The sequence below is a fragment of the Glutamicibacter sp. MCAF14 genome (assembly GCF_052114325.1).
GTDB classification, from domain to species: domain Bacteria; phylum Actinomycetota; class Actinomycetes; order Actinomycetales; family Micrococcaceae; genus Glutamicibacter; species Glutamicibacter arilaitensis.
Map to the genome: position 1 here is coordinate 114,656 of NZ_JBFREO010000002.1, position 56,603 is coordinate 171,258.

The window sequence follows — 56,603 nt, forward strand, 5'->3', positions numbered from 1 at the left end:
CGATTTGGGTCACCCGCCGCGACGCCGAGAAGAAGCCGCTGTGGCATGATCCGCGCCAGCGCGAGTGCACACTGGCTTCGATCACCAGCTTTGATTTCGAAGGAGACGAATTGGTCTCCGTGCGTTACACCGAACCGTGCCCCGAGCTGCTAGCCGGCGCGGCGAATATTCCGGGAGCCTAAAGCAAAATGACAGATCCTGTGCCCAATCCTGGCCCGTTCAGCCGCCGCACCATGCTGCGTACGCTCCTGGTTGCCGCGGCCGTAGTGCCGCTGGCTGCCTGCAGCGGCAAGGAAGATGCGCTGACCGCACAAGCCAACAGCGGCGACGGCAAGAACTACATTGCCGGCGATGGCGCCGTTGAAGAATACGAAGTTGCCAAGCGCAGCGAACCGGTCACCATCAAGGCGTCCACCTACCACGGCACCGACATCGATTTCACGCAGTGGCAGGGCAAGCCGGTCGTGATGAACTTCTGGTATGCCGCCTGCGCACCGTGCCGTATCGAGGCACCGGATTTGAAGAAAATCGCTGAAGAGTTTGGCGAGAAGGTCGAATTCATCGGCGTCAACGTGCGCGATGAAGCCGAAGCTGCCAAGGCCTTTGAACGCACCTTCGAGATTCCTTATGAGTCGATTCAGGATACCGATGGGAACATCCAGCTCGCGATGACCAAATACGTTCCGCTGCAAGCTGTTCCATCCACCCTGGTGCTGGACCGCCAAGGCCGGGTCCGCGCCCGCGTCATCGGTGCCGTGGAGCCGAGCACGCTCAAGTCATTGATCAACACCGCTCTGACCGAAGAGTTGTGAGCTGATCAGTGACCACTAATCCATTCGCCGACATCGTCCTGGACGGGTCGTTGCTCCTTGCCGCCCCGGTGGCATTGCTGGCCGGATTGGTCTCCTTCCTTTCGCCCTGCGTGCTACCGCTGGTGCCGGGCTATCTCGGCTATGTCACCGGGCTGACCGGCGCGGATCTGAAGGAACACCGCCGTGGCCGCGTGGTTCTGGGCGTATTGCTGTTCGTCTTGGGATTCTCCGTGGTGTTCATCGCCGCCGGAGTGCTCTTCAGCCAGGCCACCTCATGGCTGAAATTCAACGGCTCCTGGGTCACTCAGGCATTGGGCCTGGTGGTGGTCTTCATGGGCATCGTGTTCATGGGCGGCTTCTCCTGGATGCAGCGCGATCGCAAGATCCACAAGCGCCCACCAGCAGGACTGTGGGGAGCCCCGGTACTGGGCTTGACCTTCGGGCTGGGCTGGGCACCGTGCATCGGACCGACCTTGAGCGCGGTATTGATCATGTCCACTGGCGTGGATGCCAACGTTGGACGCGGAACCCTGCTGACGGTGTTCTACTGCCTGGGCCTGGGATTGCCCTTCATCCTGATCGGGATGGGAATGCAACGCGGCATGCAGGCACTGGGATTCTTCCGCAAGCATCAACTTTTCATTATGCGTTTGGGCGGGGCGCTACTCATTGCCCTGGGCGTGGTCATGATGACCGGCCTGTGGGGTACGTGGGTCGCAGAACTGCAAAACTGGTTTGCCAATGAAGTGAGGTTGCCAATTTAATGGCGAAACAACAACGGAAGTCCAAGGGGAGCGGTGACGCGCCTGCCTTGGGATTCGTCGGCTCCCTGCGCTGGATCTGGACCCAGCTGACATCGATGCCAACAGCATTGTTCTTGCTGTTGCTGCTCGCGGTCGCTGCGGTACCCGGCTCCATTTTCCCGCAGCGCGATGCAAACCCTGAATCTGTCGCCCAGTACCTGGAACAGCACACCGTCGCTGGCCCATGGCTGGATCGATTCCAGATGTTCGAGGTGTACTCCTCGGTGTGGTTCTCCGCGATCTACATCCTGCTGTTCATCTCGCTCATTGGCTGCATCGTCCCGCGTGTGAAGAAGCATGCCAAGGCACTGCGCACGCCGCCGCCACGCACCCCTGCTCGGCTTGAACGCCTGCCGCAGTACGAATCGCACGAAATTCTTGAAGGCGAAGCGGACACCCCAACCGATGCGCAGGTCATCGAGGATTCCTTCAAGATCCTGAAGAAGCGCGGCTACCGCGTGGAACGACGCAGTGATGCAACCGGTGAATCGGTTGCCGCCGAACGCGGCTACACCCGGGAAATCGGTAACCTTGTCTTCCACATTTCCCTGATGGGAGTGCTCGCTTCGGCCGCCATCGGCGGAGCCTATGGCTACACCGGCCAGCGCGTGGTGGTCGAGGGAGAAACCTTCGTCAACTCGCTGGTCAGCTACGACTCCTTCACCCCAGGCACCGGATTCAACGCCGATAACCTGCCGCCTTTCGCGGTGACCCTGGATAAATTCGACATCATCTTCGACCGCGAATCCGAAAGCCACTTCGGCCAGCCGCTGGACTTCACCGCCCACGTCACCGTGCGCGACTCCGCTGATGCTCAGCCTGAAGAGGACGACCTGAAGGTCAACCACCCGCTGCGTATCAGCGGTGGCGATGTGTACCTGGTCGGCAATGGCTACGCACCGGTGATCACCGTCAAGGACGGCAAAGGAAATGTTTCCTATTCCGGTCCAGCGGTCTCGATTCCCCAGGATTCGGTCTATACCTCGATGTTCGTCTTGAAAGTGCCAGATGCTGAACCTTCGCAGCTGGGCTTCCAAGGCTTCCTGCTTCCCACCGCGCTGGTGGATGAAAACGGATTCGGCATCTCTGGGGATCCCAATGCCATCAACCCGCAGCTTCACCTGAACTCCTACTTCGGAGACCTCGGCTTGGACGATGGAAATCCGCAGAACGTGTTCGTACTGGACACCGACAAGATGGATCCGCTCAACAGCCGTGATCTGGATGCCGGCGGCATCATCCTCGAAGCCGGGCAGACCTACGAACTGCCAAACGGCAAGGGATCGATTACCTTTGACGACCTGAAGCGCTACGTTGCGCTGGACATCAACTACGACCCGGGAAAGCTGCCAATCGGCATTTTCTCAGGTCTGGCACTGATTGGCTTGGCAGTCTCGCTGTTCACCCCGCGTCGCCGCGTTTGGGTAAAGCTGAAGCATGAAAACGGCAAGCGTACTATCGAATATGCAATGCTGGCACGTGGTGAAGATCCACGCCTGGAACGCGAAGCTGCAGAACTACAAAAGATCTTCGATAAGGCTTGGCCACTGGCCAGCCAGGATCAGAACCAAGGAGCAGTAAATGGGTAACGCCGGGGCCTTAGCGCCCATCAATGAAACGCTGGGTGAATACAGTCAGCTGTTCATGCTGCTGGCCGCCATGGTCTATGGCGTAGTCTTCATCATTTTCGCTTTGGACCTGGCCAAGACCAACAAGTCCATCAGCGAAATGGATTCCGAAGCGCTCAAGCGTGATGAGGAACTGCTGGTCAGCGTGGGCAGCAGCGCAGTGGGTGGCAAGGGCCGTTCACGTCGCACCGCTGTGCAGCGTGCAGATAACGTCGGTGAGCACATCGTGACCGACAAGATGGAATACACGCAGTTCTCGGCCAAGCGCCCCACCGCGCGCATCGCCGTGGTGCTGATGTGGCTGGCAGCGGTCCTGCACGGCGGGGCCGTCATTGCCCGTGCGGTGGCCGCAAACCGTGTGCCATGGGGCAACATGTACGAGTTCCTTTCCACCGGTGCTTTCGTGGTGGCCTTCGTCTTCCTGATTGTGCTGTTCTTCAAGGATCTGCGCTTCCTGGGCTCGTTCATCTCCGGCCTGGTGACCTTGATGCTGTGCGGTGCGACCATCGGCTTCCCAACTCCAGTTGGCCACCTGGTTCCAGCCCTGCAGTCACCATGGATCGTCATCCACGTATCCATCGCAGTGCTGGCCTCGGCACTGTTTGCCATCAGCTTCGCCATGAATGTGCTGCAGCTGGTGCAGCACGCCCGCATGAACCGCCTGGCTGCCGGCCAGAGCGACAAGCTGCCATTCATGCGCGTGGTGCCAGGTGCCGGTGCACTGGAGAACTTCGCCTACCGCATCAACACCATCGGCTTCGTGATGTGGACCTTCACCGTGATTGCCGGCGCCATCTGGGCTGAAGCCGCGTGGAGCCGCTACTGGGGCTGGGATCCGAAAGAAGTCTGGTCCTTCGTGATCTGGGTGGTCTACGCAGGCTACCTGCACGCCCGCGCCACCGGTGGATGGACCGGCCCGCGTTCGGCCTGGTTGTCGATCATAGGCTTCCTGTGCGTGATCTTCAACTTCACCATCGTGAACATTTTCTTCGACGGCCTGCACTCCTACGCCGGCGTCTAAGCCAGTTCAACCCCGCACGCAGCGAGCGTTTCCCCTTCCTTGGGGAAACGCTCGCTGCGTTCGTTAACGGCCCTTGTGCACCGCCTGGAGCGCTGCGCAGCGCTGACGGCTGCACCCGGGGTACAGCAAAGCCCAGCAGGCGCTGGGCTGCGCTGCTGGGCTTCAGGCTGGATGCTTAGAAGAAGCTAGGGTGTCTCGGTGTCCGCGGGGCCGTTCTCGGTGCCCTCGGACTTGTTCTTGCGTTCAGGGTCTGCAGTGGGCTCAGTGGCCTCAGGCTTGGCTGGACGCTTCGTTTCAGGCTTCGGCTTCTGCTCGCCATCTTTGAGTTCTTGCTCACGTGCAGCCGCCTCGGCTTCACGTTGCTGCTGTCGACGCCAGACCTCAAGCTGGCGAAGGAAATCCTCGTCATCATCTGGAGCCATGGACTTGGTCGCCGTGGCAGCTTGGGCGGCAACCGGACGGCCCAAAATGAACCACAATCCGGCTCCGATCAGCGGAAGGAGAATGATGACCGCGAACCACGCAGGCTTAGGCAGCGAACGAACGCTGCGGTTATCAGCGCGTGCGCATTCGATCAAGGTGTAGATCGTCAAAGCAACCGAAACCACTGCGGCGAAAATTAAGAAGCGGACCATGCCTCCATTCTAGTGATATTCCTGTTCACAGGTTCATCGGTAGACTTGAGACTATGCAGTTTGTGAAATATACCGTTATCCGTTTGGGCATTTTCCTCGCCGTTTTCGCCGGCCTCTGGATGGGTCTGAAGTGGCCAATCTTCGTTTCCGGAATTATCGGCCTGATCGTGGCCTTCGCGGTGGCCTATCTTTTCTTCAATAAACTTCGTCTACAAGCGAACGAAGACGTCCGCAAGGCCTTCAATAAGACCTCGGCGAACAAGACCAAGATGCAGCTGGCTGATGAAGCAGTTGAAGATGAATTCGACGAATCCCAGCGCAAGCACGGTCCGCAGGCCAACTAACTTGCCGTGCGCGGATTTGCCACGAACTGTACCCACGCCAGCAGCTCTGGCGGGATGAACTTTTAAAGGCCTTGGGCTGGCCGGATCAGATGATCCGGCCAGCCCAAGGCCTTTTTGCGCAGTGTTCGACGGCGGCTAAGCGAAAACCTCGATGACGATAGCCAAGGCGAAGAGCAGGGCGTACACCATGTTCACGATGCCGGTCTGCTTGAGCACCAGCACCAGGTTGGACAGCTTCTGCTCACGCAACATCAGCAGCGACGGAGCCACCGCAGGGATGAAGGTGATCAGGATCAGCCACATCCATGGGAAATTGCCGGTGGCCAGCAAGGGCAGCAAGATGGCCAGGGCCAGCATCAGCACGTAGCTCAGGCGGGCATTGTGTTCACCCAGGCGGACCGCCAGGGTGATCTTCCCGACCTCTTTATCGGTGGGGATGTCCCGGACGTTGTTGGCCATCAGCAGTGCGCAGCCAATCAGGCCGGTGCCGATAGCTCCCCACAGGGACGGGAGGGTCAGCTGGTTGATCTGGGTGTAAGTGGTGCCCAAGGTGGCAACCAAGCCGAAGAAGATGAAGACGTAGATATCGCCCAGGCCACGGTAGCCGTAAGGGTTCTTGCCGCCGGTGTAGCCCCAGGCGGCGAAGATCGCGGCAACTCCAACCAGCAGCAGCGGCCACGCCGAGGAGAGCACAACCAGAACCAGCCCGCAGATCGCGGCCAGGCCGAAGCAGCCGAAGGCGGCGTTGCGTACGTTCTTCGGTGCGGTGAGCTTGGAACCGGTCAGACGCAGCGGGCCCACGCGTTCATCATCGGTGCCGCGGATGCCATCGGAGTAGTCGTTGGAATAGTTCACCCCTACCTGCAGCAGCAGGCCCACCAGCAGGGCCAAGACGAAACGGAACCAATGAACGGTTTCTGCTTCACCGAGCGCAGCCGCGGTGCCAATGACAACCGGGGCAATGACGATAGGCAAGGTGCGCAAGCGCGCTCCAGAAACCCACTGGGAAAGTGTGGCCACTTTCTGTCCTTTCAAGGGCAAATAAAAACTCGTACCCTCTAGTTTCCCGCGATTAGGCGTGCAAGGCGAATCGAGGCTAGCCGCGGATGCCTAGTTCCTCGATGACTTGTTGCCGGTTGAACTTGCCATTAGGCAGCTGCGGCAAGCCCTGGGGGTAGTGCCGCACGTGCTTGGGGACCGCTTCCTTGCCCAAGGTCCGGCGCACCGCATCGAAGGCCTCGGTGGTGCTTGTCGGCCCCGAATAAGCCAAGCCGACGCTTTGGCCCCATTGCGTATCGGGCACCGGAACCACCAGAGTTTGGGAGAAGAATTCTTCGAGCAGCCCTTCAATTTTCGATGCTGAGAGCTTGACGCCTCCGGAATTGATCACATCGTCGATGCGTCCAATGATTTTCAGCCGCGCACCGTCAACGGTGCCCAAATCATCGGTGAGGTACCAGCGGGTCCCATCGCGTTCGACGAAATGCTCGGCCGTAGCCTCGGGCGCATTAGCATAGCCATCGGCCAGCATCGGCCCGGCGACCCAGATGCGTCCATCATGTTCTGCCAGGGTGACCCCGGGCAGGGCCGCGCCGTTGTAGACCAATCCGCCGGAGGTTTCCGACGAACCGTAGGTCTGGAAAATCTTCAGCCCATGATGGCGGGCTGAGACCAGCAGATCCTTGCTGGCCCGCGCACCGCCAAGCAGGATCGCGTCAAAACGCTTCAGCGCCTGCAAGGTCTGTGCGCTGGGCTGATCCAGCAGCCGGGCAAGCTGGGTGGGCACCAACGAGGTGATCCGGCGTGTGTCGATCATTTCATTGGCTGCCGCGGTGAAGGCGGTGGCCGAGAAGCTGCCGGTCGTGTCCATCACCACCGGCTTGGTGCCAGCGAACAGGGAACGGGTCAGCACGCTCAAGCCGGCGACATAGTGCACCGGCAAGGCCAGCAGCCACTGGCCTTCAAAGCCGAGGAACTCGGCCGTGGCCTGCGCACTGGATGCCAGAGCCGAGACGCTGAGCACCGTGCGCTTGGCCCGGCCGGTGGAACCGGAGGTGCGCACCACTGCCATGGGCTGCTCGAAGCCCGGCAGGTCCGAGGCCGAAAGGTACTGGATGCGCCAGCCGCGGGGGCTGGACTCATCGGCCAATACCTCAACGGCCGGGCCCTCGTCGTTGGCCGCGTCGGCCAAGGCTGCCAGCAGTTCTGCTAGTTGTGCGTCCATATCCGGTTCTCGTTCCTTCGCCGACGATTTAGAAGTAGTAAGGGTAGTTGGACCAGTCAGGGTCGCGCTTGCCCAAGAACGCGTCGCGTCCTTCCACTGCTTCATCGGTCATGTAGGCCATGCGGGTGGCTTCACCGGCGAAGACCTGCTGCCCGGCCAAGCCGTCATCGGCCAGGTTGAAGGCGAACTTCAGCATGCGGATGGCCTGTGGCGATTGGCGGGCAATATCTGCCGCGTATTCCAATGCCACTTCTTCCAGGCGCCCGTGCTCCACCGATTCGTTGACCGCACCCATGCGGACCATGTCGTCGGCCGAGTATTCGCGGGCCAGGAAGAAGATCTCGCGAGCGGTCTTCTGCCCTACCTGGCGGGCCAGCAAGGCTGAACCGTAGCCGGCGTCGAAGGAGCCGACGGTTGCGTCGGTCTGCTTGAACTTGCCGTTCTGCTTCGAGGCGATGGTCAGGTCTGAGACCACGTGCAGCGAATGCCCGCCGCCGGCGGCCCAGCCGTTGACCACGCACAGCACCACCTTGGGCATGGTGCGCATCAGGCGCTGGACTTCCAAGATGTGCAGGCGTCCGGCACGGGCCGGGTCGATGGACTCGCGGGTCTCACCCTCGGCATAGCGGTAGCCGTCGCGGCCGCGAATGCGCTGGTCCCCGCCGGAGCAGAAGGCATGTCCGCCGTCTTTTTCCGACGGACCGTTGCCGGTCAAGATCACGGTAGCGACATCGCTGGTCATCCGTGCATGGTCCATGGCCCGGTAGAGCTCATCTACGGTGTGCGGGCGGAAGGCATTGCGCACCTCTGGGCGGTCGAAAGCGATGCGCACGGTAGGCAGGTCTCGCACGATGTTTCCCTGGGCGTCACGCTCCACCTGGCGATGGTAGGTAATGTCGGTGAAGTCGAAGCCTTCAACCAAGCGCCAGCGCTGTGGATCGAAGACATCAGAGACCTTCTTGGGCAAAACGGAATTATTCAGGCTACTCACCCTATGCATGCTAGTCGGTTTCGTGCCGAACTCTAAGAAAGCAGGCGTAGACTTTTCACGGCTTAAGACGCAAATGGGCGCGATATTTCCGCCGCCACGCTTCAGCCCGCCTTTTGGATCACGGGATTCATTTCACGATTTTTGTACCGGTTCAGCCTCTGGACCAGTGAGTCAGGAGTTCATCTATGCCATCTGGAGTGCATCACCGGGAAGATGCAGAAATCAGCGCAGAGGGTTATAAGAAATCCCTGAGCCGTCGCCACGTCCAGATGATCGCCATTGGCGGAGCCATTGGTGTGGGATTGTTCATGGGCTCCGGTGGCCGGTTGGCATCCACCGGTCCGGCCCTGGTGCTGTCCTATCTGGTAGCCGGTGCGCTGGCCTACCTGCTGATGCGGGCGTTGGGAGAGCTGATCATGTATCGGCAGACCTCCGGATCCTTTGTCTCCTACGCGGCTGAGCTCTTCGGTCCCAAGGGCGCTTTCGTTTCCGGCTGGATGTACGTGCTGAATTGGATCATGACCGGCATTGCGGAGCTGATAGCGATTGGCTTGTACTTCCAATACTTCTTCCCGAATATCCCGGTCACCGTTTCGGCGTTCTGCGCGTTGCTGCTGCTGGTGTCAATTAACCTGTTCAGCGCCAAGGCCTTTGCCGAATTTGAATTCTGGGCAGCGTGCATCAAGGTCACCGCGATTATCTTGTTCCTGGCGGTGGGCATCTACATGGTGGTGACCAATGCGCAGGTAGGGGAGCACACAGCATCGGTTTCCAATCTCTTTATCGGAGACGAGAATGGCCAAGGTGGCTTGTTCCCTCGCGGCTTCTTTGTCAGCATCCTGGTGCTGAACGCGGTGATCTTCGCCTACAACGCCATTGAACTGGTGGGTATTGCCGCCGGTGAGATGGAGAACCCAGAAAAGGAAGTTCCCTCTGCGATCCGCGCCGTAGTAGTCCGCATCCTGGTCTTCTACGTAGGCAGTGTTTCGCTGTTGGCCATGGTGCTGCCCTGGCATGAATACGAATCCGGGGTGAGCCCGTTTGTGACTGTCTTCGAGAAGATGGGGCTGGGCTGGGTTGGCAGTGCGATGAACTTGGTGGTCATCACCGCCGCGCTGTCTTCATGCAATTCCGGGTTGTACTCCATTGGACGCATTCTGCGCACCATGAGCGGGAACGGGCATGCTCCGCAGTGGCTGTCGAAAATGAACAAGCATTTTGTTCCTTCCGCCGGCATCATTACCGTGGGCGTGGTTTACCTGGCCGGGGTCATCTTGAACATCTGGCTTGGTGAATCCTTCGCCTTCGACCTTGCGTTGAACACCGCCTCCATCGGCGTGCTGTTCACCTGGGCTTCGATCTTCGGCTGCCAGCTGATGCTGCGCCGCAAGAAGGGCGCGGTGTCGTCACTGCCCATGCCAGGCTCTCCGGTTACTGGTTGGGTTGGCCTGGTCAGCTTGCTGATCATCACCGTGCTGATTTCCTTCGATACCCTGACCGGAGAAAATGGTGAGGTCTTCCCGGTAGGGCTCTACACCATCGCCACGATTCCGCTGTTTGCCGTGGTGCTGTGGATCGGCTGGCGTTTCGCCCGCAAGCATGCCAAATCGAGCACCAATTTCTAAGCGGGGAACCAACTCGCCTGAAACAGCCAAGGGGCGCATCTGCATAATGCAGATGCGCCCCTTGGCTGTTGTGTTCGAGTGCTTAGGAGGTTCGGGTTTCATCCTGCTTCACTGCAGCGAGGATGCCGGTGTCCAATGCATCGGGGATCTCGGTGCCGCGCAGCGAAGCACCTGCGGTTTCCGGCATGAACTTGATGGCGATCGCACCAATGACACATGCTGCCATCATGTAGATGGCTGGGAAGAGCAGGAAGCCGGTGGCATTGATCGCTGCCTCGTTGACCATGGCTGCGGTGCCACCGAAGATCGCTGTAGCGATGTTGTAGGTGATGGCAAAGCCTGCGAAACGCACATGGGAAGGGAACATGGCCGGGAAGGTTGCGGTAATCGTGGCTAGCTGTGGAATATAGAGCAGGCCCAGTACTGCGAAGCCGACAATGGCCAAGGCGAAGGACTGGCCCATCAGCCAGAACATTGGCAGCGCCAGCACGAACAAGCCGATCACCGAGGCGTACCACATTGGTTTTCGCCCGACCCGGTCAGAGAGCGAGCCGGCAAATGGAATGACCGCCATCATCGCTACCTCACCAATCAAGATGGTGGCCAGCGAAGCGTTGGGATCCAATCCCAGCTGGGTTTCCAGATAGGTAGGCATGTAGCTGAGCAGCGTGTAGTTCACGACGTTCAGTGCGATGACCAGACCGGTCATGGTCAGCATCGGGCGCCAGTAGGTCATTACCAGTTCCTTGAGCGAACCGCCCTGCTGGGCTTCGCCGGCTGCTTCGATCTCCTGGAAGACCGGGGTGTCCTCCAGCTTGCTACGCAGGTAGAGGCCGATCAGGCCCATTGGCAATGCGAGGAAGAATGGAATACGCCAGCCATAAGCCATCATGGCTTCTTCGCTGAGCATCACCTGCAGGCCAAGCATCACGGCCGTACCCAAGGCGAAACCGCCCAAGGTGCCGAATTCCAAGAATGAGCCGAAGAATCCGCGCTTGCGGTCCGGCGCATATTCTGCCATGAACGTGGCCGCGCCGCCGTATTCGCCGCCGGTGGAGAAGCCCTGGACCATGCGCAGCAGCACCAGCAGAATTGGTGCGGCGATGCCAATGGTTTCAAAGGTCGGCAGTACGCCGATGAGGAAGGTGGCCAGGGACATCAAGATAATGGTCAACGCCAAAATCTTCTTGCGTCCCAGCTTGTCGCCCAGTGGGCCCCAGACCAGGCCGCCAATCGGGCGGACCAGGAAGGAGAGGGCGAAGGTGGCCAGAGCCATGAAGGTGCCGCCCTCGGTGGGGAAGAAGTGGGCGGTGATATAGGTGACGGCTACGGCGTAGACACCGTAGTCGAACCATTCTGTCATATTACCCATGGCCGAAGCGGCGGTGGCCTTGCGTACTTCTTGCCGGCCTTCTTGGGTGTTCATGTCCGGACCAATGTCATGGTCAAGGTCTGGAGTGAAATTATGGGTATTCGTGTAGTCGTTTGGCTGGCTATTTTCCGGTTGCATCGCTGCTCCGTCGTTTTCAGCTTTCCGTCGACCGATCGTCCAAAGGCCAGGAAGTAATTCGTCGCCTTGGCCGCGGTCCACGATCTGGGATTTTCCCAGAGTCGGTTAAGTACCAGAGGGTATTCGAATCAATTTCTAATATCAACCACTGACATGGAATCGATTGGACACCGCGTGGGATAAAAGGCAATTAGAACAGCCAGGAGCAGCCCGGATGGCCAAGGGTTGAAAAAGTGCAATTGTGAAAATTTGCTGACCCGCGACTTTATTATTGAACGAATGGTCGGTAAGTTTAGGTGTTGAGAGTCACTTACCACTTTGGCATAAGGAGCACAGATGACCGAGGCATTTCTCGTTGGTGGAGCACGTACGCCGGTAGGCCGTTACGGCGGAGCGCTCAGTGCTGTGCGCCCCGACGACCTGGCCGCAGTGACCATCCGCCGTGTCATTGAAGACGCAGGGATCGATCCGGCACACGTGGATGAAGTGATCTACGGAAACGCCAACGGCGCCGGCGAAGAGAACCGCAACGTGGCACGCATGGCAGCCTTGCTTGCAGGCCTTCCGGTGACAGTCCCCGGGATAACCGTTAATCGCCTATGCGCCTCGGGCATGAGCGCCATTACGATGGCCAGCCATATGATCAAGGCAGGAGCTGCGGACATCGTGATCGCCGGCGGCACCGAATCCATGTCGCGCGCCCCCTGGGTGATGGAAAAGCCATCCAAGGCCTTCGCCAAGCCAGGAGCAACCTTCGACACCTCCATCGGCTGGCGCTTCACCAACCCGCAGTTCCTCTCCGGCGAATACTCGCGTGATGGCAAGGCCACCTTCTCCATGCCGGAGACCGCTGAGGAAGTCGCCCGCGTCTACAACATCTCCCGCGAGGACTGCGACCAGTTCGCCGTGCAGTCCCACGAAAAGGCCATCGCCGCCATTGAAGCTGGTCGCTTCGTCGATGAAATCGTCCCGGTGACCGTCAAGCACCGCAAGGGCGAGAGCATCGTGGACACCGATGAAGGCCCGCGCCCCGGCACCACCATGGACGTGCTGTCCGGACTGCGCCCGGTCGTCAAGGGCGGCAGCGTAGTTACCGCCGGCAACGCCTCCACGCTGAACGACGGCGCCTCGGCCATCCTGGTGGTTTCCGAACGCGCCCTGAAGAAGTACGGGCTGACCCCGCGCGCCCGCATCGTCGATGGCCAGGCCACCGGCCTGGAGCCGGAAATCATGGGCATGGGCCCAGTTCCAGCCACCCGCAAGGTGCTGGAACGTGCCGGGCTGGGCATCGAGCAGATCGGCGCCATGGAGATCAATGAAGCCTTCGCCAGCCAGTCGCTGGCCAGCATGCGCGAGCTCGGCGTGGATCCGCAGATCGTGAACCGCGACGGGGGAGCCATCGCATTGGGCCATCCGCTGGGATCCAGCGGTTCACGCATTGTGATCACCCTGCTGGGCCGCATGGAACGCGAACTGGTCTCAGCGCAGCGCAAGCTGGCGGTCGCCACCATGTGCGTCGGCGTGGGTCAAGGCTCGGCCATCTTGCTGGAAGGAGCCTAGAGTGGAAAGCCTCGATAGCGAATTCCAGACCCTCAAGGTCAGCGAAACCGATGATCGACTATGGGTCCGGCTCCACCGGCCCGAGGTGCGCAATGCGATCGACCAGGCGATGGTCGACGAACTGCATGCCGTCTGCGATTACCTGGAAAGGAATCCCAAAATCCTGATCTTGGCCGGCACTGCCAGCCAAGCGCCCAGCGCCGCGAATCCCAAGGGGAGCAAGGGGATCTTTGCTTCCGGTGCCGACATTTCGCAGCTGCGAGAACGCCGCCGCGATGATGCACTCGCCGGGATCAACTCTGGGATCTTCGATCGCGTCGCCAAGCTGCCGATGCCCGTGATCGCCGCCCTTGACGGATTTGCTTTGGGCGGGGGAGCAGAACTGGCCTACGCCGCGGACTTCCGCATCGGCACCGAAGAGCTGCGCATGGGCAATCCCGAAACCAACCTCGGCATCATCGCCGCGGCCGGCGCGACCTGGAGGCTCAAGGAGCTGGTGGGTGAACCGATGGCCAAGGAGATCCTCCTGGCTGGCAAGGTGCTCACCGGCCGGCAGTGCCTGGAAACAGGACTGATCACGGAAATGCATCCGGCCAACGAACTGGATGCGGCGGCTGAGGCGCTGGCTGATCGCATTGCGGCCCAGGATCCCTTGGCTGTGCGGATCACCAAGTCGGTATTCCACGCTCCGCGTGAAGCCCATCCGGTCATCGACACTTTGGCCCAGGGGATGCTGTTCGAATCCCAAGCCAAGTTTGAACGCATGCAGGCATTCCTTGATCGAAAGAAGAAGTAACCATGAGTGCAACCAATGAAATTGTGATGGGCCAGCTGCCTAAGTACAGCGGAGTACTCGGCGGCGGCCGCATGGGCGCGGGAATCGCCCACGCCCTGCTGACCAGCGGTAGCACGGTGGTCGTCGTTGAGCGCGATGAGGCCTCTGCGCAGGCTGCCTATGAGAGGGTCGCCGAGTCCGTCGACAAGTCCATCGCGCGCGGCGTCGTGTGCGAATCCAAAGATGAGCTCATGCAGCGTTTCTCGGTGAGCACGGACTACGAGCAATTCGCCACCGCTCAATTGGTGATCGAGGCAGTTCCGGAAATCTGGGATTTGAAGGTCTCCTCGCTGCAGGCTGTGGAGCAGGTGCTGGACGCCGAGGCCGTGCTGGCCTCGAATACGTCCTCCCTGTCGGTCAGCGGGCTGGCTAAGGAACTGGCTCGGCCCGGCAAGTTCCTCGGGCTTCATTTCTTCAACCCGGTGCCCGCCTCGACGCTCATCGAGGTGGTCATCGGCGAGCAGACTGATAAGAACCTGGTTGATGCATCGCGCAGCTGGGTACAGGCGCTGGGGAAGACCGCCGTGGTGGTCAATGACGCTCCGGGCTTCGCTTCTTCGCGCCTGGGCGTGGCAATCGCCCTGGAAGCCATGCGCATGGTGGAAGAAGGCGTAGCCAGCGCCGAAGACATCGATAATGCCATGGTCCTGGGTTACAAGCACCCGACCGGACCGCTGAAAACCACCGACATTGTCGGCTTGGATGTGCGCCTGGGAATCGCAGAATACCTCCATGAGACCTTGGGTGACCGGTTTGCTCCACCGCAGATCCTCAGGGATATGGTGGCCGAGGGCAAGCTGGGGCGCAAGAGCGGCCAAGGCTTCTACAGCTGGTAGGAAACCCGCCATATAACCTTCAGCGACAATGGCCTCCGCCGGTCAGGAATGACTGGCGGAGGCCATTGTCCCTCTGGATCCTAGAAGAGATGTCCTAGCAGTGAAGCAAAGAGCTCATCTGGATCATGTGACAGTCCCTTGGAATCAAACCACTCGCACAAATTGACGCAGTCGCGGTGCAAGAAGTCCATGCCTTGCGGATTGCCCGCCAAATCCACGCACTGCGGAACATCGATGACCACTAGGCGCTCGCCGGAAACCAGGAGGTTGTAGGCGGACAGGTCGCCATGGGCAATGCCCAATCCAGCGAACTTCTCAAGGGCGTCAGTGAGTTGATCCCATAGTGCGGGAAGCCGTGGATCAAAGCGCGCAAGCTGTTGCAGGCGGGGTGCTGCCGCCAGCGAATTGTCCGGGTCGGCAATGAATTCCATGAGGATTTCGGTGCCGTCAATCTGTACCGGATACGGCACAGAAATGCCGGCTTCGTAACAGCGCAAGAGGTAGGTCCATTCCGCGTTGGCCCACTGCAAAGCGGCGATGTCCCGGCCGTAGGCGGAATTGTTGCTGATGGCTCGATTATCGCGCGAGCGCCGGGCAGACCTGCCATCGCTATAAGCTTGCGAACGGCTGAATTGAAGGTGGTCGCGGGAGCGATAGCGTTTGGCGGCCAGTAAGCTTGAGCGCTCCTGTGTTGCTCGTTCCAACAGGAAGACGTCGCCTTCTTTGCCGGTTTTGAGGATGCCTAATTCGGTGTCTACGGCACCGGCGTCCTCAATCAGCCATAGCGGGTATGGTTGTGGCCCGCGCATGCCCTTTTCGATAAACGGCCAGGTGGAGTAGCGCTGGCCAGCCGGTGGCTCATCCGAGGATGATTCGTTCCATACAGGCTTGTGCCTGCGGAATTTGAGTTTGGTATCTGCGTCAGCGAAGTTGGACGAGGTTACCTGTGAGCTGGTGGTTGGTTCTCCAGCAGGAAAATGCATGGGGATAAGTCCTTAGAAAAAGAGATCAATGACCGGGAACTGCGGTAAGCAATCATCGTTACCCCTCCTTCAATAGACTGATTGGCAGTTGCCAATGAGTAGAACTCTACAACAGAGAATCAATATGTTGCAATGGGTAAATGAGCCAGGGCCTGAACTATCAAAAGCAAAGCGGAGATCTGGAATGGGAAGGATCCGTGAATGCGCGGCATATTTGCGGAGCCTTTTATCGAATGGGTCGCCACGAGTGGCTTAGTGCCCGGGGCTGGCAGCAAATGCACGAGGGCGGAGTCAGCAAGGTCGTGGACCTGCGCAACCCCAACGAGATCCGCCGGCGGGAGCATGACCCCGCCGTACCCCAGGCAGCGTTCTCCGGCATTGAACTGGTGAACCTGCCGCTGGAGACGCCCGGCAATCCGAGGTTCGAATCGATTGACGTGCCATATATGAATCACACCGCCATGTACAGGTTGGTGTGCGAAGAATTCGGCGACCAACTGCGTGCAGTCTTCGAGAATTTGGCGAACTCCCAAGGGTCAACCGTGATCCACTGTTCGGCAGGCCGCGACCGCTCCGGCTTGATTGCCGCCATGCTGCTGGATCTCGCAGGTTCCCGGGATCAGATTCTCGTCCATGATGAGCTGGCGGTGCGGGGTATCAATGAATGGCATCGTGTCTCGCCGCGAAAGCATCCCTACGAGAGCTATCGGGGTGAAGAAGAGCTGCGGGAAATCATTCAAGAAAGAGCCACGGCCCTGTCGGAATTCTGTGCATGGCTTGGTACGGCCCGCTCCTATCTGCTGTCCCAGGGCATGAGCGAGGAGGGTCTCGATCACCTGAGTGATCTCGCACGGAATTCCTGAGTAGCGGGCGGGGTGAGAATTCTCGCGAACAACAATTTGAGGTGTTCCCGGTCACGCTCTTGCTGATAAGGTTAAGGTTAATACTGACCGACCGTTCAGGAAGGAATTATGTCGATGTCGACAAAACAGATCAGAGTGGTACCCAGCTTTATCGCCGGAGAATGGCGGACCCCGCAGTCCGAGGGCGGAACAGAAGTCCGCGACGCCAACACCGGAGAACTTCTAGCCACTGTCACCAATGACAAGCTGGATGTTGCAGCGGCGGTGGACTATGGCCGTGGCACCGGGCATCAGGAGCTGGCCAAGCTCTCCTTGCATGAGCGCGCACTCAAGCTCAAGGAACTCGCGCTGTATCTGAACGAGCGACGCAAAGACCTTTACGAGATTTCCTTCAAGACCGGGGCCACCAAAATCGATTCCATGGTGGATATCGATGGCGGAATCGGTGTTCTGTTCACATTCTCATCCAAGGGCCGCCGTGAACTTCCCAATAGCAATGTCATCCTGGACGGGCCAACGGAACCGCTGAGCAAGGACGGCTCTTTTATCGGCACGCATATCTACACCGCAATGAGTGGTGTCGTGGTGCAGGTCAACGCGTTCAACTTCCCGGTATGGGGCATGCTCGAAAAGTTTGCCCCGGCGTTTATCGCTGGTGTTCCCACCATCGTCAAGCCAGCGACTCCAACGGGGTACCTCACCGAGGCAGCCGTGAGGATGATGCTGGAATCAGGCATCCTTCCCGAAGGGTCCCTGCAGCTTCTCTCGGGATCAGCCCGCGACCTGATGGACCACCTCGACTACCGTGACATGTTCGCCTTCACCGGCTCGGCTGCCACGGCCAGCAAGCTGAAGTCCCATCCAAATGTCATCGACGGGGGAGTGCGCTTCGCAGCAGAAACCGACTCCCTGAACGCGGCCATCCTCGGCCCTGATGCAGAGGAGGGAACAGCGGAGTTCGAGGCCTTCGTCAAGGTCGTCGTCACCGAGATGACCTCCAAGGCCGGCCAGAAATGCACCGCGATCCGCCGCAATATCGTGCCTTCCCATCTGGTAGAACCGGTCATTGCCGCCATCGGCCAGCGAATCGAGCAGCGGGTTGTCATTGGCGACCCCCGCGTCGAGGGCGTGACCATGGGTGCCTTGGCTTCCCTGGAACAGCTGGCTGATGTGCGTGCTGCAGTGCAGGACATGATTGACGCTGGTGGCGAGCTGGCCTTTGGCCGCCTGGATGCCCCAGCCGTACGCGTGGCGCCAGAACGCGACGCCGTGGCCGAATTCGGTGCCTTCATGTCTCCGGTGGTTCTGCGATGGGCCGATGCCCGCAACCCGCTTGTGCACTCCCGCGAGGCGTTCGGACCGGTCAGCTCCGTCATCGGCTACGACAATCTTGACGAAGCCGTGCGGCTGGCCGCCATGGGTGCAGGGTCGCTGGTAGCCACCGTGTGCAGCAATGACACCGACACCGTGCGTTCACTGGCCCTGGGAATCGCCGCCCACCATGGCCGCGTGCACATCCTGAACCGGGAAACCGCGCGATCAACGACCGGTCACGGTTCACCAGTGCCACACCTGGTCCATGGTGGCCCAGGGCGCGCCGGCGGCGGCGAGGAGCTGGGCGGAATCCGATCAGTGAAGCACCATATGCAGCGCACTGCCGTTCAGGGCTCGCCGAATATGCTCACTGCGCTCAGCGGCGTGTGGCATGCCGGTGCTGAACAGCGCCTGGCCGGATGCGAAAAGTTCGGCGGCCAGGAGCAATACACGCACCCGTTCCGCAAGTCGCTGGCCGAGCTGCAAGTAGGCGATGGCTTCGCCTCTGATCTGCGCGTAGTGAACCTTGAAGAGATCAGCGAATTCGCCAAGAAAACTGGCGACACCTTCTACGCCCACACCGATGCAAAGGCAGCCGAAGCGAACCCGTTCTTCCCGGGAATCGTCGCCCACGGGTACCTGCTCGTGTCGTGGGCTGCCGGCCTCTTCGTAGAGCCAGCGCCGGGGCCAGTGTTAGCCAACTACGGATTGGAATCCCTGCGCTTCATCACCCCGGTGGCTGCCGGAGATTCAATCCGCGTGACCCTGACGGCCAAGAAAATCACGCCGCGAGTCACCGATGAATATGGCGAGGTCGCATGGGATGCGATCTTGCACAACCAGAATGATGAGATTGTCGCGACCTACGATGTCTTGACCTTGGTGGAGAAAGAAAACCTCACCTACGCCAACTTCGAAGGCTAAAACGCAACTTCAGCAAGGGTGGATGCCGTCAACCACGGCATCCACCCTTTTGCGTGCTCGGAGCCAGGACAGCTTTGCCGGATATCTATGAAAGCGTTTCCAATTTTGGCAAGATTTGACGCGGAGTGAAAAAATTTTAGGGCAATTTACGCGGACAGTTTCGCGGGTTTAATGTATTTACAGAAATTTACTTATTGGAGAGAGCTAAGAAAACGCTTACAGTTGTGTCGCAGGTCATGCGTTGATGGGGAACGTGTGGTTGAGCGATCCCGACGCTGTCGCGTCGAGCTATCGCAGCCCGATCATCACAACATAAGGAGTTTTTCTGTGGAACTTTTGCCACCACGCGCCAAATCAACACAACGCCGGCACGGAGCCAGGACGGTGAAGCCGGTGGCAGCACTCGGCGCCTCGCTCGCCCTGCTCGCCGCACCGTTGTTCGCAGCACCCGCCCAAGCCGCCACCCCATCCAACGACGGCAAGGATGTCATCCTCAACCTGTTCCAATGGAACTGGAATTCGGTAGCCCAGGAATGCGAGTCCAGCATCGCCCCAGCAGGATATGGCTACGTCCAGGTCTCGCCTCCAGCTGAGCACCTGCGCGGCACTGCATGGTGGACCTCGTACCAGCCGGTGAGCTACAAGGTGGACTCGAAACTGGGCAACCGCGAGGAATTCTCCGCCATGGTCAAAAGCTGCAACGACGCAGGCGTGAAAGTGATCGCAGACGCCGTGGTCAATCACATGACCGGAGCCGGGCAGACCGGTACTGGAACCGCAGGCTCGGCTTTCTCCGATGACAACTTCCCCGAGTATTCGGCCCAGGACTTCAACGATTGCCGCACCAACATCACCAACTATGCCGACCGCTGGCAAGTGCAGCACTGCCGCCTCGTGGGCTTGCAGGATCTGAAAACCTCCAGCAGCTACGTCCAGCAAAACATCGCCGACTATCTCGATGACCTCGTCTCGCTTGGGGTATCCGGATTCCGCATCGATGCCTCGAAGCACATGCCCGCAACGGACCTCGAAGGCATCAAATCCAAGATGAAGAACCCCGGCGTGTACTGGGTGCACGAGGTGATCGGGGCGTCGGGTGAACCGATCCAGGAAAGCGAGTACCTCGGCAGCGGCGACTCGCACGAATTCGACTACTCGCGACAGCTCAAGCATGATTTCGACGCGCAAATCGCCAACTTGCGTTTCATCGGCGACGGCAAGCTCACCAGTGACCGGGCCGGGGTTTTTGTCACCAACCACGACACCGAACGCAACGGCGAATCCATGAACTACAAGTGGGGCGCCAAGTACCTGCTGGGCAATGTTTTCATGCTGTCCTGGCCCTACGGGTCACCCACCGTGTATTCCGGATTCGCGTTCACCGACAAGGATGCAGGCGCTCCGGGCGCCAGTGACGCATCGGTACCCAATGCCGACTGCGACTCCTCCGCCTGGACCTGCGAACAGCGGCAAGATGAAATCACCGGAATGGTGGGCTTCAACAACGCCGTCGGCGACGCGGCTGTCAGCAATTGGTGGGACGATGGCGGCAACCAGATCGCATACGGCCGCGGCAATAAGGGCTTCGTAGCCATCAACAACACCTCGGCGGCAACCACCCGCGAATACACCAGCTCGCTGGCCGGTGGCACCTATTGTGATGTGGTGTCCGGAGGCGATTGCTCGAAGACCATCACTGTGGGCGCCGACGGCAAGTTCACCGCGACACTGCCTGCCTACGGTGCCATGGCCCTGCACATCGGTGCCGTATCCGATGGCGGATCAGGAACGCCGGATCCGGTCGAGGACACCGCTGATGTCAGCGTCGCGGTCACCGCCCAAACCGTCATGGGGCAGAACATCCGCATCGTCGGCAACCAGCCGGAACTAGGCAGCTGGGATCCGGCCAAGGCGCCACAGCTATCAGCTGCCAGCTACCCGAGCTGGAGCGGAACGGTGGACCTTCCGGCAGGAACGCAGTTCGAATACAAGTACGTCAAGTACGACCAGAGCGGCAATGCCACGTGGGAATCAGGGGCCAACCGCATCGCGACCGTGAATGCGGACGGTTCCCTGAACCTGAATGACAGCTGGCGCAATTAGCCACAAAAAAATGATCCCGCCCCAGTTCACACTGGGGCGGGATCATTCTAGGTTCAGCTACTTTTCGGTTTTGGCATTCAGCTTGTCCAAGGTTGCCTGCTTGGCTTTTTGCAAGGCCAGCTCTTCCTCGTCCAGCTCGACCTGCACCGGCTCGGCAGCCTGGGCAGGAAGGCCGCGCCACAGGAAGAAGCCATACACAGCTCCCAGAGCGATGAATACGAACAGGCCCATCATGCCCAGCATTGGGGAGATCAGGAAGTAGATCACCAGATCGGCAATGGCGGCCAGAGCCAAGACCAGCCAGCCGGTGCGCACGCCGCGAGCGATCATCACGAAAGAGGCGAAGATGGCTGCATCAGCGAAGTAGAGGACCCAGATTTCAGGGGTTGCGCTCATGAAGCCGCCGTTGAAGAGGAACGGGCCGAAGCGCAGGGCAACGAGCAGGATCAAGCCCATGAGCAGGCCGACCGCTGACCAAATGGTTACCGGGGTGCTGGTGACTATGCGGGTGAATTTGCCGTTGAGCTTGAACAGCGAGAAGCGCCACAGGCCGAAGACAGCGATCAACAGCAGCGGCACGGCGTAGAGCAGGCCCATCAGGTCGTACTGCAGCGAGGTGATGACGGGGCCGGTGAAGGCGCCCAGGATCAAGGTCCACCAGCCCAGGTCATTGCGGTGCGCCAGCAGTACTGCAGAAATGAAAACTAGCAGCATGCTTGCCGCAGAGAGCAAGATCTGGACATAGGAACTACTGCTTTCGGCGGTAGCCATGAAAAGGGTTTCTAAGAGGGAATCCACAGCGCTCTTCACTTGGTTGATCGAGAATGACTGGTGCTAAAGCACCCCTTCGATGCTAACGGCGATTTCTGTGAGGAAGACAAGATTACAAGGAGGCATACGCCACATTGCCGCTTGCCCTGTGGCACGCTTAAACGACGCTGGCTCCCACCGATCAGGTGGGAGCCAGCGCAAGATGCAATCCAGCGATTAAGCCGCTGTGGTGTGCAATCCGTTGAAGAGCAATGAAATGGCTTGGTCTTCCAATTCTGGTCCGTTGATCGGACCGTCAGCGCGGTACCAATCCACTACAGAGTTGATCAGGCCGAACAGCAACCTGGCCGTGGCCCGCGGTTCCAAGTCCGCGCGCAGCTTGCCGTCGGATTGGGCTGCGGTGACCAGCTCAGCGAGCTGGCGGTCCATCGCCCGTCGGCGCTGAAGAGCTTGGCGTTCCAGTTCGGTGTTGCCGCGCAAGCGCAGCAGCAGTGTCACGTAGGAACGCTTGGCCAACAGGATCCGGAAGGTAGCGCGCAAGAAGAATTCCAAACGCTCATCGGCGCTGCCCTCATGGGAGCGGACCTCGGCGATCACCGCTTCCAGGGGAATGAGCGCTTCATCCAACGCCAGACGCAGCAGGTCCTCTTTGGAAGGGACGTGGTGGTAAATCGCGGACTTGCTGATACCCAGCCGGTCAGCGAGCTTGCCCATGGAGGTCGCGTCGTAGCCGTATTCGTTGAATGCCTCTACGGCAATACGCAATACGGTTTCCTGGTCGTACCCGGGGCGGCCACGCTTGGCCGGACGGTTCACAATATCGGTAGTTTCCATGATTTATCGATTATCCCATGTGCTCACTGGGTTAGCTGTTGCGCAGATCAAAGATGCGCTTGAGCTTGCCCATGGAACGCTCCAAGGATTCTGGCTCGACCACGTCGATGGCGCAGGAAGAACCGACGTGGATCTTGATCAGCTTGGCCAGCTCCTTGGCCCCGTTGGCGGCGTCCCCGGATGAGGCATCCATGCGGCGCTCCACCTTCACTGCCAGCTGGTCCATGCGGTCTGGACGGGAAAGGATGAGCTGGAAGTGCGGCGAAAGCGATGGCACCTTCAGGATCAATTCCTCGATCTGGCTTGGGAACAGGTTCACCCCGCGCAGGATGATCATGTCATCGCTGCGTCCGGTGATCCGGCCCATGCGACGGTGACCTGGGCGGGAGGTACCTGGCATCAGGCGGGTCAGATCATGGGTGCGGTAGCGGATGATTGGCAGTGCCTGCTTGGTCAGCGAGGTGAAGACCAGCTCGCCGTGTTCGCCGTCCGGCAGCACCTTGGTCTCGTCGAAGGCGTCAATGATTTCTGGGCGGAAGTGGTCTTCCCAGATGTGGCTGCCGTCCTTGCGTTCGCCGTTCTCGCCAGCCACGCCAGGGCCCATGACTTCGGACAGGCCGTAGATGTCGCAAGCGGTGATGTTGAACATCTCTTCCAGCTCGTGGCGCATTTCCTCGGTCCACGGTTCCGCGCCGAGCACGGCAACCTTCAGCGAGGTGGCACGAGGGTCCAGGCCCTTGCGCTGCATGGCATCGCCAATGGTCAGCAGGTAGGTCGGGGTGCACAAGATAGCATCCGGCTCGAAGTCCTGGATCAGGGAAATCTGCTTATCGGTCTGTCCGCCGGACATCGGAATGACGGTGGCACCGAGGTATTCAGCTGCCGCGTGGGCACCGAGGCCGCCGGTGAACAGGCCGTAGCCGTAGGCGTTGTGCACCTTCCAGCCTGGCTTCACGCCGGCCATGCGCAGGCAGCGGGCACCGAGCTTGGCCCAGTCTTCCAAGTCCTGCTTGGTGTAGCCGACCACGGTCGGCTGCCCGGTGGTGCCAGAGGAGGCATGGATGCGGGCGATCTCATGCTGCGGTACCGCGAACATGCCGAAGGGGTAGTTCTTGCGCAGGTCTTCTTTGTCGGTGAACGGGAACTTGGCCAGATCGGCCAGTTCTTTCAGATCATCCGGGTGCACCCCAGCGGCATCGTACTTCGCCTTGTAGTACGGAACGTTGTTATAAGCATGGTGCAGCGTTTCCTTCAGACGGGTCAGCTGGATCGCTTCGATCTGCTCGCGGCTCATGGTCTCTTCTGGATCAAGCGGATTCGGAAGGCTGTCGCGGTCGGTGTTCTGAGACATGCTGAAACTTTCGTGTGGAGTGGGCTGGGTGCTTAGCGGCTTTGAGGCTTTGGGACCGTGCGCGAACGTCCGCGGAACTGCGCCACGGTTTCAATTGAGCCGTCGGCCGCTGGCTGGGTCACCGTGATGTCATAGATCCCGCTGCGTCCTTGCTGCGAGACTCGGTTGCCGGTGGCGGTCAGCACTCGTCCGGGTATTGCTGGCTTGAGGAAGTTGACGTCAGCGCCCGAAGCGACCGTGATGGTCTCATCGGAGCCCTCCTGCGGATTGCAGGTCAACGCAAATGCCGTGTCTGCTAAAGCGAAGATCATGCCACCGTGGCCAATACCAAAGCCGTTGAGCATTTCCTGGCGCAGCGTCATCGTGATGACTGCGTGCCCATCGGAGACCTCGACGACTTCGATTCCCATCCACTGGGTCGCGTAGTCATTGTGGAGAATGGCGTGTGGGACCGTATTCCCTACTTGCGTTTCGCTCATCGTCTTCCTTCGCCGAATTATTTACCGAACGATCATTAGGTAATAACATTATGTGAGCTAAGTCAAGTTGCACCAGTGGATTCGCGGTACTGTTTCAGCCAGCGAAAATCCGGTCGTGAACCGAGCGGATGAAAGGCTCTTTGATCCGGTTATAGTCCATGACCAGACCATTTGCTCCGTCAGCAGCAGCCAGTGCGCATGCAGCTTCCCGTTTAATTGCGGCGTATGCCGTCCTGTCCGCTTCGTTTTGTTTCAGGTGCTCGCGAAACATCAGGTGCCGCAGATACTCGGGGCTTCCCGCGCTGAAGACATGGATATTGGCATCGGCCAATCCCGAATTTGCTGCAGGCTTGAGCATGCGGTGGCCGTACCATCCAGGTTCCCTGTGCCAGAGGACCAGGCCGGCAGACTCCAGCGCCGGAACATAGGCGTTCTCTTGGTTCGCATCGGGAACCAGCAAAATCACATCGATGATGGGTTTGGCAGGCAAGCCGGGAACTGACGTTGAACCGGTGTGCTCAATAGCCAGCGCAGTTGAGCCCAGCGCTTGGGCGAGGCACGCGTGCAGGGCGAGGAAATCCGGGACCCAGTGCGGCGATGGTTCAGCAATCTCGATCAGGCCGCGCAACAGTTCGCCGCCCACCGCCTCATATTCGGGGTCTTCCTCGGGCTGGCTGTTGAGCAGCGGGAAATAGGGCAGGGTGCACAAGAAGCGTGCAGCATCCGGCCATCTCGGATCGGTGGAGGATGCGGAAACGACGCAGCCGATGGCACGGTAGAAATCAACCGCATCAGCTGCGGTGGTGGCCCAAAGAATTTTCTTCTGGCTGTCGCAAAGCTCGAAGAGCAGCGCCCGGCCCAGGCCCTGGTGCTCGTGGGAGCCGTCAACTGCCAGATATTCAACGCATAGCGCGTATTCGTCGCTGTGCCGATAGGCGACCAGCGCCACGATCTGGCCAGTGGCAGCGGCCTGGACAAGAACCTGCAGGTTCTCGCATTCATCGAGCAGTGCTTCAAGCTCCTGCTCGTTGGCAGGTTCGGCGGCCAGCACCAGCAGCTGGCGTACCGCCGGATCGTTGCGGTAGTCGCTGATGTTGATATGGTGCATGGCCGCCGTTTCCTTAGCTAGCTAGATTTCTTCGGTGCATCCCAAGGCGTCCAGGGCGAAGGCGTAGTCCCAGGCACGAGCCTTCCAGGACTCGTAGCGTCCCGACGCGCCGCCATGGCCGCCATCCATTTCGGTCTTCAGCACGATCGGGGCATCCCCGGTGCCGATTTCACGCAACTTGGCCACCCACTTGGCCGGTTCCACATACAGTACACGGGTGTCATTGAGCGAGGTGACCGCAGCGATCTTCGGGTAGTCCTGCGCGGTGACGTTTTCGTAGGGGGAGTAGGACTTCATGTAGTCATACACCTGTTTGCTCTCAATCGGGTTGCCCCATTCTTCCCATTCAAGGGCCGAGAGCGGAAGCTCTGGATCCAAGATGGAGGTCAGGGCATCGACGAATGGCACCTGCGCGATGATCGCGGTGTACAGCTGCGGCGCCAGGTTCGCGATGGCACCCATCAGCAAGCCACCGGCTGAACCGCCCAAGGCGACAATGCGCTGCGGATCGGCGACGCCGGAATCGATCAGGTGCTGGGTGGAGTCGATGAAGTCGGTGAAGGTGTTCTTCTTATTCAGCTTCTTGCCCTGCAGGTACCAGTCGCGGCCCAGCTCGCCGCCACCGCGTACGTGGGCAATGACAAAGACCACGCCGCGATCAAGCACGCTCAGCCGCGGGATGCCGAACCCGGGGTCCATCGAAGCCTCGTAGGAACCGTACCCGTAGATCAGCACCGGTTGCGGAACCGAGATATCCAGATCTGCCCGGCGCATGATGGTCAGCGGAATCTTGGTGCCATCAGCGGCCGTGGCCCAATCGCGGGTGGACAGGTACTTGGCTGGATCAAAGTCATTGACCGGGGTCTGCTTGCGCAGCACCAGCGACTGGTCCGCCAGCCACAGGTCGTAGACGCGTGCCGGGGTGAAGTCCGCGGTATAGCCGATTCGGATCAGTGGAGCATCGAGTTCGGCGAAGGTGGCCGAGGCGGTGAACAGCTCATCGTCGAAATCCGGTTCAATCGCTGGCTGCTGAGCCTTAGTGCCCAATCCGTCCAAGGCGATGAGCTGTACGCGCTCGCAGGTATCGCGGCGAACCGAAAGCACCACGTGGGTTGCGGTCAGTGCGGTGCCCTCGACCTTGACAGTATCTTCGTGGGCCACCACGGTCTGCCACGTGGCTGGGTCGGTGTCCGCGCCCAGCTCATCCAGGCTCGCCAGCGACACCATGTTGTTCGGTGCCTGATGGTCATGGGTGATCAATGCCTGATTGGTTCCAGGCATCAGATCCACTCCGTGCAAGATGCGCAAGGTGCGTGGCACCAGCAGGGTTACCTCTGCTGCAGGAGCGGTCAGATCCAGGATGCTGGTCTCGGCGTATTCGGAGTTGCCGCTGGAAATCATCAGGGTCTTGCGATCCGGGCTCAAGTCGAAGCCCAGCCACATGCCCGGGTCATTTTCTTCGAAGACGATCTTGTCTTCGGCCGGGCTGGTGCCCAACCGGTGCGCACGGATCTGGTGCGGACGCCAGGTCTGGTCAACCACGGTGTAGAAGACGGTTGAGGAATCAGGGGAGAAAGCAATCCCGTAGAACACGCCTTCAATGGTGTCAGCCAGCAGCTGGCCTGTTTCCAGGTCCTTGATGTACAAGGTGAACCGCTCATCGCCGGCGTTGTCCACGCAGTAGGCGAGCAGGTTGCCTTCCTCATTCAGGGCCATCCCGCCCAGGGAGAAGAACGGCTGGCCTTCGGCTAGCGCATTGCCATCAAGCAGCACCTCTTCTGCGGGCAATGCGTTCTGGGCATCGATGACCGGGGGAGTCCAGTTGGCTACCTGGTCCTCGGTGTCCACGGCCTTGACGCGGCATTGGACGGTGTACGGCTTGCCTTCGGCTGAACGGGTGAAGTACCACCAGCCGCGTCGACGTACGGGAACCGACAAATCGGTTTCCACGGTGCGCGCTTTGATCTCGTTGAACAGCGAGTCCCGCAGCGGCTGCTGATGCGCTGCGACGGCATCGGTGTATTCATTTTCTGCGGCCAGATGCGCAAGTACCTCTGGGCTGCTCTTCTCGCGCAACCACTCGTAGTTGTCAACGAAGTCATCGCCGTGGAAGCTGCGGGTGGTGGGCAGCTTCGCGGCACGCGGAGGTTTGGCAGTCAACGATTCAGGAGTCATACCCCTATTCAATCCCACAGTTGGCCTTGTTGAGGACAAGCTATGCTCAGCGCGGACAGATCAGCGGTTTCAAACGAATAACGATGCAAGTCCACGCGGGGTGTGGGCTACCGGCTGGGCTTTAATAGTCCTAGGCTTGCAGGCAGAACGTATCATCTGCACCTTGGGCCTAGCGCCCTTCAGCACGAGAAAGCGATACATCAGTGGAAAAGAAGAAGAGAATAGTTGCCCGCACCGGGCACCTGAGAAGGTGGATAGCCGCCGCTGCCATCGGTTTGATGGCAGTGGTCGTTGGAGCACCTTCAGCACTGGCTCAAAGCAGTGAAAACGTCGAGGACCAGACTTACGTCATCGGCACCGATACGACTTTCGCACCGTTTGAGTTCCGCCAGGACGGTGAACTGACCGGTATCGATATGGATCTTTTGCGCGCGATCGCCGAAGATCAGGGATTTGAAGTTGAAATCCGGTCACTGGGCTTCAACGCCGCCTTGGCCGCACTGTCCTCCAACCAGGTTGATGGCGTCATTGCCGGCATGTCGATTACCGATGAGCGCAAGGAGATCTATGACTTCTCCGAGCCTTACTTCGAGTCCGGCGTGCAGATGGCTGTTGCCGCGAACAACGAAGACATCACCAGCTACGAGGATTTGAAGGGCAAGACGGTTGTCGCCAAAACTGGTGCCGAGGGTGAGAGTTACGCCAAGTCCATCGCGAAAGAATACGGTTTCAAGGTCAAGTCCTTGGACCAGTCGGCGACCATGTATGAATCGGTCAAGGCCGGTTCAGCCGTTGCCGTCTTCGATGACTACCCGGTGCTGGCCTACGGCATTGCCCAGGGCAATGGCCTGAAGACCGTCACCGATAAGGTGCCAGGCGGTTCCTATGGCTTCGCAGTGAACAAGGGCGAGAACACCGCCTTGCTGGCTGCCTTCAACGACGGCCTGGCCGAGCTGAAGGCCAGCGGCGAATACGACCAGATCTTGGATTCCTACCTGGCAGATCCCACCGCGAGCACCCCGGGCAACTTCTTTGACCTGCTGGTCAAATCCATGCCGGCATTGATGACCGGTCTGTGGCACACCCTGCTGGTCACGGCGATCTCCTTCGCGATTGCCATGGCCTTGGGCCTGGTCTTCGGCTTCATGAAGATCTCGGGCAACATCGTGTTGCGCGGTATCGCTACGACCTTCGTGAATATTTTCCGCGGCACCCCGTTGCTGCTGTGGGCGTTCATGTTCTACTTCGGCCTGCCGCAGCTCACCGGATGGGAGATCAGCGTCTGGACTGCAGGTGTGCTGACCCTGTCGCTGAACGCTGGCGCTTATGTCGCTGAAATTGTCCGTGGTGGTATCCAGTCGGTGGATCCAGGCCAGCTGGAAGCATCCAGGTCGCTGGGTCTGGGCTACGGCAAGTCGATGCAAAAGGTCGTGATCCCGCAGGCTTTCAAGATGATGACCCCGTCATTGATCAACCAGTTGATCATCAGCCTGAAGGACTCCTCACTGCTGCTGGCTATCGGATTTACCGAGCTGCTCTACCAGGGCCAGCAGATCTACGCAGCGAACTTCCGAGTTACTGAGACGCTGTTGATCGTGGGCATCATCTACTTCATCGCCATCATGGCCCTGACCAAGTTGGCTAATTATGCCGATCGGAGGTTCAACAAGTGAGCACCGTAACTGAGCAAAGCTCCAACGTGAAGATCCAGGTTAAGGACCTGCATAAGTCCTTTGGCTCCAATAATGTCCTCAAGGGCATCGACATGGATGTGCGTGAAGGCGAAGTGGTGTGCGTGATCGGTCCTTCGGGCTCCGGCAAGTCAACCTTGCTTCGCTGCCTGAACAAGCTCGAGGACATCACCTCGGGCCAGGTGATTGTCGATGGCTTTGATGTCACCGACCCGAAAGTGGATATCAATGAGGTGCGCCGGCATGTGGGCATGGTGTTCCAGCACTTCAACCTGTTCCCGCATATGACGGTTGCAGAGAACATCATGCTGGCCCCGGTTGAGCTCAAGAAGATGAGCAAGTCCCAGGCCCGCGAACGTGCGCTGGAGTTGCTGGAGCGTGTGGGTCTGCGCGATAAGGCTAATGCCCGCCCGGCTTCGCTCTCCGGTGGACAGAAGCAGCGTGTGGCCATTGCCCGCGCTCTGGCCATGGCTCCGGGGATCATGCTCTTCGATGAAGCCACCAGTGCGCTGGACCCGGAAATGGTCGGAGAAGTTCTCCAGGTCATCAAGGAGCTTGCTGATTCGGGCATGACCATGGTGCTGGTAACCCACGAGATGGGCTTTGCCCGCGAAGTCGGTGACCGTGTCATCTTCATGGCTGACGGTGTGGTGTGCGAGCAGGGAGATCCCGAGCAGCTGTTCGGTAACCCGCAGCAGGAACGTACCCAGGACTTCTTGTCCAAGGTGCTCTAGCGACCCAAGGGCTTGTGCCCAGCATTGGTCCGTGCGGCCGGTCCCAGCTCACTGCTGGGGCCGGCCGCACGGCTTTTTCTTGGGATGAAGGTTACTGCGTCAAGAATATTCATATGGTTGAAGCTTCAAGCTATCCTCGATAAGGTTGAAGCAAAGCAAAACGGGGATATCCCGCTGTCGTAAATACTTAGGAGCTTGACCATGAATACCCTTGCTAACAACCCACGCCTGCAGGTCGCGGCACGAATCTTGCTGCGCCTGGCTTTCGGATTCCTCTTCCTGGCACATGGGTGGCAGAAGTTCTTCCAGTACACCATCGAAGGAACCACCGCGACCTTCGGCCAGATGGGCGTTCCAGCTGCCGGACTTATCGCGCCAGTAGCTGCGACTCTTGAAATCGTCGGCGGCGCGGCCATCATCCTCGGCCTGCTAACCCGCGTCTTCGCCGGCCTGCTGGGACTGCAGATGGTTGCTGCGCTGTTCATGGTTCATGCGCCAGCCGGTGTCTTCGTTGAGAATGGCGGCTTCGAGCTGGTTCTGGCCTTGGCTGCCGGCGCGTTGGCCCTGTTCCTGGTTGGTCCAGGCCGCATCTCGCTTGACGCCTTGATCTTCAAGAACCAGCAGTCCAACAAGGTGCTCGTCAACGCCTAGCCATTGCTTTCAACAAGCCTTCGGGGGTCCACTCTCGGAGGCTTGTTGCGTTTAACTGGCGGTGTCATGTTGACGTGATCGAGCGCACTCTGACATACTGAACGAACGGTCAGTATGTAATTTGTTTTCGATGAGGTGAACCCATGGCCCCGACCACACCGCAGGAGCCGGGACTAAGTGCCGTCCCGAGCTACGAAGAAGAGCAGTCCCTAGCGCGTTTCGACGCGTTGATTGATCAGGATTCACGCGTCGAACCACGCGACTGGATGCCTGAGAAGTACCGCAAGACCCTCAGCCGCCAGATCTCCCAGCACGCGCACTCCGAAATCATCGGCATGCAGCCTGAGGCCAACTGGATCACCCGTGCTCCATCGCTGAAGCGCAAGTCCATCTTGATGGCCAAGGTGCAGGACGAAGCCGGTCACGGACTCTACCTCTACTCGGCTGCCGAGACCCTGGGCACCACCCGCGATGAGTACAACGAGCAACTGCTGTCAGGCAAGGCCAAGTACTCCTCGATCTTCAACTACCCGGCACGCACCTGGGCAGATATGGGTGCTATCGGCTGGCTGGTCGATGGTGCAGCCATCGCCAACCAGGTTCCGCTGTGCCGCGCCTCCTACGGCCCCTACGGCCGCGCCATGGTCCGCGTGTGCAAGGAAGAATCCTTCCACCAGCGCCAGGGCTTCGAAATCCTGCTCTCGCTCTCCCGCGGAACCGACGCGCAGAAGAAGATGGCACAGGATGCCATCAACCGCTTCTACGAGCCCTCCCTGATGATGTTCGGTCCGCCAGATGACCAGTCGCCAAACTCCCAGCAGTCCATGGCCTGGAAGATCAAGCGTTTCTCCAATGACGAATTGCGCCAGCGCTTCGTTGGCATGATCGCCGAACAGGTCAAGGTCCTGGGCCTGACCCTGCCAGACCCCGAGCTGCACTTTGATGAAGAAAAGAAGCAGTGGATCCACAAGGATCTGAACTGGGATGAATTCATGGCAGTGATCAAGGGCAACGGCCCGGCCAACGCACAGCGCCTGGAGCGCCGCCGTGAAGCGCACCGCGAAGGTGCCTGGGTCCGTGAAGCAGCCGCAGCATACGCAGCAAAACAAGCACAAAGTGAGGTCGCCTAGCATGAGCCAACAGAGCAATTGGCCCCTGTGGGAAGTATTTGTCCGTTCCTCCCGTGGACTCTCGCACGTCCACGCAGGGTCCCTGCACGCACCGGATGCCCAGATGGCAGTGCGCAACGCACGCGATCTGTACACCCGCCGCAATGAAGGCGTCTCCCTGTGGGTTGTGAAGTCCACCGACATCATCAGCTCCGACCCGGATGAGAAGGATTCGTTCTTCGAATCCCCCCAGGGCAAGGACTACCGCCACGCGACCTATTACAAGGCCAGCGAGGGAGTGAAGCACCTGTGAAGCACGAAGAACTCGACGCCCAGCTCGACAGCTTCGGCGATGCGCTGGCTTCTGCCACCCGCGTCACCCCGGGCAACGCACTGCGCCCGGAAGACATTGCAGTCGGTGGGGTCAAGCCCAGTGGCGAAGTGGCGCAGTATGCGCTGACCTTGGGCGATGACGCCCTGATCCTGGCGCAGCGTATGTCGCACTGGATCTCGCGTGCTCCAGAACTGGAAGAAGATGTTGCCCTGGGCAATATCGCCTTGGACGTCCTGGGCCACGCCCGCTCGTTCCTGACCTACGCCGGACTGGCATGGGACAAGACCGAAGATGACTTGGCCTACTGGCGCGAGGAAGAAGAATTCACGTCGCTGTGGATCGTGGAACAGCCAAACGGGCACTTCGGCGTGACCATCATCCGCCAGCTGATCGTTTCGATCTTCCAGAACCTGCTGTACAAGCAGCTGACGCAGTCCAAGGATGAAACGCTGGCCGCCATCTCGGCCAAGGCCGTCAAGGAAGTCGACTACCACCGCGACCACGCGATCCAGTGGACCATCCGCCTGGGCCAGGGCACCGAGGAATCGGCAGCCAAGATGCGCCACGCGCTGGAAATTCTCTGGCCATACGTCGATGAGATGTTCCGCGATGAAGCGGTGCACCAGAATCTTCAGGACATCGCCGTGCTGCCATCGACCCTGCGCGCAGCATGGGAAGAAGAAATCACCGCGGTACTGGCCGATGCCGGCTTGGAAATCCCGGCAACCGGACAAGCCATGGCCTATGGCCGCCGCGGCGAGCACTCCGAGCACCTGGGCTACCTGCTGGCAGAGATGCAAGTTCTCGCCCGCAAGCATCCCGGTGCCAGCTGGTAACCACGCAACTTCTGCCCGAAAAGGGGGACGCAGTCTTGAGCAATACGATCGCTGACGCCAAGGATCTGTTCGCCATCGCCTCCAAAGTGACCGACCCGGAAATCCCGGTGCTGTCCATTGCGGACCTGGGAATCCTGCGCGAGGTGGACCTCGATGAGGACGGAACAGTGCAGGTAGTCATCACCCCGACCTATTCAGGTTGCCCGGCGATGGATGTCATCAATGAAGATCTGTACGCCGCTTTCAAGGATGCCGGATACGAAAAGGTCAACGTCAAGCTGGTACTGACCCCAGCTTGGTCAACGGACTGGATGACCGAGGAAGGCAAGACCAAACTCGAAGAGTATGGGATTGCCCCACCTACCGGAAAGGGCCACGCCGGACGGGTCACCCTGGGCATGAGCGTGAAATGCCCGCGCTGCCACTCGCTGAACACCCGCGAGCTGGCCCGTTTCGCCTCGACCTCCTGCAAGGCGCTGTACACCTGCAAAGACTGCTTGGAACCCTTCGACTACTTCAAGGTGCTCTCATGACCGAACAAACTGCTCCAACCCGCCGCCGGGCTTCCTTCCACCGGCTCACCGTCTCGAACGTACGCCGGCTGACCAAGGACTCCATCGAAGTCAGCTTCGCCATTCCAGCGGAACTGAGCGAAGAATACGACTACGTCGCCGGCCAGTATGTGGCCTTGCGCAAGGAAATCCCCAACGCTGAGGGCGATCTCGTAGAGCTGCGCCGCTCCTACTCGATCTGCGCCGCTCCAACCGGAGACGAGATCAAGGTAGCGATCAAGCGCGACCTCGGCGGCTTGTTCTCCACCTGGGCCAACGAATCGCTGGCAGCCGGAGACCAGATTGATGTGATGAGTCCTGCCGGTGCCTTCATCTCCAAGCACAAGCTCACCCAGATCAATGACCCGTCCAGCATCGACACTTCCGCGCAGGACCGCTTTGTGGCCGTCGCCGCCGGCTCGGGCATCACCCCGGTACTGGCCATTGCCCGTACGATCCTTGAAGCCAACGAACAGACCCGCTTCGACTTGATCTATGCGAACAAGGCCGCCATGGACGTCATGTTCCTTGAAGAACTCGCTGACCTGAAAGACCGCTACCCTTCGCGACTGGCATTGCACCACGTGCTCAGCCGCGAACAGCGCATCTCGCCGCTGCTCTCGGGCCGCATCGACGCAGAAAAGTTGACCACCTTGCTGACCCATGTGGTGCAGGCGCCGAACGTGGATGAATGGTTCCTTTGCGGTCCATTCGAACTGGTGCAGCTGGTCCGCGACCAGCTGAGCAGCCTGGAAGTTCCCGCCGAGAAGGTGCGTTTCGAGCTGTTCACCACCGGCGAGCCATCCAAGCCGCAGGGGCATATCGGACGCCCGGTTCAGGTAGACGAGAATGAGGAAAGCTACGAGATCAGCTTCAACCTCGATGGGCTCAAGGGCGAAGTGAAGTCCCCGGTCCGCGCCAACGAAACCGTGCTGAACGCTGCCTTGCGCGTGCGCCCAGACGTGCCATTCGCCTGTGCCGGCGGAGTATGCGGCACCTGCCGTGCCAAGGTCACCTGCGGTACGGTCACCATGGCCGAGAACTACGCGTTGGAACCTGAGGAAGTTGAAGCCGGATACGTGCTCACCTGCCAGTCCCACCCAACTAGCGACAAGCTCAGCGTCGACTTCGACGCCTAGGAAGGCCAGGAAGCACTCATGATCGAACTGACGATAAGCGATTCCATTGCCAAGGTAGTGCTCAACGCACCGCAGAAGATGAACTCGCTGAACGAAGAAGCCTTGGCGCAGCTCTCCGAGGCCTACGACCAGGCGGCAGCCGGCGTTGCGCGGGGAACGGTGCGAGCCTTGGTGCTTTCCGGCGAAGGACGCGGGTTCTGCGCAGGACGCGACATTTCCGGTGTGAACCCTGCCGATGATGATGTCATTGGCTATCTGGATGGCAAGGTCCAGCCGCTGCTGGAAAAGATGTCCAATTTCCCGGCACCCACCTTCGGACTGGTGCAGGGCGCATGCCTCGGTGTTGGACTGGGCCTGGCGATCGCCACGGACGTGGTGTACGTGGCTGAAAATGCCAAGATCGGCTCGCCCTTTGCCAACCTCGGCGCGACCTTGGACTCCGGGGGACACTGGCTGTTCACCGAACGCCTGGGCGCGCACCGCACCTTGGACATGATCTACACCGCGGAATTGATCTCCGGGGCAGAAGCGGTTCGTTCTGGTCTGTTCTCGCGGGCATTCCCCGCTGAGCAGCTGGCGGAGCGCGGCGAGGAAATCATCGCCAAGGTAGCCCAAGGAGCCACCCAGGCATTCGTTGCTTCCAAGCAGCTGGTCAAGGAAATCCGCGACCAGCGCGTGGGACTGTGGGACTCCATGCACACTGAAAATCGTGCCCAGGCAGCCCTGTGCGACACCGCTGACTATGCCGAAGGATTCAAATCCTTCCAAGAGAAGCGCAAGCCGGTCTTCACCGGTAAGAAGTAACCGCTCAAAACACATCAAAGGAGCACCCGGATCCATGATCCGGGTGCTCCTTTGGCGTTAATGCGAAAAAACTGATCAGCGGGTATCGGTGTCTTCGAAGATCAGCAGGGTCTGGGTATCTAGGACCGTAGGCAAAGACTGCAGTTGTTCAAAAACTACGCGGCGCAGATCCAAATTGTCTTTGGCACGGACCAGCAAGATCACATCGAAATTGCCGCCCACCAGTCCCACATGGTGAACCTCGGGAATCGACGCAAGGTGGTCGCGCAGCTCGCGCCAAGAATGCTGGCGGAGTTTCAGCGTCACGTAAGCGCTGGCCTTAAGACCAGCCTTGACCGGATCAATCACCGCCGTATACCGGGTGATCACCCCGGCATCTTGGAGCTTGGCGATACGGGAATAGGCGTGTGCACGCGATACATGCACCTTTTGTGCCACGGTGGTGACCGACTGGCGTCCATCGCTGGTGAGTTCAGCGAGGATCGCATGGTCGACATCATCGAGTTTTAGCTCCGCTTCCGCGGCCATGGATACTCCTTGGTGACGTGTCGGACGTCTCTTATCCAAACACAATCTAATGAAACTTTTCGTCTACGAGTATACGGATACCAAACGCAACTTTCCACGATTCCACGCCGGACTGGATACAGAATGCCACTCATACCCATAATTGATAGCAAATGATGTTTAGGTGAAATGAGTCACAAGCGGTTGTGCTCATGGACCGAGCCAGAACCACGAAAGGTGGGAGAACATGAGCACTGACGCACACGCAGATCGCATCTCTGATGTCAGCAAGAAATTCGGGATTACCCCTGAAGATTACATGCTGCCAGCACGCCACATGATCAACCTGTTGAACCCGGACGGCACCTTGCGCCCAGAAGATCAGCAGGGCACTGAGCCAGGCCACGAATATCCGTTGCCTAGCCCTGCCCGGCTGCTGGAAGCCTACTCGGCTCTGGTGACCGGTCGCCGGGTCAACGACCAGAACTCCGCACTGGTTCGCCAGGGCCGCATGGCCGTGTACCCATCCAGCCATGGACAGGAAGCCTGCCAGGTGGCAGCCTCCCTGTGCCTGGGCGAAGGCGACTGGCTTTTCCCCACCTACCGCGACACCGTAGCGGTACTGGCCAAGGGCGTTGCCCCGATGGAAGTCATGACCAGCTTCCGCGGCGAATGGCACTGCGGCTACGATCCGAAGGCCTATAACTGCGCACCGATGTCGACCCCGCTGACCACCCAGCTGCTACACGCAGTAGGCGTGGCCCATGCAGCCAAGCTGCGCGGTGAAGACACCGTGGTCGTGGCCATGTGCGGCGACGGCGCCACCAGCGAGGGCGACTTCCACGAAGCACTGAACTTCGCTGCAGTCTTCAACCTGCCCGTGATCTTCTTCGTGCAGAACAACAAGTACGCCATCTCCGTTCCGCTCTCCCAGCAGAGCGCCGCCCCATCGCTTGCCCACAAGGCTGTTGGCTACGGCATGGCCGGCGAGCGCGTAGACGGCAACGATTTGATGGCATTGATGGCCATCATGACCCGTGCGGTGCGCATGGCCCGCGAAGGCAACGGTCCGCTGCTGATCGAGGCGCACACCTACCGCATGCAGGCGCACACCAACGCCGATGACGACAAGCGCTACCGCGAGGACTCGGAGGTCCAGGAATGGATCGCCAAGGACCCGGTAACCCGCATGAAGGCGTACCTGGATGATGCTGGACTCTTGAGCGATGAAACCGTCACCAAGATCACCGCAGATGCCGAAGCGGTCGCCAAGACCCTGCGCGATGGCATGAACCAAGAAGCAAACACCGACCCGCGTGAGCTCTTCGAGCATGTCTACTCCACCAAGAGCCCGCAGCTGAGCGAGCAGCAAGCCATGCTCGTCGACGAACTAGACCGTGAGGAGGCCTAAGATGACTGCCACGACTTCGCGCCTGAACCCGAACGTCAGCGCTGCCACCGCGCGTGCCGCAGCCAAGGCTGCAAATGAACACCAGCCGGTGACCTTCGGCAAGGCGCTGAATACCGCCTTGGCTGATGCCCTGGTTGCCGATAACTCGGTAGTGATCTTTGGTGAGGATGTGGGCACCCTCGGTGGTGTTTTCCGCATCACCGACGGGCTGACCGCACGGTTCGGTTCCGAACGCTGCTTTGACACCCCGCTGGCTGAATCCGGTATTGTCGGCATGGCCGTAGGCATGGCCATTAACGGCATGCGCCCGGTCATCGAGATGCAGTTCGACGCGTTCGCCTACCCGGCCTTCGAGCAAATCGCCTCGCATGTGGCCAAGATGCGCAACCGTACCCAGGGCAAGCTGAACCTGCCGATGGTCATCCGCATTCCCTACGCCGGTGGCGTGGGCGGCGTGGAACACCACTGCGATTCCTCGGAAGCATACTATGCGCACACTCCGGGCCTGAAGGTCTTCACCCCTTCATGCGTTGAAGATGCCTACCTGATGCTGCGCGAAGCTATTGACTCCGAGGATCCGGTGGTCTTCTTCGAACCGAAGAAGCTGTACTGGTCCAAGGAACAGGTCGACCTGCAGCAGCTGGCTGATCAGTATGAAGCCAAGAAGTCCGCGAAGACCGAAGGCCAGGTACGCATTGCCCGTCCGGGCAGCGACGCCACGCTGATTACCTACGGTCCTAGCGTCTCGACCGCACTGGAAGCTGCCAAGCTGGCTGCCGAAGACGGCATCAGCTTGGAAGTCATCGATATCCGCAGCATTGTGCCTTTTGATGATCAGGCCGTATGCGCTTCGGTACGCAAGACCGGCCGGGCCATCGTCGTTGCTGAAGCCCAGGGCTTCGCCTCGGTTGCCAGTGAAATCGTCGCTCGTGTCCAGGAGCGTTGCTTCCACTCGTTGGCAGCCCCAGTGCTGCGCGTGACCGGATTCGATATTCCTTATCCTGCACCGACCTTGGAGAAGTTCCACTTGCCAAGCGCCGAACGTATTCTCGACGCGGTTGAACAGCTTCAGTGGGAGGCGTAAATGAGTATCAAGACTTTCCTTTTGCCAGACCTTGGAGAAGGGCTGACCGAAGCCGAACTGGTGCGCTGGATGGTTGCTGCCGGTGATGAAGTTGCGGTGGACCAGCCTATTGCCGAGGTGGAAACGGCCAAGTCCCTGGTGGAGATCCCTTGCCCCTTCGAAGGTGTAGTTTCTACGCTTCATGGGGAAGCTGGCCAGATGATGCTGGTGGATGAACCATTCATTTCGGTGAACACCGGTGGTGAAGAAGCTCCGGAGCCGGCAGCTCAAGAAGCTGAACGCGCGCAGTCCTACCGTGAAGAAGAGCGGGCTGGTACTCAGGTACCTGCGGACGAGGAAGCTGCAGAGGATGAGGGCAGCGGCAACGTGCTCATTGGCTACGGAACCTCCAATGCGAAGCGCAAATCCAGCCGTCGGCGCAAGCCTCGCGGTGGCGTAGCAGCCAGCGCGGCGCACGCGCCAAGCGAGGCGGTTCGCGTGATCAACCCGCTGGTGCGCAAGCTGGCGCGGGATAACGCTTTGGATATCAACGCTGTTCAAGGAACTGGTCCGGATGGGTTGGTGCTGCGCACTGATGTGGAGGCTGCGTTGGCGGCTCCTGCACAGCAGCCGGCAACCGGTGCCAAGGATGCTGTTGCGGCACCAGCGGCAATCGCTGCCGTGGCACCGTTGCCTAAAGCAGGCGCGGCAGATTCGAAGACCGGACTGCCCGTTGCTTCGTCCCAGGTGCTTTCCGGTGTGCGCAAGACCATTGCCAATGCGATGAGCACTTCCCGCCGTGAGATTCCTGAAGCGACCGTGTGGGTGGATGTGGATGTCACGAAGCTGCTGAAGCTGCGCAAGAAGATCAAGGAAGCCCAAGGCCAAGCCCCAAGCGTCATGGCCTTGATTTCCCGTTTTGCCGTGGCTGGTTTGCAGCGTTTCCCTGAGCTGAACAGCCGTATTGAGGTTGAAGCCGATGGGGGATTGCGTCATACCGTCTTCCAGGGTGTAAACCTCGGATTCGCGGCCCAGACCGACCGCGGCCTGGTGGTTCCGAATGTGCGCGATGCCCACAAGCTGAACGCCAATGAGCTGTCAGCCGAGTTCGCACGCCTGGCCTCGGTGGCACGCGAAGGCAAGGCTGGCGTAGCCGACCTGTCTGGCAGCACCTTCACCATCAACAACTACGGTGTGTTCAATGTCGATGGCTCCGCGGCTATCATCAACTACCCGGAAGCAGCCATTCTGGGCCTGGGGCGCATCATCGAAAAGCCGTGGGTGGTCAATGGGAAGATCAAGGTCCGTTCCATCTGCGAAATGACCTTGAGCTTCGATCACCGGGTCTGCGATGGCGGAACTGCCGCAGGCTTCATGCGCTATGTTGCTGATGCCATGACCGATCCAAAGAGTGCTTTGGCGTCGCTCTAGCGCCAGCATCGTTCAGTTCTCGCTCTTAGGAGTGATATTGATGCCCGTCGAACCGGAAATGGTTTGTCGGGCATCACCCTTTGTGCTGATATTTAACTAATGCTCGATCATTTATTCCCTTGTCAAATACGGATCGTTAGGATGGTATGAACAAGAATTTAGAGCTTTGAAGCATCTGAGTTGTGTGCTGGTCTGCTCAAAAAGCGTATGAGGGCAACGGGAACAGGGGACTGGAATGGCAACGCCAAACATGGAAATCAAGAACAAGACGGTGGTTATCCTGCTGGTTATTCTTCCCGCGGCTATCGTGGCGATCTGCTACGCCCTGCTTTCCGGCAAACTTCCAGAGATGACCGCCACGCACTGGGGCTCAACCTCAACCTACCCGGACGGGTTTACCCGTACTGCGGTCTTCGTCCCGGTGTGCATCGGGCTGAGCATCCTCGGCGCCGCCGTGGGCTTGGTCTCGCTGCGCCTGCGCAACAACCTGGGCCTGCTCGTCGGGCTGCTCTTTGCCGGCGGAGTGCTCTCCTGGACCACGGCCGGTGTCTTCGTCGGTTCGGCTGTGCCTACCGCGCTCGCCGAGTCAGCTGAAACTGCGGTGATCGGCGGCATGATGATCGTGATGATTATGTGTTCGCTGATGGGCCTGGTCCCGCTGTGGATCAGCGGCATCTATCAGCAGTACGCCAAGGACTTCAACGCGCAGCGTCAGGCACGAATTGATCAGGCCCAAGGGATCTCGCGGCAACCCGTGGTGCAGGAGGAAGCCATGGTTCAGCAAGAATTCAAGCAGAGCATGGCAGCACCGTGGTGGATGTGGCTGCTTTGCCTTGTGGTGCCCGGGGTGCTTGTCGTTGCGGTGCTCTTGCCGATGGTGACCGGTGAAAGCCAGGACAGCGGCATCGCAAGTCAGATCTTTACCGGTGTACTCTGCCTGCTGGTCTGCGTGCTGATGCTGAGCCTGGTCTGGATCCGTGTATCCATCAAGAAAGACCGGTTCCGTGTTTCCTCCGCGGTACTGGGCTTCCCGATGCGGACCATCGATGCGGCAGACATTGAATCTGTCACCAGCGAAAAGATCGTTCCCATGATGTGGGGAGGCTGGGGCTGGCGAATTATTCCTGGTGGATCGGCCATCGTGATGAAAGAACACGAAGGCCTTGTCTTCGAGCTGAAGAACAGGAAGCGTTTCGCCGTGACCATCCCAGAATCTCAGCAGGCCGCCCAACTGCTTAACGCACGCTTAGCTCGCACAGCACACTAGGACACAAGACCTTGGATGGATCGTGCGTTAGCGGTTGAACGTTCGCATGGGACCAATAACCACCGAACGCAACAGCAAACCGGATATCAGTGATGCCGCCACGACATGGATGATCCCCAAGATTGCGTAGATCAATTGCAAGGACTCCGGAATCTTCTGGATATGTGGATGCGGCAAGACAAAGAACAGCCCGAGCACCACAGCCCAGATGATCAAGCTGCCAGCCCCGACCTTTCTGGACCAACCGCTCTTGGGCACTTCGTGGCTCAGCGGCTGGATCCGCTGGAGTACCACCGAGGCAATGACCAACCAGAACGCTGCCACCATGAAACCGGCTGCAATGTCACTGGGGCGGTGCCAGCCGCACACCAAGGTGGCCACACCGGTAACCGTGGCAAACAGCCAAGCGATTGGCTGCACCACCGGACGCAGCTTCGGCGGCGAGACCAGGTACATCAAGCCCATCGCGGCCGCCGCTGCGGTGGTATGTCCTGAGGGGAAAGAATTCCCTGTTGTCCCGAAGTTGAAATCCGGACGGGCCAGAATCTCGTGCTTGAGCAGCTGCGTGCTGCCGGCCGCGGCTCCCGCGGCGAGAATTGCGACGATTGCACGCAGGAAACGGCGGTCGCGGATGACACGATAAAGCAAGAATACGGCCGCGATAGCCGCACAGATTACCGGCAGCAGATCCAGGAATTCACGGACTGGGTTGAGCAGATCGGTGCGTGGCCACCAATGGGACCATGCAATGAACCCTGCCTGGTCAGCCCATTGCCCGACACGCTGTTGAACGAAAAATACGTATTCGATGCAGAAGAGCGAAATCAGCAGAAGCAGGGCCCACCACCACCTGATGTGGTGTGGGCGTGGAGATGCTGATCGGCGAGCCATACTTCTAGGGTGTCATATCAGGCACGGTGGACGGCATAGTTCAGGCGTGTAACCATGCCCACGATCGCTAGGCTTAGTACATGAGCTTTGAACTTCCGCCGCTTGAAGAACTGCTGGCCAATTCGCACGTTGTCCGCCTGCCGATGCGGGTGAGATTCCGTGGAGTCACCCAGCGCGAAGCACTGTTGATCAAGGGGCCGGCCGGGTGGGGCGAGTTTTCTGCCTTTACCGAATATAAACCGGCAGAAGCCGCACGCTGGCTGGCAGCCGGCATCGAAGCAGCTTATCAGCCGTTCCCGGAACCGCTGCGCACCAGCATCCCGGTCAACGCCACCTTGCCTGCAGTCGACGCGAAAGATGTCGGCGCTGTGCTGGAACGCTACGACGCGCCGCACACTATCAAGATCAAGGTGGCCGAAAAAGGCCAGGACCTAGCCCAGGACCTGGCCCGGGTGGCAGAAACCCGGCGGCTCTACCCCCAAGCAGCCCTGCGGGTCGACGCAAATATGGGCTGGGATATCAACCAAGCGGTCCCGGCGTTGAAAGCACTGAGCCAATACCAATTGCAGTACGCCGAACAGCCAGTTCCGGGCATTACCGGACTGGCCGAAGTCCGTGAGCAGCTGCGCAATGCCGGCAACCCGTTGAAGATCGCTGCGGATGAGGCAGTGCGCAAGCATACCGACCCCTTGGAAGTCTCGCGATTGGGCGCAGCTGATCTGATGATCATCAAAGCCCAGCCCTTGGGCGGCATCGACGCGGTGCTGGAGATCGCCAAGCAGGCGGAACTCGATGTTGTCGTCTCCAGTGCCTTGGATACCTCGGTAGGACTGGCTCAGGCTGCCGCCTTGGCCAGCGCGCTGCCCCAGCTGCCCTACGCCTGCGGACTGTCCACCGCCACCTTGTTCGCTAATGACATTTGTGCCCAGCCTTTGCTGGCCACCGCGGGATACTTGCCTGTACGGCGAGTTGAGCCAGATCACCAGAAATTGGAGACGCTTCGTCCACGAGAAGACCGAGTGCAGTGGTGGATGAAGCGTTTGGAAAACTGCTATGCGGAGCTGACTAGGGGATAGTCCTTTGTAGCAAGCTGTTTCCCCTGCGTTAACCTTTGCGTTGCATTTAGAACACTTCCAAGTGAAAACCTCAGTTCGAGTCATTCCCCTGACGAGAAGCCAAATACTGAGGAAGTGAGTGGATCATGAATCCAACCCGTACCCTTTTGCCAATGCTGGGCCACACCCGTGGCGGTCGTTCTGCTGCAACTTGCCACTTCAAGTGCGCCGACGCTTGCACCAAGCCAGATTGCAATACCTCATCCAACGGCTATTTCAAGGACATCGCCGATAAGTCGCTCTCCCGCCGCAGCATGCTGGGACTGAGCGCAGTCGGCGCCTCGGCACTGGTGATCGGCCCGCAGCTCTTCGGCGCCGCAGACGCCACTGCCGCACCACTGGTGCCGATGGCGCCGGGCAAGGGCGGCCAGCTGCCATTCGATGCCATTGAGCCGGTATCGCGTTCGGTGGATACCGTCACTGTTCCTGAAGGATATGACTGGAACACGATCATTCGCTGGGGCGATCCGATTTTCAAGAACACCCCCGAATTCGATGCTTCCAAGCAGAGTGCGCGCAAGCAGGCCGAACAGTTCGGCTACAACTGCGACTACCTGGACATCATCGTGGACAAGTACTCGGGCCGCACCGGCGTGCTGGTGGCCAATCACGAGTACACCAACGAAGACATGATGTTTGATGCAGCCTGGTTCGAAGCGAACAAGGAAGAAGCGCGCAAGATTGCGATGAACGCTCACGGCTTCTCCGTGGTTGAGGTCAAGCGGAAGAAGAATGACAAGAAGTGGAGCTACGTGCAGGGTGGCGAGCGCAACCGCCGCATCACCGCCAGCACCGAATTCCTGGTTGACGGCCCGGCCGCAGGCAGCGACCTGCTCAAGACCGTCGCAGACCCAAGCGGCTCCAAGGTCCTGGGTACTTTGAATAACTGCGCCGGCGGCACCACTCCATGGGGCACCGTCCTGTCCGGTGAAGAGAACTTCGACCAGTACTTCCGCGGCAAGGGCACCGCAGAGGAATCCCGCTACGGCATCGGCACCGCGGCAACCGGCCGTGGCTGGGAAGAAAGCGACCCGCGCTTCGGCCTGAACAACGCCGGCTATGAGAATGAAGCCAACCGCTTCGGCTGGGTGGTCGAAATTGATCCGCAGGATCCAAAGTCCACCCCGGTCAAGCACACCAGCCTGGGCCGCTTCAAGCACGAAGGCGCCAACGTGCGCATCGCCAAGAACGGCAAGGCCGTTGCCTACTCCGGTGATGACTCGCGCTTCGAGTACCTGTACAAGTTCGTCTCGAAGAACACCTACTCCAAGCACGATCGCAAGCAGAACATGACCCTGCTCTCCGAGGGTGACCTATACGTTGCCAAGTTCACCGGCAACTCGCCGGCAAGCGAATTCGATGGCAGCGGCGCGGTCCCATCCGATGGGGCTTTTGACGGCATGGGCAGCTGGCTGCCACTGGTGAAGAACGGCGAATCCAAGGTCGAAGGCATGAGCGTGGCCGAAGTACTGGTTTACACCCGCCTGGCAGCTGACAAGGCCGGGGCCACCAAGCTGGACCGCCCTGAAGATGTCGAGCCAAGCCCGGTATCGGGCAGGGTCTACGTGGCATTGACCAATAACAGTGACCGCGGTAAGGATGGCAAGGAAGGGGCAACCGAGGTCAGCCCTCGGGTACGCAACCGCGATGGCCACGTCCTGGAAATCACCGAGGCCGGCAACGATGCCACCGCAGCGAAGTTCACCTGGAACATCCTGCTGGTTGCCGGCGACCCAGCGGTCAACGGCTCCACCTACTTCTCGGGCTACCCAGCTGAGAAGGTCTCGCCGATCTCCTGCCCGGATAACCTGGCCTTTGACTCCAAGGGCAACCTGTGGATCTCCACCGACGGCGCCCCAGGCACCATCGGCTACTCCGACGCGCTGCACAAGGTCACCCTGACCGGCAAGAACCGTGGCCGTGTCGAGCAGTTCCTGGCCGTGCCAACCGGTGCGGAGACCTGTGGCCCGCTGATCCACGACAAGGACAACTCGGTCTTCGTCTCGGTGCAGCACCCGGGTGAGGGTGGCAGCTTCGCAGCCCCGAGCTCGCTGTTCCCGGACTTCGTGAAGAATGCCGCAGATGCCGGTAAGGGCGAGTTCTACGGCCCACGCCCATCGGTAGTCCAGGTCTTCAAAGAAGAATCCAAGCCAGGCAAGGGCAAGGGCAAAGGCAAGGGACACAATAAGTAGGCAGTCCTAGTCCAAAGCCCAGGGGCGCAGCCAGAATCCCAGAAGGGATCCTGGCTGCGCCCATTGCTGTTCCTTCGTCGGTGCTCAGGCGGTCCACGGCATAGACTTGGATCATTGCCTTCAGCTTTGAAATCTAAGGAGTCGCACCGCGTGGGAATGCAGCAACCTGACGAGCAGCGCGCCATCACTACAGCTCGCCACGTGCTCTCCGGGCTGATCCGGGCAGGGATCCGGGATCTGGTGATTTCACCAGGTTCGCGCAGTGCCCCTCTGGCCTACGCGGCAGCCGAGGCGGAAGCTGCCGGGATCTTGGACATCCATGTACGCATCGATGAACGCTCGGCAGCCTTCATGGCCCTGGGCCTCTCCCAAAGCACCGGCAGGCCGGTAGCGTTGGCAGCGACCAGCGGCTCAGCCATCGGACAGATGCTGCCAGCGGTGATGGAAGCCAATCACACCGCCACCCCGTTGCTGGTGCTCTCTGCAGACCGCCCAGATGAATTGCACGGCACCGGCGCGAGCCAAAGCACGAGGCAGAAAAACCTCTTTGGCGAACACGTCCGCCTCGCTGCCAACGTTGCCGCCGGGGCTGATCCCGGAGACCAAGTGCAGCAGGCATTGGCTGCGTTGGCTGGAGACCAGCACAGCGCGGCTGGACCAGTCCAGCTGAACCTGCAATTCCGCGACCCGCTGGTCCCCGCCCCGCAGGAGCGGATCATTGGGCAAGCATGGACGGCAATCGAGCCTGGAGTATGGCAAGGATCTGCGCCCGCGCAGCAGCTGGGAATGCCAGCCCAAGACCTGGTCCCTCGACGGACCGTAGTCATTGCCGGACATGGCGCCGGGGCAGAAGCACAACGGTTCGCCCAAGAACTGGGACTGCCATTATTTGCCGAGCCATCGTCAAATGCACGCTTCTCGGCTAATGCCATTGGCCATTACCGCCCGCTGATTGCGGTGGGCATGGACCACATTGAACGCGTAGTGCTCTTTGGCCGTCCAACGTTGAGCCGTCCGGTGGGCAAGCTGCTGGCCAACCCGGTGATCGACTCGGTGATTTGGCAGCCTGCACCGGTGGCCTGGTACGAGGCGGGAAGGCGCCGCGAAACCCCGGTTAGCTCGTGGGGCCAATTACAGGAGTTTGCCGGTACCGGAGCGGAGAACTGGCTGGCATCGTGGCAGCAGTTAGACGCCCAGGCGCTGCAAGTGCGCCAGGGCCTGAAGCATGAGTCAGCCATTACCGGGGTGGATGTCGCCGAAGCTATCTGGGAGCATTCCCCGGAGGTACTGCTGCTTGGCTCCTCGAACATCGTGCGCGACTTCGATTTGGCTGCCCGCCCGGCAGCCAAACGAAGCATGGCCGCCTATGCAAACCGTGGCTTGGCCGGGATTGATGGAACCATCGCGACGGCTTTGGGCCTGGCTCAAGGCAGCAAGCAACGCACCCTTGCAGTGATGGGGGATATTACTTTCGCCCATGATGCCAGTTCGCTGTCCTGGACTCCCGGCGAAGAACAGCCCCGGGTGGACCTCGTGGTCTACAACGATGGGGGAGGAGCAATCTTCTCCACCTTGGAGCACGGTGAGGTGGATGCTTCGGGCCAGTACGCCAACGCCGTGGAGCGGCTCTTCGCCACTGCACAACAGCTGAGCCTGCCTGCGCTCGCCGAGGCCTACGGCTGGCAGTATGCCAAGGCTTCCAGCAAGGCCCAGCTGAGCGCGGTATTGGCGGCACCTAAGCCGCAGAACTTGCGCTTGATTGAAGTGCTCGCATCGAGAAGTAGCCTGCGGGCAGAGAATCTTGAATTGAATCAAAAGATCGGCCAACTTTCCTGGCCTCGGGTTTAGGGCAAAAGAAATTCCCCTATGTTCTCCGTCGGCAAGATGGAGAGCGCAGGGGAATTTTCTTGGCTATGGCCTAGATGTCCACGTGGGTTGGATCCAGCACGCGGCGCAGGAAGTCCTGGGTACGCGGCTGCTGCGGGTTGCCGATGACATCCACAGCCTTGCCCTCTTCAACCACGACGCCGCCGTCCATGAAGAACACCCGGTCAGCAACTTCCTTGGCGAAAGCCATCTCGTGGGTGACCACCAGCATGGTCATGCCGGCCTGGGCCAGGTTCTTCATGATGGAGAGCACTTCACCGACGGTTTCCGGGTCCAACGCACTGGTTGGCTCATCGAAGAGCATCAGGGTTGGTTCCATGGACAGCGCACGGGCGATGGCCACGCGCTGCTGCTGGCCGCCAGAGAGCTGATCAGGGTAGCGGTCACCGAAGTCGCCCAGGCCTACGCGTTCTAGGTGCCTGAGTGCGACCTTTTCAGCTTCAGCCTTCTTGCGCTTGAGCACCTTGATGGGGGAGATGGTGCAGTTCTCCAGCACGGTCAGGTGCGGGAAGAGGTTGAACTGCTGGAAGACCATGCCCACCTGCTGGCGCATCTTATCCAGGTTCACCTCGGGGTCGGTGGCATTGAAGCCACCGACCATGATGGTGCCGCCATTAGGCTGCTCCAGCAGATTCACGCAACGCAGCAGGGTGGACTTGCCAGAACCGGACGGGCCGATCAGGCAGACTACCTCGCCGGGAGCAACGTTGAGGTCAATGCCCTTGAGCACCTCGTTGCTGCCGTACGACTTGCGCAGTCCGGTGATTTCCACGCCCGAAGCATGGACTGAAAGATCATTAGTGTCAGTCGACATTTTCAAGTCCTATCTATCGCTTGGTCTTTGCGGCGCGGGATTCAAATTTGCGGGCTACCAAGCTCAGCGGGATGGTGATGACCAGGTAGAACAGGCCGGCGACAACCAGCGGGGTAATGCCGGCATCAATCTGCGAAATACCATCACGGCCGAACTTGGTCATTTCGTACTGCGCCATCGAGGCACCGAGGATGAACGCCAAGGAGGTGTCCTTGGTCAGCAAGATGATCTCATTGGTCATCGGTGGAAGCACGATCTTGAATGCCTGGGGGATCACGATGGTGACCATGGCACGCCATGCTGGCATGCCCAGCGAACGTGCGGCTTCGGTCTGGCCCTTGGGCACTGCCTGCAGGCCTGCGCGCAGGGTTTCAGCGATGTAGGCAGCCGAGACCAGACCTAGGGCGGACATGACGTTTACTGGCTGTGGCCACTGGGTTCCGAAGGCCTGAGGCAAGCCGAAACCGAAGGCCAAGAGGACCAGGATGGCTGGAATGCCTCGGAAGAATTCAATGAATGCGGTTGCGAACCAGCGGTAGGGCGCGAAGGACGCCATTTTCATCAGGGCAAGGAGCAGGCCCAGAATGAGGCCAAAGGCGAAGGAGATGATGGTGTAGAAGATGGTGTTCTTCAAACCGACCAGGATCATGCCCGGGAACATCGGCCCCAATTTGTCGAACGAGAAGAAGGCGTAAGCGGCCTTATCCCAGTCAACTGCAAAGAGCAGGGCGATGATCGCAATAACGAAGATGGCGAGTTGGATGGTCTTGCTCATGCGGGCGCGCTGACTTGTAGTCATAGCCATGGATGATTACCTCTCATAAAGGAAGCGGGACAAGGACTGTGGACCTGTGGGTGCAGTCCTTGCCCCGCTTACTTTGAAAACAAATGATGCGTGAGAATTACTTCTCGCCGAACCACTTCACGGTCAGTTCTTCCATGGTTCCCGCATCGGTCAGACGCTTGAGCGTGCCATTGACCAGTTCCATGGTCTTTGGCTGCTCCTGCGGGACTGCAATTCCGAGCTGTTCGCCGGTCTTGAAGTCGGCGACAACGCTGAAGCCTTCCTTGTCCTTGATGGAGTAGCCCAGTACCGACTGGTTGCCCAGCAATGCATCGACCTGGCCGGCAAGCAGAGCCTGGGTCTGCAGGCCTGCATCCTCGAAGCCAACGATGTTGGTCAGGCCCTGTTCCTTGGCGTACTTCTCGCCAGTGGTGGCCTGCTGAACGCCGACCTTCTTGTCCTTGGCGGATTCCAGATCCTTGATGCCAGAATCATCGGCTGAAATCAGCACCAGGTCATCATCCATGTACGGGGTGGAGAAATCCATCTTTGCGGCACGCTCGTCGGTGATCGAAACCGAAGAGATCGCGATATCGCACTGGGTGCTGAATAGTCCTGATTCGATGGAGTCGAAGCTGGCATCGATGACGTTCAGTTCCAGCTCTGCGTCCTTGGCAATCTCGGCTGCGATATCCATATCGAAGCCAACATTCTTTCCATCCTTGACGAATTCAAATGGTTCGTAAGGAATATCCGAGCAAATGGTGAGCTTGCCTTCGTTCAGTGGGAACGAACCAGCTTCTGCATCTGCATCTGAGCCGGAGTCGGAACCGCAGGCAGTCAGTGCCAGCAGTGCAACGGAGGTGACGGCAACAGCGGAGGCGAACTTCTTCTTGAGACTACGCATAGGATCAGAACCTACTTTCGGGTAATGCGAGTGGATCAGTGCGTAGCCACAATCATAACCGGGGTAGCACTAGGCTGAGATACACCTCACACATGTCGCGCCGAGAGTAAGCATTAGTTGTGCTCAGCTGGTCGCGGATGGCCGCCATGCACTGCACGGCCTGTGCCTACTCGGCTCCGAGGGCCTGGCGCATTGGACGCATCTTCGCCCATGACTCGGCCAACTCATCCTCGGGCACCGAACCGGGCACGATGCCGCAGCCCGCGTACAGGCGCATGAGCTTTTCATCTTCAAGGATTCCACCGCGCAAGGCGATGCCGAACTCGCCATCTCCACGGCTGTCAACCCAACCCACCGGACCGGCGTATGGTCCGCGGTCCAGGCCCTCGAGCTCGCGCAGGAGAACCCCGGCCTTCTTGGTCGGGGTGCCGCAAACCGCAGCCGTCGGGTGGAAGATCTCGGCGACATCCAGCGCCGTAGGCAGTACGCCAGCGGTATCGGCGCGCAACTGCGCCCGCACATCGCTGGCCAGGTGCCACACATTGGGAAGTTCCAGAATGAACGGTTCTTCCGGCGCATTCATGCCGTGGGAAATTGGATTCAAGGAATCGGTGAGCGAATCGATCGCCAGCTGATGCTCATTGCGCTGCTTCGGGTCTTCAAAAAGATTGCGCTGGGCAAAGCCAGGTTCTTGCGCGCCCGCAGCGGCACGGTCCAAGGTACCTGCTAATACCCGGGCCTCGGCCAAGCCATCGGTCACGCGCACCAGCATCTCCGGGGTGGCTCCAACCAAGCCGTCAACCGAATAGGTCCAGCAATTCCCGTAGCGTTCGGTCAATGCGGCCATGACGCCAGCCAAGTCGATAGGGGTGGAACTATGGGCCAAGACATCGCGAGCCAGTACCAACTTGGAAATGCCGCGTTCCTCGAAACGGCTCAAGGCCTGGTCAACGGCTTGCAGATAAGAGCCGGCAGTCAGCTGTCCGCTGGTCAACTCGATCCGGCCAGGTGCGGACTTTGGTGCCGAGGCATCAGCCATGGCCGCTTCAGCGCGAGCCAAGGCCTGCTGATAGGTCAGGCCTTCTAGTTCCTTGGAGCTGCCGGTGACGGTGATCCATGACTTTTCCTCATCACGGCCAATCACCAGCTGGGGGATCACCATGCGTGATTCGAAGACGGAGGTAAAGGAGAATGCGAAAGAGCCGAAAGAGACCAGTCCGCTGCCGGGGCGGGAAATCGGGTCAACGATCTGCGCCTGTTCAACTACCTGTGCAAACCATGCGCGGGCACGCGCAAAGCGCTCTTCACCATGAGTGTGCAAGCGGGCGGCGGTACCAAAACCGACCAAGCCGTGGCCGTTGCGGGTCCAAACCATGCTCCGGTGACGCAATGAGTCGGCAACTAGCGTTTCGGGAGCATCAAGATATTCAAAGGTGATGCTGGTGAGAACAGGAGCCAACGGCTGATGAGCGCTGGCGCTGAGAACAGGCGAATCTGCAGACATGATAAGGCTAAGCCTACCGCGCAACGCCGGGGAAAAAGGGTTGCGGGTGTCCGTGGTCACCCCTGTGAGATCGGCCGGGTCTGGTTCGAAGTGCTGGGTGAACCCGGTAAACTCTAAATCGACCTCTTAGGTCGTTGGCATCAGGCCGGTTGACCCGGTCTGGCCGTGCCAGCAACGTGCAGTGGAAAGCATCGGCTAGAGTGAAGAGATGTTTGCGTGCATCTTGCAGGCAAGAAAGTCTTCGCATACCGCGATGGCCAACCCGATGAAAGATAAGTAAGCCGTAGAACAGTGACTGATTCGAAGAGCAACTGGACCGCAGCCGGACACGACGTGTCGGACTCGATTGAGCTGAATCCTGAAACCGCTGCATTAGCTGCGGCCATCAATCTTCCCTCGGGCTTCGCTTTGCTGGCCGAGGACCCGGACTTCGGTCCTGCTATTTCCATCGGCATGGCAAAGGTGGAGAAGCTGCTGCGCGATGCGCTGGCAAACTCTGATCCGTTGATTGACGCCTCCAGCCGCCACTTGGTTGAAGCCGGCGGCAAGCGCGTGCGCCCGCTGCTGGTGCTGCTGACCTCCCTGCTGGGCGAAGGCGTGAATGACGATGTCATCAAGGCCGCGGCCGTCGTGGAGCTCACCCACCTGGCTACCCTGTACCACGATGACGTTATGGACTCCGCTCCAATGCGCCGTGGTGCACCGACCGCCCACGAAGTCTGGGGCAATTCCGTAGCCATCTTGGCCGGAGACCTGATCTTCGCCCGTGCTTCGGTCTTCGGCTCCGAGCTGGGCCCGGAAGCGGTCATGTGGCAGTCGCGCACCTTCGAACGACTGTGCCTTGGACAGCTGCATGAATCCATCGGCCCGCGCGAAGGCGATGACGTCATTGAGCACCACATCCAGGTGATCAGTGACAAGACCGCTTCGCTCCTTTCGACCTCGGGCGCCTTCGGTGCTCGTTTCGGCGGCGCCTCGGAATTCATCGACGTGCTGCGCGAATACGGCGAAAAGGTGGGCGTGGCCTTCCAGGTTGCCGATGACGTAATTGACTTGGCCTCCAAGGAAGCTGACTCGGGCAAGACCCCGGGCACCGACCTGCGCGAGGGCGTACCAACCCTGCCGATCCTGTTGCTGCGCCAGGCCGCTGCCAACGGGGATGTGCAGGCACAGCAGGCTATCGAGCTGGTTGACGCTGATCTGACCAGCGACGAAGCCTTGGCTGCCGCCGTAGAAGCTGTCACCGCGCACCAGGCCATCCATGATGCATGGAAGGCCGCACGCCAGTGGGCCGATGACGCGATTGCCGTCTTGGCGCCACTGCCAGAAGGAACCGTGAAGCAGGCACTGATTTCCTTTGCTGATGCGGTAGTCACCCGCGAAGCCTAAAGAAGCTTGAAACAACGAATCCCCGAAAGACTGTAAAAGTCTTCCGGGGATTTCGTGCTTAATCAGCGAAGCGGCTTATCTGATGATGCCTTCCGGGGATAGCGGCATCGGATGCTCACCCGAGAATAGCGCTTGGCGCAGCTCGCGGGATTTGGCAGCCCGGTCCTCGATGGATACCCGGTGGCGCAATTGCCGATACAGCTCATCATCGGCATAGCGGGGGAAAACATGCTGGTGGTAATGCCACACATGCTGGTTTCCCGCTGGTTCATTATGCTGCCGGGTGCTCGTTCCTTCTGGATTCCACGCAAGTTTCATCGCTAAGGCCACGCGCTTGGTCTCGCGCATAATCGCCGCACCGGTGGCCTCATCCAGATCGTAGAGCGCTTCCAAATGCGCGGTGGGAATGATCATTACATGCCCGCCGTAGTTCCCGAACCCGTCACAAGCCATGATGGCCGCCACCAGATCTGTCTGATAGATCAGATCCGTGGGCGCGCACAAGTTGTCCTGGCTGAAAGGCAGGTCATTGACCAGCTCGCAGAAAGGACATTGGTAGTTGGCTGGTTCATGGGAACGGTGGAGCACTAGTCCTCCAATTCGGCGGCCAGCTCTTCAAATACCCAGGTGAACATGTCCAGGGTGAATTCGCTGAACGTGCCTTCTTCACTGGTCCACTTGCCCTTGGCATTGCTGCGGCGGTACACAATCGGATCCGGAACATCGAGCTGGGAAGCCTTGAAGCCCCAAACGAACTTCTCTTCCTCATCCTCTAGGAAGAGCAGGTAGCCGTCTTCAATTTCCAGTTCTTCTGGGTCGAAGAAGTAGTGGTAGGCCTCCATGAAGTCTTCATTGTTGCCCAGAGCGCGATAGAACTCTTCAAGGACAAAAGGAATGGAAACTTCGGACTGCGCCAGTCCTTCACGCAATTCTTCAGCGCTCAAGCCGTCGGCTTCGTTCCACTGGTCTTCCAAGTACTTGGGAACCAGGGAACAGAACTTCTCTAGAAACATGTCTGCCATGTCTTTATCCTATCGAGATTAGCCAAGCTCAAGCGCGCTCAACGCGATCCAGAGCTGGACTCGGTCGCTAGTCACATTTGGGTCGTAGCCCGAGAGCTCTGAAATCTGCTGGATCCGGTAGCGCACCGTATTGCGATGCAGGCTCATGGACTCCGCCACTGCACCCACCGATCCGTCGCGGTTCAGGTATTCGCGCAAGGTCAGCAGAAGATCAGAATCGTGGGATGCATCGAATTCCTGCAAAGGCCCCAGCGCTTCGATGGCCAAATCCTGCAGCGGCACATCCCGGGCCGCAAGCAGCAACGAGGTCAGCGAAAGCTTAGTAGGTTCATTGATCCGTTCGCCATGGCGCAATGACTCCAAGGCCTCGAAATAGCTCCAGCGGATGCCGGTGGTATTTGCATAGCGGCCTCCATAACCCACGCGGGCTGGAACGCCGGCGGTGAGCAGGTACTCATCCAGATGCTTGATTGAAAGCTGCAGCTTGCTGTGCGCAACCACGATCACCAAGCGGTCATCGACCATGGCCGAGACCTGGGAAGAAAGGTCGGCAGGCAAAGGCAGGGTCTGCAGCCGTTCGATATGGGATGGAGCCTGAACCAGGATGACCGAATGCTCACGTTGGAGATTCAAACCCAGTGCCCCCAAGCGTCCCGCAGCATCAGCGCCGACCAAGGTGCCGGCGGCAAGATCTTCAAGCACCTGGCCGTTGGCTTGGCGCTGGGAGGCACGTAGTCGCGCCTTATTAGCCAATTCCAGTCCAATCAGCGACTGCGCGTAATCGACCACGGGCTGGTGCACATATGGCTCTGCAATATGCAGGGTGCACTTATCGCGCAGTCCGGTGGCTACCGGGCGGGAATGCCACGAGCGGGCCGGGTCAAAGTCGCCGCTGATCACTTCACCGTGCAGGGTCAGCGCCACTTGGGTGCCGAGCATGCGTTCGAGATCTTCAAGCATGCTGTCCAAGTCCGAAGACAGGAGCGTCTGGGCCAGCTTCTGATGGGACTTCAGCAGGTTTTCCACACGCTTGAGGTGATCAGAATTCAAGGCTTCGGCGATCAGCCGGGTGATCGCGGCGAAAGGAATCTGATAGGGGACTTCAAAGACCGGCAGCCCGACTTCGCGGGCGGCTTCAACGGTGGCTTGCGGTACCGAATTGTGCTCCAGCCCTGTACCAAAGCCCAAAGCCACGGCATCATTGGCTGCAAGGACTTTGACGAACTGCCGCTGGGCGGCTTTGGTCTTCTGGCGCACCCCGGTGGTCAAGACGATTTCCCGGCCGGTGAGGAACTGCGAAGGGTCCAGCAGTTCGGTCACGGCTCCCCATGTGATAACCATGTCGCCGCGGTGCTTGTGTTCGGTCAGCGGTCTGAGATCGAGCTCGTCATGTTCCAGGAGACCGCGTAAGCTAATTGCCATACAGCCATTCTAGGCTGATGGCGAAAAGTTCCCAGTTTAGCAAAATGCTCAAAACGTGGACACGCGGACCCAAAAAATGACCATAATGTGAAACTTTGCAGTAGCTTAGACACATGAGCACTCCATCTTCATCACAGGGCGCTCCACTCGCAACCGAAAAGCGTGAAACTTTCAGCTCCCGAAAGTTGTTCATCCTTTCAGCGATTGGTTCGGCCGTTGGTCTGGGAAACATCTGGCGTTTCCCTTACGTCGCCTACGAAAACGGCGGCGGCGTATTCCTGATTCCATACCTGGTCGCAATCCTCTGCGCTGGTATCCCATTGCTGTTCCTCGACTATTCCATCGGCCATCGCTACCGCGGCTCGGCTCCGCTGGCGTACCGCCGCGCCAACCGCAAGGCTGAGGTCCTGGGCTGGTGGCAGGTACTGATCTGCTTCGTCATCGCCATCTACTACGCAGCCATTATTGCGTGGGCCGCGATGTACTGCTGGTTCTCCATCACCAAGTCGTGGGAGAAGAACGCGGACGGCGCGGGCGGATTCTTCATGGGCGACTTCTTGCAGGTCCAGGATGAAGTTACCGTTGGCTTCGATTTCGTTGGCAGCGTCTTCTTCCCAATGCTGTGCGTATGGTTGTTGGCCATCGTGATCATGGTTGCCGGTGTCAACAAGGGCATCTCGCGAGCCAACGCGATCTTCATGCCGCTGCTGATCATCATGTTCCTGGTTCTGGTAGTGCAGTCGGTCTTCCTGCCAGGTGCAGTCGATGGCCTGAACACCTTCTTCACCCCGAACTTCGAGGCCTTGTCCAACCCATCGGTATGGGCGGCAGCCTTCGGCCACATCTTCTTCTCGCTATCCGTAGCCTTCGGCATCATGGTGACCTACTCGTCGTACATGAAGCGCAAGAGCGATCTGACCGGTTCGGGCTACGTCGTAGCCTTCGCCAACTCCAGCTTCGAGCTGCTGGCCGGCATCGGCGTCTTCGCGGCCCTGGGCTTCATGGCCTACAACGCGGGCAGCTCCGTCGACGAGGTCGCAACCTCGGGGATTGGTCTGGCATTCATCGCGTTCCCGACCATCGTGTCCCAAGCTCCGCTGGGCAGCGTCATCGGCGTGCTCTTCTTCGGTTCATTGGTGTTCGCGGGCATGACCTCGCTGATTTCCATCCTTGAAGTCATCGTTGCCGCGTTCCAGGACAAGCTGGGCTGGAAGCGCCAGTCCGCGACCCTGGTCGTGGTCCTCCCAGTGGCATTGATTTCCATGCTGCTGTTCCCAACCACCACCGGGTTGTACCTGCTCGATACCATGGACGCCTTCGTGAACCAGTTCGGCATCCTTGCCTGTGCATTGGTGATCGTGATTGTCTTCGGCGCTGGCCTGGGCATGCTGCCTAAGCTTGCCAAGCACCTGAACCGCC

Annotated in this window: 52 protein-coding genes (2 of these 52 running past the window's edge); 31 read left to right on the top strand and 21 right to left on the bottom strand. The window is 59.5% G+C overall.

All coding sequences use genetic code 11. The features are described from left to right. The 5 genes in view from AB4Y71_RS03060 to ccsB are tightly spaced (at most 8 nt apart) and all read left to right on the top strand, a layout consistent with a single transcriptional unit that may run on beyond the window. On the top strand, window positions 1-182 hold the end of the coding sequence (locus tag AB4Y71_RS03060; protein ID WP_441717878.1) for a histidine phosphatase family protein. It extends 481 nt beyond the left edge of the window; the window shows 182 of its 663 coding nt (coding positions 482-663); the start codon falls outside the window, past its left edge; its stop codon occupies window positions 180-182. Window positions 183-188: 6 nt separating this feature from the next. Next, window positions 189-812 carry a TlpA family protein disulfide reductase gene (locus AB4Y71_RS03065; RefSeq protein WP_013349798.1) on the top strand — a complete coding sequence of 208 codons (624 nt, stop codon included), beginning with the start codon at window positions 189-191 and terminating at the stop codon, window positions 810-812. A gap of 8 nt (window positions 813-820) precedes the next feature. Further along, window positions 821-1,576: a cytochrome c biogenesis CcdA family protein gene (locus AB4Y71_RS03070; RefSeq protein ID WP_441717881.1), complete on the top strand. Its 756-nt coding sequence runs from the start codon at window positions 821-823 to the stop codon at window positions 1,574-1,576. Next, on the top strand, window positions 1,576-3,204 hold the full coding sequence (resB, locus tag AB4Y71_RS03075) for a cytochrome c biogenesis protein ResB (protein WP_441717883.1): 1,629 nt from the start codon (window positions 1,576-1,578) through the stop codon (window positions 3,202-3,204). Before AB4Y71_RS03070 ends, resB begins: the two co-directional genes overlap by 1 nt. After that, on the top strand, window positions 3,197-4,264 hold the full coding sequence (ccsB, locus tag AB4Y71_RS03080; protein WP_013349795.1) for a c-type cytochrome biogenesis protein CcsB: 1,068 nt from the start codon (window positions 3,197-3,199) through the stop codon (window positions 4,262-4,264). Before resB ends, ccsB begins: the two co-directional genes overlap by 8 nt. A 185-nt stretch (window positions 4,265-4,449) precedes the next feature. Here the strand turns inward: ccsB and AB4Y71_RS03085 are convergent, their stop codons facing one another. Then, the gene (locus AB4Y71_RS03085; protein ID WP_417364926.1) at window positions 4,450-4,899 is read right to left on the bottom strand and encodes a PLD nuclease N-terminal domain-containing protein; all 450 of its coding nucleotides are present in this window, start codon (window positions 4,897-4,899) and stop codon (window positions 4,450-4,452) included. Window positions 4,900-4,952: 53 nt separating this feature from the next. On the opposite strand from AB4Y71_RS03085, the gene AB4Y71_RS03090 reads away from it, so the two are divergent. Then, a complete protein-coding gene (locus AB4Y71_RS03090; RefSeq protein WP_013349793.1) occupies window positions 4,953-5,243 on the top strand; it encodes a DUF4229 domain-containing protein in 291 nt (96 codons plus the stop codon). 135 nt (window positions 5,244-5,378) lie between these two features. On the opposite strand, the gene AB4Y71_RS03095 is transcribed toward AB4Y71_RS03090, so the two are convergent. The 3 genes from AB4Y71_RS03095 to AB4Y71_RS03105 all read right to left on the bottom strand — a co-directional run bounded on the left by AB4Y71_RS03095 (window position 5,379) and on the right by AB4Y71_RS03105 (window position 8,458). Beyond that, complete coding sequence (locus AB4Y71_RS03095) at window positions 5,379-6,263, bottom strand: 1,4-dihydroxy-2-naphthoate polyprenyltransferase (protein ID WP_441717887.1); 885 nt, start codon at window positions 6,261-6,263, stop codon at window positions 5,379-5,381. Window positions 6,264-6,339: 76 nt separating this feature from the next. Further along, window positions 6,340-7,467 (bottom strand): AMP-binding protein, encoded by a 1,128-nt coding sequence (locus AB4Y71_RS03100; protein WP_441717890.1) that lies wholly within the window; start codon window positions 7,465-7,467, stop codon window positions 6,340-6,342. A gap of 28 nt (window positions 7,468-7,495) precedes the next feature. Beyond that, window positions 7,496-8,458, bottom strand: coding sequence for a 1,4-dihydroxy-2-naphthoyl-CoA synthase (locus AB4Y71_RS03105; protein ID WP_396231143.1), 963 nt, complete (start codon window positions 8,456-8,458; stop codon window positions 7,496-7,498). A 185-nt stretch (window positions 8,459-8,643) separates the two neighbouring features. Between AB4Y71_RS03105 and AB4Y71_RS03110 the strand changes: the two genes are divergently transcribed. Continuing rightward, a complete protein-coding gene (locus tag AB4Y71_RS03110) occupies window positions 8,644-10,083 on the top strand; it encodes an amino acid permease (protein ID WP_441717893.1) in 1,440 nt (479 codons plus the stop codon). Between the two features lie 82 nt (window positions 10,084-10,165). Here AB4Y71_RS03110 and AB4Y71_RS03115 read toward each other — a convergent pair whose 3' ends face one another. After that, window positions 10,166-11,593 carry an MFS transporter gene (locus AB4Y71_RS03115; protein WP_441717896.1) on the bottom strand — a complete coding sequence of 476 codons (1,428 nt, stop codon included), beginning with the start codon at window positions 11,591-11,593 and terminating at the stop codon, window positions 10,166-10,168. Window positions 11,594-11,929: 336 nt separating this feature from the next. On the opposite strand from AB4Y71_RS03115, the gene AB4Y71_RS03120 reads away from it, so the two are divergent. From AB4Y71_RS03120 to AB4Y71_RS03130, 3 genes are read left to right on the top strand one after another with little or no spacing between them, the layout of a single operon-like run. Next, window positions 11,930-13,153 carry a thiolase family protein gene (locus tag AB4Y71_RS03120; protein WP_441717899.1) on the top strand — a complete coding sequence of 408 codons (1,224 nt, stop codon included), beginning with the start codon at window positions 11,930-11,932 and terminating at the stop codon, window positions 13,151-13,153. 1 nt (window position 13,154) lies between these two features. Further along, window positions 13,155-13,949: an enoyl-CoA hydratase/isomerase family protein gene (locus tag AB4Y71_RS03125; protein WP_441717902.1), complete on the top strand. Its 795-nt coding sequence runs from the start codon at window positions 13,155-13,157 to the stop codon at window positions 13,947-13,949. Window positions 13,950-13,951: 2 nt separating this feature from the next. Further along, window positions 13,952-14,824, top strand: a complete 873-nt coding sequence (locus AB4Y71_RS03130; protein ID WP_013349785.1) for a 3-hydroxyacyl-CoA dehydrogenase family protein — start codon at window positions 13,952-13,954, stop codon at window positions 14,822-14,824. Between the two features lie 80 nt (window positions 14,825-14,904). Here the strand turns inward: AB4Y71_RS03130 and AB4Y71_RS03135 are convergent, their stop codons facing one another. Continuing rightward, the gene (locus AB4Y71_RS03135; protein ID WP_013349784.1) at window positions 14,905-15,807 is read right to left on the bottom strand and encodes a serine protein kinase RIO; all 903 of its coding nucleotides are present in this window, start codon (window positions 15,805-15,807) and stop codon (window positions 14,905-14,907) included. 140 nt (window positions 15,808-15,947) lie between these two features. Here AB4Y71_RS03135 and AB4Y71_RS03140 point away from each other — a divergent pair, with 140 nt between their 5' ends. The 3 genes from AB4Y71_RS03140 (at window position 15,948) to AB4Y71_RS03150 (ending at window position 21,011) form a co-directional block, all read left to right on the top strand. Further along, window positions 15,948-16,670 carry a tyrosine-protein phosphatase gene (locus AB4Y71_RS03140; protein ID WP_441717905.1) on the top strand — a complete coding sequence of 241 codons (723 nt, stop codon included), beginning with the start codon at window positions 15,948-15,950 and terminating at the stop codon, window positions 16,668-16,670. A 114-nt stretch (window positions 16,671-16,784) separates the two neighbouring features. Next, window positions 16,785-18,908 (top strand): phenylacetic acid degradation bifunctional protein PaaZ, encoded by a 2,124-nt coding sequence (gene paaZ / locus AB4Y71_RS03145; RefSeq protein ID WP_441717907.1) that lies wholly within the window; start codon window positions 16,785-16,787, stop codon window positions 18,906-18,908. 327 nt (window positions 18,909-19,235) lie between these two features. Further along, the gene (locus AB4Y71_RS03150; protein WP_441717910.1) at window positions 19,236-21,011 is read left to right on the top strand and encodes a carbohydrate-binding module family 20 domain-containing protein; all 1,776 of its coding nucleotides are present in this window, start codon (window positions 19,236-19,238) and stop codon (window positions 21,009-21,011) included. Window positions 21,012-21,068: 57 nt separating this feature from the next. Here the strand turns inward: AB4Y71_RS03150 and AB4Y71_RS03155 are convergent, their stop codons facing one another. From AB4Y71_RS03155 to AB4Y71_RS03180, 6 genes are all read right to left on the bottom strand, one after another. Continuing rightward, on the bottom strand, window positions 21,069-21,782 hold the full coding sequence (locus tag AB4Y71_RS03155; RefSeq protein ID WP_402470411.1) for a nicotinamide mononucleotide transporter: 714 nt from the start codon (window positions 21,780-21,782) through the stop codon (window positions 21,069-21,071). A gap of 216 nt (window positions 21,783-21,998) precedes the next feature. Further along, on the bottom strand, window positions 21,999-22,616 hold the full coding sequence (locus AB4Y71_RS03160; protein ID WP_013349779.1) for a TetR/AcrR family transcriptional regulator: 618 nt from the start codon (window positions 22,614-22,616) through the stop codon (window positions 21,999-22,001). A 31-nt stretch (window positions 22,617-22,647) separates the two neighbouring features. Next, window positions 22,648-23,967, bottom strand: coding sequence for a phenylacetate--CoA ligase family protein (locus tag AB4Y71_RS03165; protein ID WP_441717914.1), 1,320 nt, complete (start codon window positions 23,965-23,967; stop codon window positions 22,648-22,650). A gap of 32 nt (window positions 23,968-23,999) precedes the next feature. Then, on the bottom strand, window positions 24,000-24,446 hold the full coding sequence (locus AB4Y71_RS03170; RefSeq protein WP_134779684.1) for a hotdog fold thioesterase: 447 nt from the start codon (window positions 24,444-24,446) through the stop codon (window positions 24,000-24,002). Window positions 24,447-24,540: 94 nt separating this feature from the next. Further along, window positions 24,541-25,554 carry a GNAT family N-acetyltransferase gene (locus AB4Y71_RS03175; RefSeq protein WP_441717918.1) on the bottom strand — a complete coding sequence of 338 codons (1,014 nt, stop codon included), beginning with the start codon at window positions 25,552-25,554 and terminating at the stop codon, window positions 24,541-24,543. Between the two features lie 21 nt (window positions 25,555-25,575). Then, window positions 25,576-27,729, bottom strand: a complete 2,154-nt coding sequence (locus AB4Y71_RS03180; RefSeq protein ID WP_441717921.1) for a S9 family peptidase — start codon at window positions 27,727-27,729, stop codon at window positions 25,576-25,578. 203 nt (window positions 27,730-27,932) lie between these two features. Between AB4Y71_RS03180 and AB4Y71_RS03185 the strand changes: the two genes are divergently transcribed. The 9 genes from AB4Y71_RS03185 to AB4Y71_RS03225 all read left to right on the top strand — a co-directional run bounded on the left by AB4Y71_RS03185 (window position 27,933) and on the right by AB4Y71_RS03225 (window position 35,578). After that, entirely contained in the window at window positions 27,933-29,402 is a 1,470-nt protein-coding gene (locus AB4Y71_RS03185; RefSeq protein WP_441717924.1) for an amino acid ABC transporter substrate-binding protein/permease, read from the top strand. Continuing rightward, window positions 29,399-30,154 carry an amino acid ABC transporter ATP-binding protein gene (locus AB4Y71_RS03190; RefSeq protein WP_013349773.1) on the top strand — a complete coding sequence of 252 codons (756 nt, stop codon included), beginning with the start codon at window positions 29,399-29,401 and terminating at the stop codon, window positions 30,152-30,154. Before AB4Y71_RS03185 ends, AB4Y71_RS03190 begins: the two co-directional genes overlap by 4 nt. Window positions 30,155-30,355: 201 nt before the next feature. Further along, window positions 30,356-30,805 carry a DoxX family protein gene (locus tag AB4Y71_RS03195; RefSeq protein ID WP_441717927.1) on the top strand — a complete coding sequence of 150 codons (450 nt, stop codon included), beginning with the start codon at window positions 30,356-30,358 and terminating at the stop codon, window positions 30,803-30,805. 143 nt (window positions 30,806-30,948) lie between these two features. After that, window positions 30,949-31,935, top strand: coding sequence for a 1,2-phenylacetyl-CoA epoxidase subunit PaaA (gene paaA, locus AB4Y71_RS03200; RefSeq protein ID WP_013349771.1), 987 nt, complete (start codon window positions 30,949-30,951; stop codon window positions 31,933-31,935). Window position 31,936: 1 nt separating this feature from the next. Beyond that, complete coding sequence (paaB, locus tag AB4Y71_RS03205; RefSeq protein WP_013349770.1) at window positions 31,937-32,227, top strand: 1,2-phenylacetyl-CoA epoxidase subunit PaaB; 291 nt, start codon at window positions 31,937-31,939, stop codon at window positions 32,225-32,227. Next, window positions 32,224-33,084: a 1,2-phenylacetyl-CoA epoxidase subunit PaaC gene (gene paaC / locus AB4Y71_RS03210; RefSeq protein WP_441717930.1), complete on the top strand. Its 861-nt coding sequence runs from the start codon at window positions 32,224-32,226 to the stop codon at window positions 33,082-33,084. Before paaB ends, paaC begins: the two co-directional genes overlap by 4 nt. Before the next feature lie 35 nt (window positions 33,085-33,119). Beyond that, complete coding sequence (gene paaD, locus AB4Y71_RS03215; protein WP_441717933.1) at window positions 33,120-33,617, top strand: 1,2-phenylacetyl-CoA epoxidase subunit PaaD; 498 nt, start codon at window positions 33,120-33,122, stop codon at window positions 33,615-33,617. Then, a complete protein-coding gene (gene paaE, locus AB4Y71_RS03220; RefSeq protein ID WP_441717936.1) occupies window positions 33,614-34,774 on the top strand; it encodes a 1,2-phenylacetyl-CoA epoxidase subunit PaaE in 1,161 nt (386 codons plus the stop codon). The genes paaD and paaE overlap by 4 nt, the downstream gene beginning before the upstream one ends. An 18-nt stretch (window positions 34,775-34,792) precedes the next feature. Further along, a complete protein-coding gene (locus AB4Y71_RS03225) occupies window positions 34,793-35,578 on the top strand; it encodes an enoyl-CoA hydratase/isomerase family protein (RefSeq protein WP_441717938.1) in 786 nt (261 codons plus the stop codon). Between the two features lie 75 nt (window positions 35,579-35,653). Here AB4Y71_RS03225 and AB4Y71_RS03230 read toward each other — a convergent pair whose 3' ends face one another. Then, window positions 35,654-36,106 carry an Lrp/AsnC family transcriptional regulator gene (locus AB4Y71_RS03230; RefSeq protein ID WP_013349765.1) on the bottom strand — a complete coding sequence of 151 codons (453 nt, stop codon included), beginning with the start codon at window positions 36,104-36,106 and terminating at the stop codon, window positions 35,654-35,656. A 226-nt stretch (window positions 36,107-36,332) separates the two neighbouring features. Here AB4Y71_RS03230 and pdhA point away from each other — a divergent pair, with 226 nt between their 5' ends. The 4 genes from pdhA (at window position 36,333) to AB4Y71_RS03250 (ending at window position 41,257) form a co-directional block, all read left to right on the top strand. Next, window positions 36,333-37,496, top strand: coding sequence for a pyruvate dehydrogenase (acetyl-transferring) E1 component subunit alpha (gene pdhA / locus AB4Y71_RS03235; RefSeq protein WP_441717941.1), 1,164 nt, complete (start codon window positions 36,333-36,335; stop codon window positions 37,494-37,496). 1 nt (window position 37,497) lies between these two features. Then, entirely contained in the window at window positions 37,498-38,580 is a 1,083-nt protein-coding gene (locus AB4Y71_RS03240) for an alpha-ketoacid dehydrogenase subunit beta (protein WP_441717944.1), read from the top strand. After that, complete coding sequence (locus AB4Y71_RS03245; RefSeq protein WP_441717946.1) at window positions 38,581-39,990, top strand: dihydrolipoamide acetyltransferase family protein; 1,410 nt, start codon at window positions 38,581-38,583, stop codon at window positions 39,988-39,990. 235 nt (window positions 39,991-40,225) lie between these two features. Next, the gene (locus tag AB4Y71_RS03250) at window positions 40,226-41,257 is read left to right on the top strand and encodes a DUF3093 family protein (protein ID WP_441717948.1); all 1,032 of its coding nucleotides are present in this window, start codon (window positions 40,226-40,228) and stop codon (window positions 41,255-41,257) included. A 27-nt stretch (window positions 41,258-41,284) separates the two neighbouring features. Here AB4Y71_RS03250 and AB4Y71_RS03255 read toward each other — a convergent pair whose 3' ends face one another. Continuing rightward, window positions 41,285-42,148: a phosphatase PAP2 family protein gene (locus tag AB4Y71_RS03255; RefSeq protein ID WP_441717951.1), complete on the bottom strand. Its 864-nt coding sequence runs from the start codon at window positions 42,146-42,148 to the stop codon at window positions 41,285-41,287. An 80-nt stretch (window positions 42,149-42,228) separates the two neighbouring features. On the opposite strand from AB4Y71_RS03255, the gene AB4Y71_RS03260 reads away from it, so the two are divergent. The 3 genes from AB4Y71_RS03260 to menD all read left to right on the top strand — a co-directional run bounded on the left by AB4Y71_RS03260 (window position 42,229) and on the right by menD (window position 47,303). After that, window positions 42,229-43,224: an o-succinylbenzoate synthase gene (locus AB4Y71_RS03260; RefSeq protein ID WP_441717954.1), complete on the top strand. Its 996-nt coding sequence runs from the start codon at window positions 42,229-42,231 to the stop codon at window positions 43,222-43,224. Between the two features lie 125 nt (window positions 43,225-43,349). After that, window positions 43,350-45,455, top strand: a complete 2,106-nt coding sequence (locus AB4Y71_RS03265; RefSeq protein ID WP_441717957.1) for a PhoX family protein — start codon at window positions 43,350-43,352, stop codon at window positions 45,453-45,455. 156 nt (window positions 45,456-45,611) lie between these two features. Continuing rightward, the gene (gene menD / locus AB4Y71_RS03270) at window positions 45,612-47,303 is read left to right on the top strand and encodes a 2-succinyl-5-enolpyruvyl-6-hydroxy-3-cyclohexene-1-carboxylic-acid synthase (RefSeq protein WP_441718493.1); all 1,692 of its coding nucleotides are present in this window, start codon (window positions 45,612-45,614) and stop codon (window positions 47,301-47,303) included. Window positions 47,304-47,373: 70 nt separating this feature from the next. On the opposite strand, the gene AB4Y71_RS03275 is transcribed toward menD, so the two are convergent. From AB4Y71_RS03275 to AB4Y71_RS03290, 4 genes are all read right to left on the bottom strand, one after another. Continuing rightward, on the bottom strand, window positions 47,374-48,156 hold the full coding sequence (locus AB4Y71_RS03275; protein ID WP_134779698.1) for an amino acid ABC transporter ATP-binding protein: 783 nt from the start codon (window positions 48,154-48,156) through the stop codon (window positions 47,374-47,376). A 13-nt stretch (window positions 48,157-48,169) separates the two neighbouring features. Further along, window positions 48,170-48,961 (bottom strand): amino acid ABC transporter permease, encoded by a 792-nt coding sequence (locus AB4Y71_RS03280; RefSeq protein WP_441717960.1) that lies wholly within the window; start codon window positions 48,959-48,961, stop codon window positions 48,170-48,172. Between the two features lie 97 nt (window positions 48,962-49,058). Continuing rightward, a complete protein-coding gene (locus tag AB4Y71_RS03285) occupies window positions 49,059-49,847 on the bottom strand; it encodes an ABC transporter substrate-binding protein (protein WP_134779700.1) in 789 nt (262 codons plus the stop codon). 166 nt (window positions 49,848-50,013) lie between these two features. Next, the gene (locus AB4Y71_RS03290; RefSeq protein ID WP_441717964.1) at window positions 50,014-51,351 is read right to left on the bottom strand and encodes an isochorismate synthase; all 1,338 of its coding nucleotides are present in this window, start codon (window positions 51,349-51,351) and stop codon (window positions 50,014-50,016) included. Window positions 51,352-51,642: 291 nt separating this feature from the next. On the opposite strand from AB4Y71_RS03290, the gene AB4Y71_RS03295 reads away from it, so the two are divergent. Continuing rightward, window positions 51,643-52,740 (top strand): polyprenyl synthetase family protein, encoded by a 1,098-nt coding sequence (locus tag AB4Y71_RS03295; protein WP_013349752.1) that lies wholly within the window; start codon window positions 51,643-51,645, stop codon window positions 52,738-52,740. A 75-nt stretch (window positions 52,741-52,815) separates the two neighbouring features. On the opposite strand, the gene AB4Y71_RS03300 is transcribed toward AB4Y71_RS03295, so the two are convergent. The 3 genes from AB4Y71_RS03300 to AB4Y71_RS03310 are packed head-to-tail and all read right to left on the bottom strand — an operon-like array spanning window position 52,816 to window position 55,184. Further along, a complete protein-coding gene (locus AB4Y71_RS03300; RefSeq protein WP_134779702.1) occupies window positions 52,816-53,328 on the bottom strand; it encodes an HIT family protein in 513 nt (170 codons plus the stop codon). Beyond that, complete coding sequence (locus AB4Y71_RS03305) at window positions 53,328-53,762, bottom strand: hypothetical protein (RefSeq protein ID WP_013349750.1); 435 nt, start codon at window positions 53,760-53,762, stop codon at window positions 53,328-53,330. Before AB4Y71_RS03305 ends, AB4Y71_RS03300 begins: the two co-directional genes overlap by 1 nt. Before the next feature lie 18 nt (window positions 53,763-53,780). Continuing rightward, the gene (locus AB4Y71_RS03310; protein WP_441717967.1) at window positions 53,781-55,184 is read right to left on the bottom strand and encodes a PucR family transcriptional regulator; all 1,404 of its coding nucleotides are present in this window, start codon (window positions 55,182-55,184) and stop codon (window positions 53,781-53,783) included. Between the two features lie 113 nt (window positions 55,185-55,297). Between AB4Y71_RS03310 and AB4Y71_RS03315 the strand changes: the two genes are divergently transcribed. After that, window positions 55,298-56,603: the 5' portion of a sodium-dependent transporter gene (locus AB4Y71_RS03315; RefSeq protein ID WP_441717970.1), read on the top strand. The gene runs 302 nt beyond the window's last position; the window shows 1,306 of its 1,608 coding nt (coding positions 1-1,306); its start codon is at window positions 55,298-55,300; the stop codon falls past the right edge of the window.

What these genes read in the sequence shown, in the direction of transcription:
- AB4Y71_RS03065 (WP_013349798.1), top strand. Translation starts at nt 189, where the DNA reads ATGACAGATCCTGTGCCCAATCCTGGCCCGTTCAGCCGCCGCACCATG.
- resB (WP_441717883.1), top strand. Translation starts at nt 1,576, where the DNA reads ATGGCGAAACAACAACGGAAGTCCAAGGGGAGCGGTGACGCGCCTGCC.
- ccsB (WP_013349795.1), top strand. Translation starts at nt 3,197, where the DNA reads ATGGGTAACGCCGGGGCCTTAGCGCCCATCAATGAAACGCTGGGTGAA.
- AB4Y71_RS03085 (WP_417364926.1), bottom strand. Translation starts at nt 4,899, where the DNA reads ATGGTCCGCTTCTTAATTTTCGCCGCAGTGGTTTCGGTTGCTTTGACG.
- AB4Y71_RS03090 (WP_013349793.1), top strand. Translation starts at nt 4,953, where the DNA reads ATGCAGTTTGTGAAATATACCGTTATCCGTTTGGGCATTTTCCTCGCC.
- AB4Y71_RS03100 (WP_441717890.1), bottom strand. Translation starts at nt 7,467, where the DNA reads ATGGACGCACAACTAGCAGAACTGCTGGCAGCCTTGGCCGACGCGGCC.
- AB4Y71_RS03110 (WP_441717893.1), top strand. Translation starts at nt 8,644, where the DNA reads ATGCCATCTGGAGTGCATCACCGGGAAGATGCAGAAATCAGCGCAGAG.
- AB4Y71_RS03115 (WP_441717896.1), bottom strand. Translation starts at nt 11,593, where the DNA reads ATGCAACCGGAAAATAGCCAGCCAAACGACTACACGAATACCCATAAT.
- AB4Y71_RS03120 (WP_441717899.1), top strand. Translation starts at nt 11,930, where the DNA reads ATGACCGAGGCATTTCTCGTTGGTGGAGCACGTACGCCGGTAGGCCGT.
- AB4Y71_RS03130 (WP_013349785.1), top strand. Translation starts at nt 13,952, where the DNA reads ATGAGTGCAACCAATGAAATTGTGATGGGCCAGCTGCCTAAGTACAGC.
- AB4Y71_RS03135 (WP_013349784.1), bottom strand. Translation starts at nt 15,807, where the DNA reads ATGCATTTTCCTGCTGGAGAACCAACCACCAGCTCACAGGTAACCTCG.
- AB4Y71_RS03140 (WP_441717905.1), top strand. Translation starts at nt 15,948, where the DNA reads ATGAGCCAGGGCCTGAACTATCAAAAGCAAAGCGGAGATCTGGAATGG.
- paaZ (WP_441717907.1), top strand. Translation starts at nt 16,785, where the DNA reads ATGTCGACAAAACAGATCAGAGTGGTACCCAGCTTTATCGCCGGAGAA.
- AB4Y71_RS03155 (WP_402470411.1), bottom strand. Translation starts at nt 21,782, where the DNA reads ATGGCTACCGCCGAAAGCAGTAGTTCCTATGTCCAGATCTTGCTCTCT.
- AB4Y71_RS03160 (WP_013349779.1), bottom strand. Translation starts at nt 22,616, where the DNA reads ATGGAAACTACCGATATTGTGAACCGTCCGGCCAAGCGTGGCCGCCCC.
- AB4Y71_RS03165 (WP_441717914.1), bottom strand. Translation starts at nt 23,967, where the DNA reads ATGTCTCAGAACACCGACCGCGACAGCCTTCCGAATCCGCTTGATCCA.
- AB4Y71_RS03170 (WP_134779684.1), bottom strand. Translation starts at nt 24,446, where the DNA reads ATGAGCGAAACGCAAGTAGGGAATACGGTCCCACACGCCATTCTCCAC.
- AB4Y71_RS03175 (WP_441717918.1), bottom strand. Translation starts at nt 25,554, where the DNA reads ATGCACCATATCAACATCAGCGACTACCGCAACGATCCGGCGGTACGC.
- AB4Y71_RS03180 (WP_441717921.1), bottom strand. Translation starts at nt 27,729, where the DNA reads ATGACTCCTGAATCGTTGACTGCCAAACCTCCGCGTGCCGCGAAGCTG.
- AB4Y71_RS03195 (WP_441717927.1), top strand. Translation starts at nt 30,356, where the DNA reads ATGAATACCCTTGCTAACAACCCACGCCTGCAGGTCGCGGCACGAATC.
- paaA (WP_013349771.1), top strand. Translation starts at nt 30,949, where the DNA reads ATGGCCCCGACCACACCGCAGGAGCCGGGACTAAGTGCCGTCCCGAGC.
- paaB (WP_013349770.1), top strand. Translation starts at nt 31,937, where the DNA reads ATGAGCCAACAGAGCAATTGGCCCCTGTGGGAAGTATTTGTCCGTTCC.
- paaE (WP_441717936.1), top strand. Translation starts at nt 33,614, where the DNA reads ATGACCGAACAAACTGCTCCAACCCGCCGCCGGGCTTCCTTCCACCGG.
- AB4Y71_RS03225 (WP_441717938.1), top strand. Translation starts at nt 34,793, where the DNA reads ATGATCGAACTGACGATAAGCGATTCCATTGCCAAGGTAGTGCTCAAC.
- AB4Y71_RS03230 (WP_013349765.1), bottom strand. Translation starts at nt 36,106, where the DNA reads ATGGCCGCGGAAGCGGAGCTAAAACTCGATGATGTCGACCATGCGATC.
- pdhA (WP_441717941.1), top strand. Translation starts at nt 36,333, where the DNA reads ATGAGCACTGACGCACACGCAGATCGCATCTCTGATGTCAGCAAGAAA.
- AB4Y71_RS03240 (WP_441717944.1), top strand. Translation starts at nt 37,498, where the DNA reads ATGACTGCCACGACTTCGCGCCTGAACCCGAACGTCAGCGCTGCCACC.
- AB4Y71_RS03245 (WP_441717946.1), top strand. Translation starts at nt 38,581, where the DNA reads ATGAGTATCAAGACTTTCCTTTTGCCAGACCTTGGAGAAGGGCTGACC.
- AB4Y71_RS03250 (WP_441717948.1), top strand. Translation starts at nt 40,226, where the DNA reads ATGGCAACGCCAAACATGGAAATCAAGAACAAGACGGTGGTTATCCTG.
- AB4Y71_RS03255 (WP_441717951.1), bottom strand. Translation starts at nt 42,148, where the DNA reads ATGGCTCGCCGATCAGCATCTCCACGCCCACACCACATCAGGTGGTGG.
- AB4Y71_RS03260 (WP_441717954.1), top strand. Translation starts at nt 42,229, where the DNA reads ATGAGCTTTGAACTTCCGCCGCTTGAAGAACTGCTGGCCAATTCGCAC.
- AB4Y71_RS03265 (WP_441717957.1), top strand. Translation starts at nt 43,350, where the DNA reads ATGAATCCAACCCGTACCCTTTTGCCAATGCTGGGCCACACCCGTGGC.
- menD (WP_441718493.1), top strand. Translation starts at nt 45,612, where the DNA reads ATGCAGCAACCTGACGAGCAGCGCGCCATCACTACAGCTCGCCACGTG.
- AB4Y71_RS03275 (WP_134779698.1), bottom strand. Translation starts at nt 48,156, where the DNA reads ATGTCGACTGACACTAATGATCTTTCAGTCCATGCTTCGGGCGTGGAA.
- AB4Y71_RS03280 (WP_441717960.1), bottom strand. Translation starts at nt 48,961, where the DNA reads ATGGCTATGACTACAAGTCAGCGCGCCCGCATGAGCAAGACCATCCAA.
- AB4Y71_RS03285 (WP_134779700.1), bottom strand. Translation starts at nt 49,847, where the DNA reads ATGCGTAGTCTCAAGAAGAAGTTCGCCTCCGCTGTTGCCGTCACCTCC.
- AB4Y71_RS03290 (WP_441717964.1), bottom strand. Translation starts at nt 51,351, where the DNA reads ATGTCTGCAGATTCGCCTGTTCTCAGCGCCAGCGCTCATCAGCCGTTG.
- AB4Y71_RS03305 (WP_013349750.1), bottom strand. Translation starts at nt 53,762, where the DNA reads ATGGCAGACATGTTTCTAGAGAAGTTCTGTTCCCTGGTTCCCAAGTAC.
- AB4Y71_RS03310 (WP_441717967.1), bottom strand. Translation starts at nt 55,184, where the DNA reads ATGGCAATTAGCTTACGCGGTCTCCTGGAACATGACGAGCTCGATCTC.